Source organism: Kribbella sp. NBC_01505, from assembly GCF_045040285.1.
Lineage (GTDB): Bacteria > Actinomycetota > Actinomycetes > Propionibacteriales > Kribbellaceae > Kribbella.
The window spans coordinates 3121290-3178960 of the sequence record NZ_CP109425.1 but is presented as its reverse complement, the minus strand read 5'-3'; the positions used below and the strand labels follow the sequence as shown (position 1 = coordinate 3178960).

Annotated in this window: 49 protein-coding genes and 1 tRNA gene (1 of these 50 only partly in view); 27 read left to right on the top strand and 23 right to left on the bottom strand. The window is 68.0% G+C overall.

Annotation, left to right across the window (positions count from 1 at the left end; translation table 11 throughout):
* Positions 1-35: 35 nt before the first annotated feature.
* The gene (locus tag OG474_RS14900; RefSeq protein WP_405062874.1) at positions 36-446 is read right to left on the bottom strand and encodes a DUF2000 domain-containing protein; all 411 of its coding nucleotides are present in this window, start codon (positions 444-446) and stop codon (positions 36-38) included.
* 78 nt (positions 447-524) lie between these two features.
* Here OG474_RS14900 and OG474_RS14895 point away from each other — a divergent pair, with 78 nt between their 5' ends.
* Positions 525-974 (top strand): Lrp/AsnC family transcriptional regulator, encoded by a 450-nt coding sequence (locus OG474_RS14895; protein WP_405062873.1) that lies wholly within the window; start codon positions 525-527, stop codon positions 972-974.
* A gap of 4 nt (positions 975-978) precedes the next feature.
* Here the strand turns inward: OG474_RS14895 and paaK are convergent, their stop codons facing one another.
* From paaK to paaI, 3 genes are read right to left on the bottom strand one after another with little or no spacing between them, the layout of a single operon-like run.
* Positions 979-2277 carry a phenylacetate--CoA ligase PaaK gene (gene paaK, locus OG474_RS14890; RefSeq protein WP_405062872.1) on the bottom strand — a complete coding sequence of 433 codons (1299 nt, stop codon included), beginning with the start codon at positions 2275-2277 and terminating at the stop codon, positions 979-981.
* Positions 2278-2295: 18 nt separating this feature from the next.
* Complete coding sequence (gene pcaF, locus OG474_RS14885) at positions 2296-3498, bottom strand: 3-oxoadipyl-CoA thiolase (RefSeq protein WP_405062871.1); 1203 nt, start codon at positions 3496-3498, stop codon at positions 2296-2298.
* A complete protein-coding gene (paaI, locus tag OG474_RS14880) occupies positions 3495-3926 on the bottom strand; it encodes a hydroxyphenylacetyl-CoA thioesterase PaaI (RefSeq protein WP_405062870.1) in 432 nt (143 codons plus the stop codon). Before paaI ends, pcaF begins: the two co-directional genes overlap by 4 nt.
* A gap of 75 nt (positions 3927-4001) precedes the next feature.
* Here paaI and paaN point away from each other — a divergent pair, with 75 nt between their 5' ends.
* The 9 genes from paaN (at position 4002) to OG474_RS14835 (ending at position 17066) form a co-directional block, all read left to right on the top strand.
* On the top strand, positions 4002-5672 hold the full coding sequence (gene paaN / locus OG474_RS14875) for a phenylacetic acid degradation protein PaaN (protein WP_405062869.1): 1671 nt from the start codon (positions 4002-4004) through the stop codon (positions 5670-5672).
* Positions 5665-7065 (top strand): serine hydrolase domain-containing protein, encoded by a 1401-nt coding sequence (locus OG474_RS14870; RefSeq protein WP_405062868.1) that lies wholly within the window; start codon positions 5665-5667, stop codon positions 7063-7065. Before paaN ends, OG474_RS14870 begins: the two co-directional genes overlap by 8 nt.
* On the top strand, positions 7062-7580 hold the full coding sequence (locus OG474_RS14865) for a flavin reductase family protein (protein WP_405062867.1): 519 nt from the start codon (positions 7062-7064) through the stop codon (positions 7578-7580). The genes OG474_RS14870 and OG474_RS14865 overlap by 4 nt, the downstream gene beginning before the upstream one ends.
* 10 nt (positions 7581-7590) lie before the next feature.
* A complete protein-coding gene (locus OG474_RS14860) occupies positions 7591-8622 on the top strand; it encodes a zinc-dependent alcohol dehydrogenase family protein (RefSeq protein WP_405062866.1) in 1032 nt (343 codons plus the stop codon).
* Positions 8623-8828: 206 nt separating this feature from the next.
* Positions 8829-10100 carry an ABC transporter substrate-binding protein gene (locus OG474_RS14855; RefSeq protein ID WP_405062865.1) on the top strand — a complete coding sequence of 424 codons (1272 nt, stop codon included), beginning with the start codon at positions 8829-8831 and terminating at the stop codon, positions 10098-10100.
* Between the two features lie 43 nt (positions 10101-10143).
* Positions 10144-11043: a carbohydrate ABC transporter permease gene (locus OG474_RS14850; protein ID WP_405062864.1), complete on the top strand. Its 900-nt coding sequence runs from the start codon at positions 10144-10146 to the stop codon at positions 11041-11043.
* 47 nt (positions 11044-11090) lie between these two features.
* Entirely contained in the window at positions 11091-11951 is an 861-nt protein-coding gene (locus tag OG474_RS14845) for a carbohydrate ABC transporter permease (protein WP_405064576.1), read from the top strand.
* A gap of 133 nt (positions 11952-12084) precedes the next feature.
* The gene (locus tag OG474_RS14840) at positions 12085-13707 is read left to right on the top strand and encodes a hypothetical protein (RefSeq protein WP_405062863.1); all 1623 of its coding nucleotides are present in this window, start codon (positions 12085-12087) and stop codon (positions 13705-13707) included.
* A 1586-nt stretch (positions 13708-15293) separates the two neighbouring features.
* Positions 15294-17066: an NHL domain-containing thioredoxin family protein gene (locus OG474_RS14835; protein WP_405062862.1), complete on the top strand. Its 1773-nt coding sequence runs from the start codon at positions 15294-15296 to the stop codon at positions 17064-17066.
* A gap of 3 nt (positions 17067-17069) precedes the next feature.
* Here the strand turns inward: OG474_RS14835 and OG474_RS14830 are convergent, their stop codons facing one another.
* The 3 genes from OG474_RS14830 to OG474_RS14820 form a co-directional block, all read right to left on the bottom strand.
* On the bottom strand, positions 17070-17318 hold the full coding sequence (locus OG474_RS14830) for a DUF6458 family protein (RefSeq protein ID WP_405062861.1): 249 nt from the start codon (positions 17316-17318) through the stop codon (positions 17070-17072).
* A 101-nt stretch (positions 17319-17419) separates the two neighbouring features.
* Positions 17420-18187, bottom strand: a complete 768-nt coding sequence (locus OG474_RS14825; protein ID WP_405062860.1) for a DUF4097 family beta strand repeat-containing protein — start codon at positions 18185-18187, stop codon at positions 17420-17422.
* A gap of 328 nt (positions 18188-18515) precedes the next feature.
* Entirely contained in the window at positions 18516-20375 is a 1860-nt protein-coding gene (locus OG474_RS14820; RefSeq protein ID WP_405062859.1) for an acyl-CoA dehydrogenase, read from the bottom strand.
* A gap of 83 nt (positions 20376-20458) precedes the next feature.
* Between OG474_RS14820 and OG474_RS14815 the strand changes: the two genes are divergently transcribed.
* The 4 genes from OG474_RS14815 to OG474_RS14800 all read left to right on the top strand — a co-directional run bounded on the left by OG474_RS14815 (position 20459) and on the right by OG474_RS14800 (position 24294).
* On the top strand, positions 20459-20980 hold the full coding sequence (locus tag OG474_RS14815) for a histidine phosphatase family protein (RefSeq protein WP_405062858.1): 522 nt from the start codon (positions 20459-20461) through the stop codon (positions 20978-20980).
* 89 nt (positions 20981-21069) lie between these two features.
* Entirely contained in the window at positions 21070-21396 is a 327-nt protein-coding gene (locus OG474_RS14810) for a hypothetical protein (protein ID WP_405062857.1), read from the top strand.
* A complete protein-coding gene (locus OG474_RS14805) occupies positions 21386-23521 on the top strand; it encodes a hypothetical protein (RefSeq protein ID WP_405062856.1) in 2136 nt (711 codons plus the stop codon). The genes OG474_RS14810 and OG474_RS14805 overlap by 11 nt, the downstream gene beginning before the upstream one ends.
* Positions 23522-23979: 458 nt before the next feature.
* A complete protein-coding gene (locus OG474_RS14800; protein WP_405062855.1) occupies positions 23980-24294 on the top strand; it encodes a hypothetical protein in 315 nt (104 codons plus the stop codon).
* Between the two features lie 27 nt (positions 24295-24321).
* Here the strand turns inward: OG474_RS14800 and OG474_RS14795 are convergent, their stop codons facing one another.
* The 3 genes from OG474_RS14795 to OG474_RS14785 form a co-directional block, all read right to left on the bottom strand.
* Positions 24322-25233 (bottom strand): endo-beta-N-acetylglucosaminidase H, encoded by a 912-nt coding sequence (locus OG474_RS14795; RefSeq protein WP_405062854.1) that lies wholly within the window; start codon positions 25231-25233, stop codon positions 24322-24324.
* 103 nt (positions 25234-25336) lie between these two features.
* Entirely contained in the window at positions 25337-26677 is a 1341-nt protein-coding gene (locus tag OG474_RS14790; protein WP_405062853.1) for a hypothetical protein, read from the bottom strand.
* Positions 26674-27171 carry a SigE family RNA polymerase sigma factor gene (locus tag OG474_RS14785; RefSeq protein WP_405062852.1) on the bottom strand — a complete coding sequence of 166 codons (498 nt, stop codon included), beginning with the start codon at positions 27169-27171 and terminating at the stop codon, positions 26674-26676. The genes OG474_RS14790 and OG474_RS14785 overlap by 4 nt, the downstream gene beginning before the upstream one ends.
* Positions 27172-27250: 79 nt before the next feature.
* On the opposite strand from OG474_RS14785, the gene OG474_RS14780 reads away from it, so the two are divergent.
* The 4 genes from OG474_RS14780 to OG474_RS14765 all read left to right on the top strand — a co-directional run bounded on the left by OG474_RS14780 (position 27251) and on the right by OG474_RS14765 (position 31375).
* Entirely contained in the window at positions 27251-28531 is a 1281-nt protein-coding gene (locus OG474_RS14780) for an MFS transporter (RefSeq protein ID WP_405062851.1), read from the top strand.
* A 1-nt stretch (position 28532) separates the two neighbouring features.
* Entirely contained in the window at positions 28533-29705 is a 1173-nt protein-coding gene (locus OG474_RS14775; protein WP_405062850.1) for an anhydro-N-acetylmuramic acid kinase, read from the top strand.
* Between the two features lie 5 nt (positions 29706-29710).
* On the top strand, positions 29711-30229 hold the full coding sequence (locus OG474_RS14770; protein ID WP_405062849.1) for an AAA family ATPase: 519 nt from the start codon (positions 29711-29713) through the stop codon (positions 30227-30229).
* 927 nt (positions 30230-31156) lie between these two features.
* On the top strand, positions 31157-31375 hold the full coding sequence (locus tag OG474_RS14765) for a hypothetical protein (RefSeq protein ID WP_405062848.1): 219 nt from the start codon (positions 31157-31159) through the stop codon (positions 31373-31375).
* Here the strand turns inward: OG474_RS14765 and OG474_RS14760 are convergent, their stop codons facing one another.
* A complete protein-coding gene (locus OG474_RS14760) occupies positions 31376-33862 on the bottom strand; it encodes a polysaccharide lyase family 8 super-sandwich domain-containing protein (RefSeq protein WP_405062847.1) in 2487 nt (828 codons plus the stop codon).
* 82 nt (positions 33863-33944) lie between these two features.
* Positions 33945-36038 (bottom strand): hypothetical protein, encoded by a 2094-nt coding sequence (locus OG474_RS14755; protein WP_405062846.1) that lies wholly within the window; start codon positions 36036-36038, stop codon positions 33945-33947.
* Between the two features lie 178 nt (positions 36039-36216).
* On the opposite strand from OG474_RS14755, the gene OG474_RS14750 reads away from it, so the two are divergent.
* Positions 36217-36828, top strand: coding sequence for a TetR/AcrR family transcriptional regulator (locus tag OG474_RS14750; protein ID WP_405062845.1), 612 nt, complete (start codon positions 36217-36219; stop codon positions 36826-36828).
* Here OG474_RS14750 and OG474_RS14745 read toward each other — a convergent pair.
* A complete protein-coding gene (locus OG474_RS14745) occupies positions 36773-37924 on the bottom strand; it encodes a DUF6652 family protein (protein ID WP_405062844.1) in 1152 nt (383 codons plus the stop codon). The two genes, OG474_RS14750 and OG474_RS14745, sit on opposite strands and share 56 nt — an antisense overlap.
* 28 nt (positions 37925-37952) lie before the next feature.
* A tRNA-Gly gene (locus OG474_RS14740) sits at positions 37953-38026 on the bottom strand.
* Between the two features lie 321 nt (positions 38027-38347).
* On the opposite strand from OG474_RS14740, the gene OG474_RS14735 reads away from it, so the two are divergent.
* Both OG474_RS14735 and dcd read left to right on the top strand, forming a co-directional pair.
* Positions 38348-38788 (top strand): MarR family transcriptional regulator, encoded by a 441-nt coding sequence (locus tag OG474_RS14735; RefSeq protein ID WP_355459913.1) that lies wholly within the window; start codon positions 38348-38350, stop codon positions 38786-38788.
* Between the two features lie 281 nt (positions 38789-39069).
* A complete protein-coding gene (gene dcd / locus OG474_RS14730; protein WP_405062843.1) occupies positions 39070-39645 on the top strand; it encodes a dCTP deaminase in 576 nt (191 codons plus the stop codon).
* An 84-nt stretch (positions 39646-39729) separates the two neighbouring features.
* On the opposite strand, the gene OG474_RS14725 is transcribed toward dcd, so the two are convergent.
* From OG474_RS14725 to OG474_RS14710, 4 genes are all read right to left on the bottom strand, one after another.
* Positions 39730-41256 (bottom strand): hypothetical protein, encoded by a 1527-nt coding sequence (locus OG474_RS14725; protein ID WP_405062842.1) that lies wholly within the window; start codon positions 41254-41256, stop codon positions 39730-39732.
* Between the two features lie 111 nt (positions 41257-41367).
* Complete coding sequence (locus OG474_RS14720; RefSeq protein WP_405062841.1) at positions 41368-41601, bottom strand: hypothetical protein; 234 nt, start codon at positions 41599-41601, stop codon at positions 41368-41370.
* A gap of 100 nt (positions 41602-41701) precedes the next feature.
* On the bottom strand, positions 41702-42550 hold the full coding sequence (locus OG474_RS14715) for a DUF4097 family beta strand repeat-containing protein (protein WP_405062840.1): 849 nt from the start codon (positions 42548-42550) through the stop codon (positions 41702-41704).
* The gene (locus OG474_RS14710) at positions 42547-43305 is read right to left on the bottom strand and encodes a hypothetical protein (RefSeq protein WP_405062839.1); all 759 of its coding nucleotides are present in this window, start codon (positions 43303-43305) and stop codon (positions 42547-42549) included. The genes OG474_RS14715 and OG474_RS14710 overlap by 4 nt, the downstream gene beginning before the upstream one ends.
* A gap of 99 nt (positions 43306-43404) precedes the next feature.
* On the opposite strand from OG474_RS14710, the gene OG474_RS14705 reads away from it, so the two are divergent.
* The gene (locus tag OG474_RS14705) at positions 43405-44199 is read left to right on the top strand and encodes an SDR family NAD(P)-dependent oxidoreductase (protein ID WP_405062838.1); all 795 of its coding nucleotides are present in this window, start codon (positions 43405-43407) and stop codon (positions 44197-44199) included.
* Positions 44200-44456: 257 nt separating this feature from the next.
* On the opposite strand, the gene OG474_RS14700 is transcribed toward OG474_RS14705, so the two are convergent.
* Together OG474_RS14700 and OG474_RS14695 are read right to left on the bottom strand one after the other, a co-directional pair.
* Complete coding sequence (locus OG474_RS14700) at positions 44457-46604, bottom strand: (Fe-S)-binding protein (protein ID WP_405062837.1); 2148 nt, start codon at positions 46602-46604, stop codon at positions 44457-44459.
* Positions 46605-46710: 106 nt separating this feature from the next.
* The gene (locus OG474_RS14695; RefSeq protein WP_405062836.1) at positions 46711-48162 is read right to left on the bottom strand and encodes a GAF domain-containing protein; all 1452 of its coding nucleotides are present in this window, start codon (positions 48160-48162) and stop codon (positions 46711-46713) included.
* Between the two features lie 100 nt (positions 48163-48262).
* On the opposite strand from OG474_RS14695, the gene adh reads away from it, so the two are divergent.
* On the top strand, positions 48263-49786 hold the full coding sequence (gene adh / locus OG474_RS14690) for an aldehyde dehydrogenase (RefSeq protein ID WP_405062835.1): 1524 nt from the start codon (positions 48263-48265) through the stop codon (positions 49784-49786).
* A gap of 2 nt (positions 49787-49788) precedes the next feature.
* The gene (locus OG474_RS14685; RefSeq protein WP_405062834.1) at positions 49789-50199 is read left to right on the top strand and encodes a DUF779 domain-containing protein; all 411 of its coding nucleotides are present in this window, start codon (positions 49789-49791) and stop codon (positions 50197-50199) included.
* 201 nt (positions 50200-50400) lie between these two features.
* Here OG474_RS14685 and OG474_RS14680 read toward each other — a convergent pair whose 3' ends face one another.
* Positions 50401-50886, bottom strand: a complete 486-nt coding sequence (locus OG474_RS14680) for a hypothetical protein (protein ID WP_405062832.1) — start codon at positions 50884-50886, stop codon at positions 50401-50403.
* Between the two features lie 265 nt (positions 50887-51151).
* Here OG474_RS14680 and OG474_RS14675 point away from each other — a divergent pair, with 265 nt between their 5' ends.
* Both OG474_RS14675 and OG474_RS14670 read left to right on the top strand, forming a co-directional pair.
* Positions 51152-52354, top strand: coding sequence for a hypothetical protein (locus tag OG474_RS14675; protein ID WP_405062831.1), 1203 nt, complete (start codon positions 51152-51154; stop codon positions 52352-52354).
* Between the two features lie 210 nt (positions 52355-52564).
* Positions 52565-55465: a M36 family metallopeptidase gene (locus OG474_RS14670; protein ID WP_405062830.1), complete on the top strand. Its 2901-nt coding sequence runs from the start codon at positions 52565-52567 to the stop codon at positions 55463-55465.
* 61 nt (positions 55466-55526) lie between these two features.
* On the opposite strand, the gene OG474_RS14665 is transcribed toward OG474_RS14670, so the two are convergent.
* Positions 55527-55964 carry a hypothetical protein gene (locus OG474_RS14665; RefSeq protein ID WP_405062829.1) on the bottom strand — a complete coding sequence of 146 codons (438 nt, stop codon included), beginning with the start codon at positions 55962-55964 and terminating at the stop codon, positions 55527-55529.
* Between the two features lie 151 nt (positions 55965-56115).
* Positions 56116-57120: a LacI family DNA-binding transcriptional regulator gene (locus OG474_RS14660; protein WP_405062828.1), complete on the bottom strand. Its 1005-nt coding sequence runs from the start codon at positions 57118-57120 to the stop codon at positions 56116-56118.
* A 203-nt stretch (positions 57121-57323) separates the two neighbouring features.
* Between OG474_RS14660 and OG474_RS14655 the strand changes: the two genes are divergently transcribed.
* Positions 57324-57671, top strand: the 5' portion of a protein-coding gene (locus OG474_RS14655; protein WP_405062827.1) for an amidohydrolase family protein. It continues 570 nt past the right edge of the window; only the first 348 of its 918 coding nucleotides appear in the window; it begins with the start codon at positions 57324-57326; the stop codon falls past the right edge of the window.

Genomic DNA, 57671 nt, shown 5'->3' with positions numbered 1-57671 from the left:
GAGGCACGTTCGCCCGAGCCACAGGACGCCCTGCTCTAGCGGTAGAGCGCGAGCGCTCCGGTCAGCGAGTCGACGGCCTGCCGTGGGCCGTGGATCGCCAGCCCGAGGTACTCGACGTCCTCGGGCTTCGTGCCGCTCAAGGTGTCGCTGAACTGCTGATAGGTCCTGGCCTGCTGCGCGATGTGGTTCATGTCGTGCACGACCACGTCGTCGCGGGCCGCGGCCTGCGCGCGCAGCTCGTGCAGCCGCTCCGGCGTCGCCTTCAGGACGGGGATCGGGTACGCCGACATGCCGGTGTGCGGATGCCCGCCGGCGTCCACGGTGTCGGCGCCGACCGTCTCTTCGTGCCGGTGGCCGAGAGCGACGCCCAGCAGTGCGGCGGTGTTGAGGGCAACCCCAATCGGGGAATCGGCCGCGATCACGACCACGATCTTGTTCGTCAGCACGCCGAAAACTTATCTCGACGTACGAGGGTTTGCTCCGGCTACCGAACATCGTTCGGCGAATCTGCGAAAATCGTCGCCATGGACGAACTTGATACGGCGTTGCTGCGGATCCTGCAGAGCGATGCCCGCCGCACGAATCGCGAGATGGCCGCGGAGCTCGGCATCGCCCCGTCCACCTGCCTGGAGCGGATCCGCTCGCTGCGCGAGCGCGGGGTGATCAGCGGCTACCACGCCGCGGTCGACCTGAAGGCGATCGACCGTTCCATGCAGGCGATCATCTCGATCAAGCTGCGGCCGCAGGCGATGGCCGCCGCCACGACCTTCCAGGCCTACGTGATGCGGCTCCCGCAGACCCTCGACATGTTCATGGTCTCCGGTGCCTCGGACTTCCTCGCCCACGTCGCCGTGAAGGATGCCCAGGCACTCCGCGACCTGGTGCTCGACCTGGCCAAACGGCAGGAGATCGCGGACATCCGCAGTTCGGTGGTGTTCGAGCACCACCACCGAACGACCGTCCTGCCGCTCTGAAGCCTCAGCGGCGGTTGTCCTTGATGCGTTTGGCTTTGCCCAGCGAGCGTTCGAGGGCGTGCGGGTCGAGGACCTCGACCTTGGCGGTGACGCCGACCCGGTCCTTGATGCGGTGGGACAGTTTGGCGGCGGCGGTCGCGCGGTCGGCGAGATCCGGAGCGGCTTCGACCTGGACGGTGAGTTCGTCCATCCGGCCGGGGCGGGTCAGGACGCAGAGGTAGTGCGGGGTGAGACCTTCGACCAGGAGGATCTGCTCCTCGATCTGGGTGGGGAAGACGTTCACGCCGCGGACGATCATCATGTCGTCGGTCCGGCCGGTGATCTTCTCCATCCGGCGCAGGCCGGGCCGCGCCGTACCGGGCAGGAGTTTGGTCAGGTCGCGGGTGCGGTAGCGCAGGACCGGGAAGGCCTGCTTGGTGAGAGTGGTGAAGACGAGCTCACCCTCGGAACCGTCCGGCAGCACCTCACCGGTGACCGGGTCGATGATCTCCGGGTAGAAGTGGTCCTCCCAGATGTGCAGACCGTCCTTGGACTCGACGCACTCCTGCGCGACGCCCGGGCCCATCACCTCGGAGAGCCCGTAGATGTCCACCGCGTGCATACCGGTCCGCTGCTCGACCTCGGCGCGCATCTGCTCGGTCCACGGCTCGGCGCCGAAGATGCCGATCCGCAGCTGGGTGTCGCGTGGGTCCATGCCGCGTCGTTCCATCTCGTCGATGATCGCGAGGAAGTACGACGGGGTGACCATGATGATCCGGGCACCGAAGTCGCGGATCAGGTCGACCTGGCGCTCGGTCATCCCACCTGAGATCGGTACGACGGTGCACCCGAGCCGCTCGGCTCCGTAGTGCGCGCCGAGCCCGCCGGTGAACAGCCCGTAGCCGTAGGCGACGTGGCAGACGTCGCCCGCCCGGCCGCCGGCCGCCCGGATCGAGCGAGCCATCAGATCGGCCCAGGTGTCGATGTCCTGCTTGGTGTAGCCGACCACCGTCGGGCGGCCGGTCGTGCCCGACGAAGCGTGCACCCGGGACACCTCGGACTGCGGTACGGCGAACATCCCGAACGGGTAGTTGTCCCGCAGGTCCTTCTTGCCGGTGAACGGCAACCGGCTCAGATCGGACAGCTCCTGGAGATCGCCGGGTTTGAACCCGACCTCGTCCAGCGCCTTCCGATAGTGCGGGACATTCTCGTACGTCGCCCTGACCGTTGCCTGCAGCAACGACAGCTGACGGGACCGGAGTTCGTCGACGGACAGCCGCTCACCGGCGTCCAGCAACTCCTCGGGGCACGCATCACCAAGCATGTGGTGCTCCTACAGTTCTCAGGGGCGAGCGAGCAGGGTCGCGATGCCCTGTCCGACGCCGATACACATGGTGGCCAGCGCATACCCGGCGTCGCGGTGGCGAAGCTCCAGGGCGGCGGTGAGGGCGAGACGGGCGCCGGACATCCCCAGGGGGTGACCCAGGGCGATGGCGCCGCCGTTCGGATTGACGTGCTCGGCATCGTCGGGGAGACCGAGCTCGCGCAGAACTGCCAACGACTGTGCGGCGAAGGCTTCGTTCAGCTCGATCGCACCGATGTCCTCGAGCGGGACACCGGTGCGGCCGAGAAGTTTGCGGGTCGCGGGCGCGGGCCCGATCCCCATGATCCGGGGCGGTACGCCGGCGGTCGCGGTGCCGACGATCCTGGCCAGCGGGGTGACGCCCAGCCGCTCGACCATCGCGCCGCTCATCACGAGCAGGGCGGCCGCGCCGTCGTTCACGCCCGAAGCGTTGCCGGCGGTCACCGTACCGTCGTCACGGAACGGCGTTCGAAGACCGGCCAGCGCTTCGAGCGTGGTCTCGCGCGGGTGCTCGTCGGTGTCGACGACCGTCACCGCGCCACGCTTGCCCGGGACCTCGACCGACACGATCTCCTCGGCCAGCCGGCCGTTCGCCTGGGCCTTGGCCGCGCGCTGCTGACTGCGCAGCGCGAACAGGTCCTGGTCCTCGCGGGAGATCTTGTAGTCGGCGGCGACGTTCTCCGCGGTCTCCGGCATCGAGTCGATCCCGTACTGCTTCTGCAGCACCGGGTTCACGAATCGCCAGCCGATCGTGGTGTCGAAGACCTCGGCCTGCCGGGAGAACGCGGTCGTTGCCTTGGGCATCACGAACGGCGCCCGGGACATCGACTCGACCCCACCGGCGATCAGTACGTCGTTGTCACCCGCGAGGATCGAACGAGCGGCGTACGCGAGGGCGTCGAGGCCGGACCCGCAGAGCCGGTTGATCGTCGTACCGGGGACCTCGACCGGGAGTCCGGCGAGCAGGACCGCCATCCGGGCGACGTCACGGTTGTCCTCGCCGGCCTGGTTGGCGCAGCCGAGGACCACGTCGTCGATCAGCGTGGGGTCGAACGAGTGCCGCGCGAGCAGGGACGAGATCGCGTGCGCGGCCAGGTCGTCCGGGCGGACGGTCGCGAGCGCACCGCCGTACCGGCCGATCGGGGTGCGCACACCGTCGACCAGAAACGCCTCACGCGTCATGCGTTCTCCTCCTCAGGAATGATCGTGCCGGAAAGCTGGCGGCTACGGCCACGGAACTCGGCGATCACGTCGTCGCCGCGGCGGACCGTCACGTCGTAGATCGCGTTCCGGCCGAAGGTCGTGCGCTCGGCCGCCTCGGCGACCAGCAGGTCGCCCCGGCGGGCGGGGGCGACGAAGACGATGTCGCAGGCCTGCGCGACGGTGACCTGGTTCCGGGAGTTGCAGGCGAAGGCGAAGGCCGAGTCGGCGAGCGTGAAGACGAAGCCGCCGTGCGCCATCCCGTGCCCGTTCGCCATGTCCTCGCGAACCGTCATCTCGACGGACGCCGTGCCTTCGCCGACCGACACCAGGCGCATGCCGAGCCCGGCGGAGGCAGAATCCTCCGCCCACATCGCCGCGGCCACGCGGTGTGCCAAGTCGTCAGCCATGCCTGATTGCCCCTTGGTGAAGAGGTGATGTGACACCCTAGCCCCAATTACGACAATGACTGTAACATCAGCGTCATGACCTCGGATCTGCTCGCAGCTCACCGTGACCGTCTCGACGCCGCTCTGACCGCGATCCGCAGTCGCGGCTACCACTCCGCCTTCCCGGAGTCCCCCAGCCCGCGCGTGTACGGCGAGACGGCGGCAGCCGACGGCCAGTCCGCCTTCGAGGCCCACCTCGGTACGACGTACGCCGTCGAGACCCCGGGGTCCCGGGGCACGGTGATCACCGAGGAGTCGCCGTTCGGGATCAAACTGGACGTCGCGTACCCGCGGACGGTCGAGGCCGGACTGGATGAGCTGCTCGAAGCGTCGCGCAAGGGGCTGACCGCGTGGCGTAACGCCGGGATCGACGGCCGCACCGGCGTCGTACTGGAGATCCTCGACCGGCTGCACAAGCGCGTGTTCGAGCTGGCCAACGCCGTTCAGCACACCAGCGGCCAGGCGTTCGTGATGGCGTTCCAGGCCGGCGGCGCGCATGCGCTGGACCGCGCGCTGGAGGCGGTCGCCTACGCGCACGAGGAGATGAGCCGCTACCCGGCCGAGGCGCTCTGGGAGAAGCCGGCCAAGGGCGACCCGATCCGGATGCAGAAGACCTTCACCGTCACCGGCCGCGGCGTCGCGCTGGTGATCGGCTGCAACACCTTCCCGACCTGGAACTCCTGGCCCGGCCTGTTCGCCTCGCTGGTCACCGGCAACGCGGTCGTCGTGAAGCCGCACCCAGGCGCAGTGCTGCCGCTGGCGATCACCGTAGAGGTCTGCCGCGAGGTGCTCGCCGAGGCCGGCCTCGACCCGAACCTGGTCACCCTGGCCGTCGAGAAGGCCGGCGACGGCCTGGCCAAGCCGCTGGCCACCCGGCCCGAGGTGAAGCTGATCGACTTCACCGGCGGCACCGAGTTCGGCGACTGGCTCGAGCAGAACGCGACCCAGGCGAGCGTCTTCACCGAGAAGGCCGGCGTGAACGCGGTCATCATCGACTCCACCGACGCCTTCAAGGCGCTGACCGGGAACCTCGCCTTCACGCTCGCGCTGTACTCGGGCCAGATGTGCACCACCACCCAGAACCTCTTCATCCCGGCCGGCGGCATCGAGACCGACGAGGGACACAAGTCGTTCGAGGAGGTCGGCGCCGGGATCGCCGGCGCGATGAGCAAGCTGCTCGGCGACGACGCCCGCGCGGTCGAGATCCTCGGCGGCATCGTGAACCACGCCGTGATCAGCCGCCTGGAACTGGCCGACGAGTACGGCGACGTCGTACTGGAGTCGCGCGAGATCAAGCACCCGGCCTTCCCGGACGCCGTCGTCCGGACGCCGCTGCTGGTCGCGCTCGACGCCAAGGCCAGTGACGTGTACGGCCGCGAGTGCTTCGGCCCGGTCTCGTTCCTGATCAAGACCGCGGACACCGCGGAGTCGATCGCGCTCTTCCAGCAGACCGTCACCGAGGGTGGCGCGATGACGGCCGGGATCTACTCGACCGACACCGGGGTGATCGACCAGGCCCGTGAGGCCGCGCTCGACGCCGGGGTCGCGTTGTCGGAGAACCTGACCGGACCCGTTTTCGTGAACCAGTCGGCTGCGTTCAGTGACTTTCACGGCACCGGAGCCAACCCGGCGGCGAATTCGACCTATACCGACGGCGCATACGTTGCGAGTCGCTTCCGCGTCATTCAATCTAGGCGACATGTCTGACGTTCTCGATACCGCCACCCTCCGCGAAGTTCTCGCCTACTACGACCGCTGGCTGGCGTTCAATCAGCGCTACCAGCGGGTGCCGGGGGTGCAGGCGGCCCTGTACTTCGACAGCGGAGCTGCCGATGACGGGGTCGCGTTCTCCGCGGCGTACGGGCTGGCCGACGTCGAGAACGCCGTACCGCTGACCGAGCAGCACCTGTTCCGGATCGCCTCGCACTCGAAGACCTTCACCGCGACGGCGATCTTCCAGCTGGTCGAGCAGGGCCGCGTGCGGCTCGACGACACCGCGGCCCAGCACGTCACCGAGCTGGTCGGTATGCCGCTCGGTGAGCGCACGGTCCGGGAGTTGCTCGCGCACGCCGGTGGGCTGACCCGGGACAGTGCTGACGCCGTCTGGTGGGAGTTGGAGACGCTCTTCCCGGACCGCGCCCAGCTGCTCGCGGTGCTGCAGGACTCCGGCTCAGCGGTGCTGCCGGAGAACGATCGCTTCAAGTACTCGAACATCGGCTACGGCCTGCTCGGGCTCATCATCGAGGCGGCGTCCGGTACGTCGTACAACGCGTTCGTGCAGACCGGGATCGTCGACAAGCTCGGGCTGACCGGACTGGGGCCTGAGCTGGATCCGGCTCGGCTCGGTGAGTACGCGGGTGGGTACAGCGCCCTCTCGTACGCCGACGTGCGGGTGCCGATCGACCACGTCGACACGCGCGCGCTGGCCGCCGCGACGGGCTTCTTCGGGAACGCCCGTGATCTGGTGACCTACTTCTCCGCGCATCTGCCCGGTGACGAGCGGCTGCTGTCGGACCGCTCGAAGCGTGAGATGCAGCATCCGCTTTGGAAGACGGGTGACACGGACGGGCCGCGGTACGGGCTCGGTCTGCAGGTCGCGAAGATCGGCGACCGGGACTACTTCGGCCATGCCGGTGGGTATCCGGGCCACATCACCAAGACCTTCGCCGACGGTTCGCGCCGCCTGGTGCTGTCGGTGCTGACCAACGCCATCGACGGCCCGGCCACCGCGCTGGCCGAGGCGGGTCTCAAGCTGATCGACCTCGCCGTTTCGCAGCAGCGTGCCGAGGCGACCGGCCTCGACCGCTTCACCGGCCGCTACGCATCGCTGTGGGGCGTGACCGACTTCGCCGTCCTCGGCGGTCGGCTGTATGCGATCGACCCAACCGACGCAGACCCGTCGGCCGAGCCGCGAGTGCTCGAGGTCGACGGCGATTCCCTCCGGGTCGCGAGCGGCTCCGGCTACGGCTCGTACGGCGAGACGTACGACTTCGCCTTCGGTCCTGACGGCTCCGTCGAGTCGATCGGCGGATCCGGCGGCCTGTCGATGCACCCCATCGAGAAGTTCGAGCTGCCGGAGCGGGTTACCGTCAAGGAGTGACCATCCACGGTGACCACCCGTTCCTGCCGCCCGAGTCCGAGCGCAGTCCGGTACGCCGGCTGCGCGGGCGGCTGCCGTCGCCGGTCGGCCTCTGGACGACGTCGTACGGCGGTGAGCGGGCCGGCCTGACGGTTTCGTCGATGCTGGTCGCCGACGGTGAACCGGGGTTCGTGATCGGTCTGATCGATCCGGACTCGGACCTCTGGGAAACGTTGCGCAAGGCAAAGACCGCGGTGGTCGCGTTGCTCGGCAAGCCGCATCAGCAACTGGCCGACGCCTTCGGCTACGTGGCGCCGGCTCCCGGCGGTCCGTTCCGGATGCTCGACTGGACCGACACCGACTGGGGGCCCGCGCCGGTCGGCGTCAGCACCTGGGCCGGCTGCACGCTCGTCACGCCGGACCCGCCTGAGGTCGGGTGGGCGTTGCAGGTGCAGCTCGAGATCGTCCATGTGGAACTGGATGCGGACGACGTACCGGCGTTGGTTCATCGCCGCGGGCGGTACAGCGCCCTCTAAGGTGGGTTTCATGCGAGCCACCACGATTCACGCGCCGTTCGACATCCAGCTGAGCGATGTTCCGGATCCGACGATCGAGGGGCCGACCGACGCCGTCGTCCGGGTCGTCGCGTCGTGCATCTGCGGGTCGGACCTGTGGCCCTATCGGGGCGAGAACAAGATCAAGCCGGGCAGCAGGATCGGCCACGAGTTCGTCGGGGTGGTCGAGGAGATCGGCGCCGACGTCCGGACGGTCAAGCCGGGCGACTTCGTGATCGCGCCGTTCGTGGTCAGCGACGGCACCTGCCCGCACTGCCGGGCCGGCTTCCAGACCGCCTGCGACAACCTGGTCGGCTTCGGCAGCAGTCGCGCCGACGGCGGTCAGGGTGAGTACGTGAAGCTCCCGTACGCCGATGGCACGCTCGTCGCGACGCCGGAGGTGCCGGACGAGTCGTTGATCCCGTCGCTGTTGACGCTGTCCGACGTGATGGGCACGGGCTGGCACGCCGCCCGGTCCGCCCGGGTGAAGGCCGGCGACACGGTCGTCGTAGTCGGTGACGGTGCGGTCGGGCTGTCCGGCGTGCTGGCTGCGGCGCGGATGGGGGCTGAGCGCGTGATCGCGCTGTCGCGGCATGAGTCGCGGCAGCAGTTGGCGGTCGAGTTCGGCGCCACGGACATTGTTTCCGAGCGTGGCGACGAGGCGCGCGATGCGGTGATGGAGTTGACCGGTGGGGTCGGCGCGGACGCCGTACTGGAGTGTGTCGGGACCGGGCAGTCGATGGAGACGGCGTTCGATGTCGCGCGCCCTGGCGCCACGGTCGGGTTCGTCGGCGTACCGCATGGGGTCGAGGTGCCGATCGGCAAGATGTTCCGGCGGAACGTCGGGCTGGCCGGCGGGATGGCGCCGGTCCGGGCCTACCTGCCGGAGCTGATGGCCGCCGTACTGGCCGGGGAGATCAACCCCGGGAAGGTCTTCGACTCCGAGCTGCCGCTGGCCGAGGTCGCGGACGGCTACAAGGCCATGCACGAGCGCCGGGCGATCAAGGTTCTGTTGCGTCCATAACGCTGAGTGGTCAGTCAGTAACGCACATAAACGCTCACAACCGATCGTATGTGCGCGCTCTCACCGGACTTGTGCGGTGCGATGACGGTTGCGCAACGCGCTCGCACACAGCGTTGACAGCAGGGGTCGCCGTGCCCAGAGTGGGGCGGTGTCAAGGGGGCATCGTTGTCAACGGCGCCACAAACTGCTTGATCGGAGAGTGGAAAATGCGTGGTGGTCTGAGCAAGACCTTCGCGGTGCTGAGCGCAGCGGGTCTTCTCGCGGTGAGCGCCTGCGGTAACAGCGGCGACGACAGCGGGGACACCGCCTCCAAGAACGTCACCGTCTTCACCTGGTGGGCCGACGGTGGCGAGAAGGCCGGTCTGGACGGCCTGGTGTCGGTGTTCGACACGAACTGCAAGGACTACAAGTTCGTGAACTCCGCGGTCGCCGGCGGCGCCGGGTCGAACGCCAAGCAGGTGCTGGCCAACGACCTGCAGTCCGGCAAGCCGCCGTCCACGTTCCAGGCGCACGCGGGTGCGGAGCTGAAGGACTACATCACCGCCGGTCAGGTGGACGACGTGAGCGGGCTGTACAAGGACTTCGGTCTGGACACGGCCTTCCCGAAGAACCTGATCGACCAGATCACCGTCGAGGGCAAGATCTACTCGATCCCGGCCAACGTGCACCGCGCCAACGTGGTGTGGACGAACCCGAAGACCCTGCAGAAGGCGGGCATCGACGCCGCCAAGGCGCCGGCGACCGTCGACGCGTGGATCGCCGACCTCACCAAGCTGCAGGCCGCCGGAGTCAAGGCGCCGCTGGCCATCTCCAAGGGCTTCGCCCAGGAGATGCTGGTCGAGGCCGTGCTGCTCGGCGAGCTGGGCACGGACGCGTTCAACGGTCTGTGGGACGGCAAGACCGACTGGGCCGGTGCGAACGTGACCGCCGCGCTGAACAAGTACAAGACGCTCCTGACCTTCACCAACGTCGACCGCGAGAACATCGACTGGCCGGACGCGCTGCAGTACGTGAACAAGGGCCAGGCCGGCTACACGCTGATGGGTGACTGGGTCGCCGCGCAGCAGCTGTCCGACGGTGTCAAGGAGACCGACTACACCTACTGGCCGTCCCCGGGCACCGCGGGCACCTTCCAGTTCCTGGCCGACTCCTTCACCCTGCCGACCAACGGGCAGAACCCCGAAGGCACCAAGTGCTGGCTGAAGACCGTCGGCTCGGCCGAGGGCCAGAAAGCGTTCAACACCAAGAAGGGCTCGATCCCGGCCCGCTCGGACGCGGTTCCGACGGACTACCCGAAGTACCAGCAGGCCGCGATGGCCGACTGGAAGAAGGACAAGATCGCGCCTTCCTGCGCTCATGGTTCGGCCTGCTCCGCGGGGCAGAACAACGACATCCTGTCCGCGCTGAGCCAGTTCAGCGGTGCGCAGGACGTCGCCAAGCTGCAGACCGCCCTCGGTACCGCGCTGAAGACGAGCTGATGCGGGTCGGGTCAAGGATCTGCTTCGAGGCGGTGAGCTGAGCATGCACGGAAGAATCCGGACCTGGGGCCCTGGCGCCCTGGTGCTGTTGCCGACCGTGCTGCTGCTCGGGTACTTCGTCTACGGACTGATCGCGTGGTCGTTCAACACGTCGCTGACCGATCGGCACACGGCCCGCAAGGGCCCGGCCGACTACGTGGGCTTCGAGAACTACGCGCATCTGTTCGGTGAGGAGCGATTCCTCAACTCGCTGAAGAACCTCGGTGTGCTCACGGTGGCGTTCATCGTGGGCACGCTGATCTTCGGCCTGCTCTGGGCACTGCTGCTGGAGAAGGGCGTACCGGGCGAGAGCATCTTCCGGTCGGTCTTCCTGTTCCCGATGGCGGTCTCGATGATCGCCTCGGGTGTCGTGTGGAGCTGGTTGCTGAACCCCTCCCAGGGTGAGGACGCGCGCGGCCTGAACCGGCTGTTCTCGATCCTGCACCTGAACTTCCTGGAGAACTCGTGGTGGACCGCCGGCGGCCGGTGGACCACGATGATGGCGATCGCGCTCCCCGCGGTCTGGCAGCTCTCGGGCTACATCATGGCTCTGTTCCTGGCCGGCTTCCGGGGGATCCCGGGCGAGCTGCGCGAGGCGGCCAGGGTGGACGGCGCCTCCGAGTTCAAGCTCTACCGGCACGTGCTGTTCCCTCAGCTGTCCCCGATCGCGCTCTCGGCGCTGATCATCCTCGGGCACATGTCGCTGAAGCTGTTCGACCTGATCTACGCGATCACCGGGCCGAACCAGTTCCGTACCGAGGTTCCGTCGGTCTATATGTGGAACACGTTGTTACGCAGTGACCAGGCCAAAGCCGCGGCGATCGCGATCGTTCTCCTGGCTGTCGTCGCTGTCCTGGTCATTCCGTACGTCGCGTACACCGTTCGGCAGGAGGCAGAAGAGTGAGCGCCCCAACTGCTGTTACCGATGCGACCGGTTCGGCCGCGGCGGCGATCCGTCGTACGCCGAAGAGCCGTGGGGTGATCGCGGACGGCTCCACTCGCAAGAGCCGGACCGTGCGCTACATCCTGCTGATCCTGTTCCTGCTGTTCGTGCTCACGCCGGTGTACGTCGTGGTGATCACCAGCTTCAAGACCTCGCAGGACACGACCGCCGCCGCGCAGTGGTCGTTGCCGGAGACCTGGACGCTGGAGCCGTGGCGCAAGGCGTGGGACGTGCTGCAGCCCTACATGATCCGCTCGCTCACGCTGGCGATACCGGCCGCGATCATCGCCTCGTTGATCGGGTCCGCGAACGGCTTCGTGCTGGCCCGCTGGCGGTTCCCGGGCGCGAACCTCGTGTTCGCGTTCATCCTGTTCGGGATGTTCATCCCCTACCAGGCGGTGATGCTGCCGCTGCGGACGACGTTCACCGAGCTCGACGTCACCCGGGGAGTGCCGACCCTCATCATCGCGCACTGCATCTACGGCATCCCGATCTGCACGCTGATCTTCCGGAACTACTACGCGACCGTCGTACCGATGGAGATCATCGAGTCGGCGCGGGTGGACGGCGCCGGGCTGGTCCAGACCTACGCGCGGATCATCCTGCCGATCTCGATCTCCGGTTTCGTGGTGACGCTGATCTGGCAGTTCACCTCGGTCTGGAACGACTTCCTGTTCGCACTGTTCCTCACCCAGCAGAACAACGGCCCGGTGACACTCGGGCTTGCGGCCCTGTCGGGCGGCCAGAAAGTCGACTACGCGGCCAGTATGGCGGGGGCGCTGATCACGTCGTTCCCGACGCTGATCGTCTACATCGTGCTCGGCCGCTGGTTCATCGGCGGCCTGATGGCCGGAGCCCTCAAGGGCTGACCGTTCCATGGTGACGGCCCGTACACATCTGTACGGGCCGTCGTCGTCTTGTCACGGCGTGTTCGGTCACTTGTCCACAGGACGCGCGGCACTGGACTGCGGGGGGCTGGGCGCGGGCGGTAACCTCACGAGGGTGACCAAGTCACCCCGAGGGCGAGACGGACGGCGCAGCCACCTGCGGCTCGTCGATTCGAGCCCTGATCCGATCCAGGCACCCGCGGCCGGCGTCGACGTCGACACCACGCCGAGTGTCGCCGTGCTCGAAACCCTGCTGGAAACCCTGACCCTCGACCTGGCCGCCGCCCCGCGCAGCCTGCACCCGGTGATCGCCGAGGCCTCGGTGGCCCGGTCCGCCGCGATGCTCGCCGACCAGCTGTGGCCGGCCGGACGCCCGGACGAGATCGGCGAGGTCGAACGATTCTTCTGGGCCGACGCCGCCCGGGTGCTCGGTGAGCGCCGCGACCCCGAGTCCTTCCAACTGCTGACCTCGCTGGCCCGGACGGTCGGTCCGGCCGGGCGACTGCCGTTGCAGCGTGCACACCTCTCCCGGTTGCGGACCGAGGACGAGGTGCAGGACTGGGTCACCCGGATCGCCGGCTTCCGGCTGACCAGCGCGATCGTGTCCGAGGACATCACCGGTGACGGGCTCAGCGTCGTACTGGACTATGACGACGAGCAGCATCCGCACACCGTGGTCGTGTTCATCGACAACAACATCGGCGCGATCGTGAAGGACGTCTTCGTCGGCCCGCCGGTCGACCGGGTGCTGGACGCGTACCAGCGCGGCGGCCGAGTGACGATCCGTACGGTGCGACCGGCGACTGCCGCCGGCATCATCCTGCAGGCGCTCGGCGAGACCAACGACTTCGACGACCCGCCGGTGACCGAGGACTTCGAGTTCTTCTCGGCCCTGCTGGTGAATCGGCTCACCCAGCTGCCCGAACGCCCGATCCGGCCGCCGATCCGCCCCCTGCTCTCCCCGCGCCAGCGCGACAAGCTGGTCGACGAGTTTCTCGAGTCCTCGTTCGCTTCCGGTCTGCCCGAGGACGCGGCCGACATCGTCCGGCTGTGGGTCGACCACGCCGTCGATCACACAGTCGGCGGTCCGTTGCGCGTGAGCGCCGTACTGGTCGAGCTTTTCCTTGCGTACTGGCTGCCTCGCAAGGTCCTTGCCGACAGCACCTACTTTGCGGCTGTCCCGCCGGTTGTCAAAGCCTGGCTCGGGTATGCCGGTGATCGCACCCAGCTCGCCTTGGACGTGGTCGAGGAAGCGGTCGACGCCGTCGATGTCTGGACCCCGGCCCTCGAAGCGTCCGCGATCATCGACCCGGTTGGCGAACGCGTCTTCCTCGACGACACCACCAGCGACCTAGAAGACGCCTACCGGGCCCTCTCCGGCCTGGGCTCTCCGCCTCAACCGGACCTCCAAGGCCTCGACAAATCCCAAGCCGCCACCCTCTCCGTCCTGGCTCCCCACGCCTGGCTCATGGCCGGCGAAACCCTGGGCACCGCCTACGCCCCCGACGCCTTCGACATCGCCGAACGCCTGGTCCGAGAAGCCCCCGACCTCCTGGCCAAAGCCCGCCTCTCCACCTGGCCCCGAGCCATCGTCTGGCTCCTCGCCCACCGCCACCGCCTAGTGGGCCCCGGCGAACCCCTGACCCCCTACTCCCTGGCCGCGGACCTGGCCTCCTCCCCGGCCACCCTCCGCAAAACCGCTAAACTCCTAACTGACACCCTGATCCTCCCTCGCTAAAACCCCTTACCCACAAGGGATTCCGGCACAAATTCCGAGCCGCCACCGTGTCAGCTCTACGGCCGACCGACTCACGGCAGCCACCCACTCCCGGCGCTCGGCGTGGCCGATTCACGGATGGTTACTGCCGCTCCGTGACAGTAGAACTCCCTGGATCTCCGCTGGGGCCGGTCAAGAACCCCGCCTTCCCGGATGTGCTCGTCCCATCCGACCGCTGTGATGCGGCCGATTGGGTAGGCGTTGGTTGGTCGCCGCTGCGGCCGGTATTACTGAGGCGGGTGGCTGAGCAGGTGCCTGGCTGAGGGGGTGGCGAGGCCGGTGACCGAGGTTTCGGTTGCTTGAGGTTCCGGGCTACGGCTGAGGTGGGCGGGGTGACGGCAGTCGGTAAGTTCTGGTTGCTATCCCCAGAAAAAGTACCGGCCAGCGAAGCGGGGGTGGTCGGTCTCGCGCCACCAGTGGTGGCGTGAGACACCTTGTGATGGCTGGAGACCTGTTGCCATAGGTCTCCGGCCACGACTTGTTGTCTCCGGCCGCCAGTAGCGGCGCGGATCCAGCGGGCCAGCGGAGTCTGGGGAGTTCTACTGGCCGTTTCGGCAGGTCAGGCTCCCCAGTCCGACAGTCACCACCCCCGCGAGTGGCGCCACCGTGTAATCAGCACCCGAGTGAGGACCATGCCGCCGGATATCGATTTCCGGCGACATTCTCCTCACACTCGGTGCCCCATTCCTCACACTCGCACGGTGGCTTCACTCGCGGCCGGCACGGTGGCTTCACTCGGGCAGCACGGGACGGGTTCACTCGCCGACCGCACGGTGGCTTCGCTCGCGGGCAGCACAGAGGGTTCACCCGCCGACGGCATCGCCCGGCCAATTGGTTTTGCCGGCGGCAACCACCGCGGCGGGTCAGCTATCAAGCCTCCTGATCGTCGGCGGAGACCACAGCCCGTCAGCCACAGGCAACGGGGAACTGCGGTCACCGACCGCACCATCCCCCTCAGCCGAAGACCACCTCAGCCACCCGTCTCAGTCAAACCGGCCGCGGCGGCGACCAGCCACCGTCTACCCCGTCGGCCGGATCCGAGCGGTCGGATGGGACGAGCGCATTCGGGGCGGAGGGGCTACTGGCCAGCCAAGGCCCCCAGCCAAAGCCCCCAGCCACCGCGCCCGATCACCTGTCGCCATGCAGCTTTGCGGGGATCCACTGCCTCTGAGAGCCTGTTGCGATTTGGCTGGCGGCATCCTCCCCAAACCGGTTCGGGGAGGATTTGGGGCCGATTCGGGGGGTGAACGCTCCCCGGTTCGCCTTCCGGGAGGACGAAACTCTCCCCGAACCGGTTTGGGGAGCGATAACGCAACAGGCCCTGAGCGGCAGCAGATCCCCCCAGAACCACGTTTCCGCGCGCTTCGCAACGACCGTCGTGGGGGAGCTGGGGCGCGGGGTGACCGGGGTGGGCGGCTGCGGCGTGTGGGTGGTGGTCGCGCGGAGTGGATGGTGGGTGGGGAGATGCTCCTGCTGTCGACCGCCGCGCGGAGTTCGGATGGTGGGCGGGGGGAGGTGGGGTTGGGGTGGGGGCGGAGAATGGGGGTATGTATGTGCGTGCGCCGGAGCTCAGGGGTCGTGGGTGGTTGAACACGGGGGGACGGGAGTTGGGGCTCTCGGATTTCCGGGGACGCGCCGTCCTGATTGATTTTTGGACTTTTTGTTGTGTCAACTGCTTGCACGTGCTGGATGAGTTGCGGCCGTTGGAGGAGAAGTACGGGGATGCGCTGGTGATTGTGGGGGTGCATTCGCCGAAGTTCGCGCATGAGGGGGAGGAGGCGGCGGTGAAGGCCGCCGTGGCTCGGTATGAGGTGCGGCATCCGGTGCTGGATGATCCGGAGCTCGTGACCTGGCAGAACTACACGGCGCGGGCTTGGCCGACCCTGGTGCTGGTGGATCCGAACGGGTACATCGTGGCGCAGTATTCCGGTGAAGGGCACGCGCACGCGCTCGACGCGTTGCTGGCCGAGCTCATCGCCGAGCACGAGGCCAAAGGCACGTTGACGCGGGGCAACTCGCCGTACGTCGCTCCTGAACCGGAGCAGTCGGAGTTGCGGTTCCCGGCCAAGGTGATTGCCTTGGACAACGGGAATCTGCTGGTGGCCGACGCGGGGAACCACAGCATCGCGGAGCTCCAGCCCGATGCGGAGACGCTGGTACGGCGGATCGGCACCGGCGAGCGTGGATTCGCGGATGGCGTGCAGGCGAGTTTCTCGGAGCCGAACGGGTTGACCCGGCTGCCGGTCGAGATCGCCGAGCAGGTCGGGTACGACGTGGTGGTGGCCGACACGGTCAACCATGCGCTGCGCGGGATCGAGCTCGCGACCGGCGCCGTGACGACGCTCGTCGGGACCGGGAAGCAGTGGATGGACGGCGACAGCACCGACGTACTGAGTTCGCCGTGGGATGTCGCGTGGTGGCAGGGCAAGGTGTGGATCGCGATGGCCGGCGTTCATCAGTTGTGGACGTACGACCCGATCACGAAGCTCACCGAGGTCGCGGCCGGTACGACGAATGAGGGTTTGAAGGACGGCGATCCGCGCGAGGCGTGGTTCGCGCAGACGAGTGGGCTGGCGGCGGACGGGGATCGGCTCTGGCTGGCCGACTCGGAGATCTCGGCGCTGCGCTGGATCGACACCGAGGTGCACACCGCCGTCGGGACCGGCCTGTTCGACTTCGGGCTGCGCGACGGGAAGGCCGGCGAGGCGCTACTGCAGCACCCGCTCGGCGTCACCGTGCTGCCGGACGGTTCGATCGCGGTCGCCGACACCTACAACGGCGCCGTACGGCGGTATGACCCGCGCACCGAAACCGTCGACACGATGGCGACCGACCTGGCGGAGCCGAGTGGTGCTGTTGTCGTGGGCAACGAACTGCTCGTGGTGGAGTCGGCGGCGCATCGGTTGACCCGGATCCCACTGGGTGCGTCGGCGACGGCGTCCGAGTTCAGTACGCGGACGCAGCGGCCGCCGATGGAGATCGCGGCCGGCGAGGTGACGCTGGAGGTGGTGTTCACGCCGCCGCCCGGCCAGAAGCTCGACAACCGGTACGGACCGTCGACCCGGCTGCTGGTCTCCTCGACGCCGGACACGCTCCTGCGAGAAGGCGCGGGGGACTCGACCGACCTGACGCGCAGGCTGGTCATCGACGAGCACGTGGGCGACGGCGTACTGCATGTCGCGGTTCAGGCCGCGTCCTGCGACGACTCCGACGCCGTCGAGTTCCCCGCCTGCCACATGCATCGCCAGGACTGGGGTGTGCCGGTCCGCGTCACAGCTGACGGACCGGCACGGTTGGAGCTCGTCCTCTCCGGTGGGTGAGGTCTACTCCTTGATGTCGCGGTGGTGCTGCTCGACGACGCGGTACTCCTCCTCGACCGCCGGGTCGATCGCGTCGGTCTCGACGCGGCGCCGGCGGTTGGTGATGTAGAAGGACAGGACGATCCCGGCCAGGCCGGCGAGCAGCAGGATGTAGCCGACAACCTGGAGGTTCACCGCATCCCAGCTGTCGCGGACCGCGAACGCGAAGATCGCGCCCACAACCATCAAGAAAATCCCCACACCGATGCTCATCCGAGCCTCCTAGTGAAGTGCGCCTACGAGAGACGCTACCCCGTGGCCAGCTGCTAATCCATCACTTGTCAGACACGCCACCAGTACCCTTCGGCAAACGCTCAGTTGTGCTGAAGTTCGATGTCGCCGCTGACGGTCGCGGCCGTGATCGAGTGGGTGCCGGCGGAGTCGTTGCCCAGGGCGTTCTCCACCTCACCGGAGCGCGTGTCGGTGGTGACCTTGTAGCCGCCGCCCGGCGCGCTGATCTCGACATCCCCACTCGTGCCCTTGACCCGTACGTCGTTCGCCTCGGTCAGGTCGAGACCGATGTCACCGGACGAGGTCTCGATGTCAACCGCGCCGCCGCGGAGTCCGTCGGCGTCGATGTCGCCGGAGTTGGCCTTGATCTGCAACCGCCCGACGAGGTTGCTGATGTCGACATCGCCCGACGTCAGGTCGAGCTTCACGTCGCCGCTCACATCGGTGAGCTCGACCTTGCCCGAGCGTGAGTCCGCGTCGACACCGGCGACTCCGGTGAACGAGAGGTCCCCGCTGCCGTTCTCGCCGACCACCTTGGTACCGCGGGGGACAGTCACCTCGTAGTCCGCGCTGCAGTTCCAGCCGCAGTCGCCGTCGAGCTTCAGCGTGCTGCCCTCGACGTCGTACGCGTCGCCGCGCTTGAAGAACCAGTAGTGGCGGTTCTCCTTGACGGTCGTGGTGTCGTCGTCGGAGACCTTGATGGTGACGTCGGCGTTGTCGGCCGCCAGCCTGACCGTGTCGATCTTCGTGGCGACCTTGTGCTCGTCGTCGCTGTCCTTCCCCGCGAACTGCCACAACCCGATCCCGGCCGCGATCACCAGCACCGCGACCCCCAGCTGCCTGCTCTCCATCGTCCGCCTCCCAGCGTGTCAGCCTCGACCGTAGGTCGCGGACGCCGTACGCCGGATCAGGCAGAACCCCGGACGGACCCTCTCTGCGGCCCTGAGGCGAACCCCCGGACGTGACGCAGCCCTGGCTCGGACAGGGGAGGCCAAGCCAGGGATGCGGTGTTTCCACGGGCAGAAACGCTGCTACACGGAACCGCTTCAGGAGAAGGGCAGATCGCGGGGCAGATCGATCTGCCCCGGAATGCCCCTTGACGCGGCAACAACCGGGGCCTCCGGCTCGGTCCGCGCAAACGACCGAGCCGGAGGAGTACGGCGGATCAGACGGCGCCGATCAGAAGGCGGACTCGGGCAGGTCCATGATGTCGAGGTCGGTCAGCTCGGCCTTGATCCGCTCGGCGCGGACGGACGGCATCGTCGACCGGACGAACCACTGGGCCGCCGCGACCTTGCCGCTGTAGAAGTCCTGGTCGGCCGGCGTGAGCTCGCCGCCCAGCCGCTCCAGTGCGACCTCGGCCTGGCGCAGCATCAGCCACGAGCAGACCACGTCACCCAGGACGAACAGCAGCCGCGAGGTGTTCAGCGCGACCTTGTAGATGTTGCGCGGGTCGCCGTTCTCGGCCTGCGGGTTGCTCGCCATCAGCGCCTGGCCCATGATCCCCAGCAGGGCCTGGGTGTCCGCGAGACCCTTGGCCAGCAGCCCGCGCTCCTCCTTCAGCCGGCCGTTGCCGGCCTCGGAGGCGACGAACGCCTGGATCTGCTCGGCCAGGTGGCCGAGGGCCTTGCCCTGGTCCTTGATGATCTTGCGGAAGAACAGGTCCTGACCCTGGATCGCGGTGGTGCCCTCGTAGAGGGTGTCGATCTTGGCGTCGCGGACGTACTGCTCGATCGGGTAGTCCTGCAGGAAGCCGGAACCACCGAAGGTCTGCAGCGACTCGGTGCCGAGCAGCGTCCACGACTTCTCCGAGCCGTAGCCCTTGACCAGCGGCAGCAGCAGGTCGTTCACACCTTCGGCGACCACGTCGTGCTCACCGGCGTACCGGGCCTGCTCGGCGCGGTCCTGGTACGTCGCCGTGAACAGCACCAGCGCGCGGAGCGCCTCCGAGTAGGCCTTCTGGGTCAGCAGCGAACGCCGTACATCGGGGTGGTGGGTGATGGTGACCCGCGGCGCGTCCTTGGCCGGGTTGGTCAGGTCGGCGCCCTGGACGCGCGTCTTCGCGTACTCGAGCGCGTTCAGGTAGCCGGACGACAGCGTCGCGATGGCCTTGGTGCCGACCATCATCCGCGCGTACTCGATCACCTGGAACATCTGTGCGATGCCGTTGTGCACCTCGCCGAGCAGCCAGCCCTTGGCCGGTACGCCGTCGCCGAAGGTCAGCTCGCAGGTCGTGGAGACCTTGATGCCCATCTTCTTCTCGACGTTCGTGACGAAGGCGCCGTTGCGCTCACCGGTCAGCTCGCCGGTCTCGAGGTCGAAGTGGTGCTTCGGTACGACGAACAGGCTGAGCCCCTTCGTCCCCGGACCACCCGCGCCCTCGACGCCCTGCGGGCGGGCCAGCACCAGGTGGACGATGTTCTCGGTCATGTCCTGCTCGCCCGAGGTGATGAACCGCTTGACGCCCTCGATGTGCCAGCTGCCGTCCTCCTGCAGCGTGGCCTTCGCGCGCCCCGCGCCGACATCGGAACCGGCGTCCGGCTCGGTCAGCACCATGGTGGCGCCCCAGCCGCGCTGGATGATGTGTTCCGCGATCTTCTTGTCGCGGTCGATGCCGTTGCGCCAGAGCACGTGCGCGAAGTTCGGTCCGGCGGCGTAGATGTGGACGGCCGGGTTGGCGCCCAGGATCATCTCGGCCGCGGCCCAGCGCAGCGACGGCGGCGTCGGCTGCCCACCCAGCTCGGCCGGCAGTTCCAGCTTGAACCACTCGGCGTCCATGTAGGCGTGGTAGCTCTTCTTGAACGACTCCGGCATCCGCACCTCGTGCGTCTCCGGGTCGAACACCGGCGGGTTCCGGTCGGCGTCCTCGAACGACTCGGCGATCTCGTTCTTCGCCAGCCGGTCGATCTCGCCCAGCACCTCACGCGCGGTGTCGACGTCCATGTCGGCGTACGGTCCCTGCCCGAGCACCTCGCCCCGGCCGAGAACCTCGAGCAGATTGAACTCGATGTCCCGCAGATTCGACTTGTAGTGACTCACAGGGGTTCCCCTTACCGATTTACTCACGAGTAACTTGAGTATATACCGACCGGTAATGAAGGCAAAGCCGATTCACTGTGCAGATGCGGACCAGACTGATCTACGAGACCCACTCGACGACGCTCGACAACGAGAACGGCATCGCCACCGGCTGGCTGCCTGGCGAGCTGTCAGCCCGTGGCCGGGTCGAGTCCGAGGAGCTCGGAGCACGGCGGCAGGACGTCGACCTGGTCTTCAGCTCGGATCTACGCCGCGCCGTACAAACAGTTGAACTGTCCGGCCTGACAGTCCCGCACTTCCAGGACTGGCGCCTCCGCGAATGCAACTACGGCGACCTCAACGGCGCCCCCGTGGACGCGCTCAACCCACGGGTCGAGCGCGTCCGTACAGCGTTCCCAGGCGGCCAGAGCTACCACGACGTCATGGAACTGACCCGCTCATTCCTGGAAGACGTCAAACGCTGGTACGCCGGCAACGTCGTACTGGTAGTCGCCCACTCGGCAAACCGCTGGGCCCTCGACCACCTACTCGGCGGAGGCACCCCCCTCGAGAAGCTGATCACCGTCCCCTTCGACTGGCATCCGGGGTGGGAATACAAGCTGTAACCAGTTGCAACTTCGTGCAATCGACTCGCCTTCGGTTGCCAGCCCGCGTCTCGATGGGAAAGGCTGGCCGGTGGGGGTGGCACGCCGACATGGCAGAAGAGACAGCGGACGGGAACGTTCCGCATCCGTTGCATGCGTATCTGACGTCGTTGCTGAAGCGAGTCGGGACAGTGCAGACGAGATTGACGAACAAGCAACTGAAGCCGACGACCGCGATCTCGAACGGATCGGCCTGGGTCAGTCCGGCGGCCACGGCGTGGACCGGTGAATTCACGCCGCGTTCGACGAAGTACGTCTCCGGCGTCCAGAGGTTGAACGACGACCTGGAAGCCTTACTGCGTCGTACGCCGACTACGTGCAGCGCGGAAGAGGCGACGCGCTGGCGGGCCAAGCTGGGCGGTCACCATGGCGTATAAGGACGAGGGCGGCAGCCACGGGGCGCAGGCCGACGGGTTCTGCATGATCGATCCCGTGGTGCTGGGCGGCGTGATCAGCGATCTGGCCACGATGGAGTCGGCGATCGGCGCCGAGCTCAAGGGGCTGAAGGGCGAGTTCGAGAAGGTCGGGGTGTCGACGCAGCCGATCACCGATCTGACCGGCGTCGCGAGCTGGCTGCACGGCGAGCTCCCGATGCTCCGCCGCCGTCACGCAGCCGCCGTACTGCTGGCGTCCCAGAGGATGCAGCCGGTGGCCGGCACCCACATGCTGTCCATGTCGGAGGACCCGGCCGTCGCCACGAAGGACGCCGGTAACCTGGCTGTCCAGCAGATCAAGGCAGCCCTCGACGGCAAGCCGCCCGGCCGCGACGGCGTAGTCGACGCGATCCGCGCACTGGAACGGATCCGCAACTCCAAGGGAGCGCTCGGTCAGGACGACCTACTCTTCCTCGAGACGTTCTACAAGGGACTCGGCAAGGATCTCTACAAGGTCCCGGGCTACCTGAAGAACGACGACAACTGGATCGCCCCGACCAGAACGACGTACACGCCAGGCGAAATCATCCCGACAGGCCTCGACATCAAGACCCGTACGACGCTCGCCGCCTCCCTGGTCGGCGGCCTCCTCACCCTCTCCGACGAACGCCGAGGCGGCAACTGGAACCGCCTCCCCGAGTTCATCCAGCAAGGCGCCACCGACCGCTACACCGAGTACGTGCACGAGGGCAGCGGTGCCGGTGAGATGAGCGGCGGCGAAGCCCGAGAGCTGGCGAAGTTCCTGAGTAACGCCAGAGCGGGCGACCACGGCGGCGTGACGTTCAGCAAGGTGCTCGCCATCACTGCCACCGAGTCGGTCAAGGAGTATCTCAAGGTGGGCGGCGCAGACGACGAGCCCTCCCGAATCTTCCTGCAGATCGCCGGCAACAACGAGCAGGCGATGCATGACATGCTCACCGGTAAAGGCATGGATCCGCCCGCCGGTGTCGACAAAAACATCTACAAGGGATACAAGGGCGCCAAGGACTTCCTGGTCCCCATCTCGACCTACGCCTGGACTGATGACGGAAAGGCCGCGTCATCAGTCTTCGACTGGATCGCCGACGCCAAGACGTCCCACGACCCGACGCGGCAGGCGCTCGCCAACGAGTCGATGCGAAGCCTGGTCACGACGCTCGCGCGTCCCGACGTACTGAAACAACTCATGGACATGCCGGGTGCCGGCATCGGAGCCCCAGAGGAGGCCCTCGGAGTCATCAACCCCGAGTTGACCCGAGCTCTCGCCCGCGACGCCGCCGGATTCATGAATGAGTTCTCCGCCGGAGGTGCGAAGACCTTCGTTGTCGAAGGAGTCGACAACATGTATTCGGGGGAGATGGTCGCAGCGCGGTTCTTCACCCTCGTGGCAACCGACGACAAGTCGGCGGAAGCGCTTGCAGGAGCTGTCTACCGGAACAACGTCGATGGGATTCACCAAGCGATGACCGATGAGGAGCACGCCGGTGACCTCGGGCGGCGGAACGCTCAACTCCAGGGGTTGCTCGACACTGCCTTGCGGAACGCCGCGCTGGAAGAGACAGACAGTCGGGCGGCGGCCGAGGAAAACATGGCCGAAGTCCGCGGGAATGCACTCGGCGTTGTCGGCACGATGCTCGACGCCATCCCCGGAATGCCAGGTGGAGTCGAGGGATCGATCGGCATCGCTGACAAGATCCTCGACCGGTACCTGTCCACCGAGACGCCGACGGTGGAGCCCTATCAGATTCGGACCTACGGCATCGACAGCACGGCGTATTCGTCCCCAGGACTGATCACCAGGTACGAGTTCGCGAAAGCGCTGGTGGAGACTGGGAAACTCGATCCTGAGGATCTGCCGAGCGCCGTACGCTCGAACGACATCCCGCCACGCCTGAAGTCACCGGCAGAGTTCGAGGCGGAGAACTACAGCGTGGCTGCGGACAGCTACGATGAGGCAGTGGCGAGGACATCTTCCGGAGCGCTGCAAGCTAAATTCATGAAGCATCATTCGGAGGTCTACGACCGCGCCATCGCTAATTTCCGTGCTGAAGATCGCGAGCAGCTGCACGAAAAGCTGGGGATCGGATGAGATCGGGTGTCCGGAGTGCGCGTCTGTTGGCGGCTGGGATGTTGGTGGCGCTCGTGGCTGGTTGCGGGCTGTTCGAAGATGAGCCCGAGAAGCCTGGGCCGACGCCCGGCTATCCGAGGACTTGGATCTGGTCGGCAGCGCCTGGTGTGTCTGTGACCGGGCCTGATGGCACCGCGGTGCGGGCTTGGGTCGAGTCGGTCGGCCTCTATCAGGACACTCGGGTGTCGTTTCCTGGGTTCGCGCGGGCTACTGCGGAGCAGGTTTTCGCAAGCCTTGGTGGGGCGGACCAAGCCGGCAAGATCGGTGGAACGGATCGCGTCTATGTTCGCTCTGTCACCGTAACTGGCGAAGAGTTGCGGGCGCGCCTGTGTACGGACACCTGGGACAGCTTCTCCCTGATCGGCCCGAGTGGTGAGGGCATCGGTCAGAGAGTCGACCTGTCGACGAGAGAATTGGTCATGCGCCGAGGAGTTTCGGCCGAAAGCATCAACCGCCCAGACGTCCAGCTCGGCCCCGCAGAGCCGGTGCCGGATCCTAATCCGGCCAAGTTGGTGTCGGCCGACACTTGGCTCAAGGGGCCGACTACCGATGTTTTCTCCGGTTGGGTCGCGACCAGTTGGGACGGCGGCATCGACCCGCCCGCTGAGTGTGTGGCTTGGTTCAAGCGCAGTCACCCGGGCATCAACTACCCCACCGGGTACGACACGCAGAACCGGCCGAACGCCCCCAAGGGGCCGCCGCCTCCGACACTGCCCGCCGTACCGGGGTGGTAGGCGACGGGCAGTGGGGCTCGGGGGTTTTTACGGGGTGTAGATGGTGTTTTTGCCGTAGAGCTTTTGGGTGAAGGCGGACATGTAGGTGGCGGTGTTTGCTTCGGTGAGGTTGTAGGTGAGGAAGGTGCCGTAGCCCTCGGTGACGGTGCGTTGGGCGAGGCTGGCGGCTGTGGACTGGCTGGTGGCGGTGTAGCTGACGGCGGCGGGGGAGAGCTTCGCCTTGTCGGTGGGGCCGTGGGGGACGCCCCAGCCGCCGTAGTAGGGGTACCAGGCGTAGTCGAAGGTCTCGCGGATGCTCTGGCTGCCGCTGACCAGGCGGGTCGAGGCGGGGCCGATGTCGTACAGGGTGATGAGCTTGCCGGCGGGCATCTTGCGGCGCAGCGCCTGGACGAGCCAGATGAACGAGTCGGCGTTCGGCTGGCCGGTGCCGTTGTTGCCGTACTCGACGTACTCGTCGTCGAAGTCGATGCCGTCCAGGCCGTAGGTGGCGACGGCGTCGGCCAGCTCCTGGGCGAACGCCTCGGCGGACGCCTTGTCCGGGAAGTTCGCGAAGCCGGCGCCCTGGTGGTTGCCGAGGATCGACAGCGTGACCTTGATGCCCTTGTCCTGCAGCGGTTTGATCTGGGTCGCGCGGTTGGTCAGGACGTTCGTCACCTGCGGGTTGAAGGACAGGTACGCCTTCCGGGTGGAGGTGTTGAAGTTGATGTTCGCCGCGAAGATCACCGCGATGTCGATCACCTGCCGGCCGTCGTTCGCCAGCGTGTACTTGCCGGCGCTGAGCATGCTGTGGTCGTTGACCTCGATGTACGCGACCGTGGTCGGCTTCTTGACCGCGGCCTTGCAGGCCTGGGCGGTCGCGGTGCCGACACCGGTCGCGGCCACGGCGGTGCCGGCGGCGAGAGCTGTCAGAAGGGTCCTTCGGCGCATGAGCTCACTCATTCGATCGACTCCTCGTCACAAGGGTGGGCGGTCCGCCACACCGGTCAACTAAACCGGTATAGCGGACTGATCATCGATCGAGCCCAAACCCACTGTCAAGGGATCAGCGCAGCCACTCCGTCCGGGTCCCGGTGGGGGTGACGGCCTTGACCTCGGCACGCTCGCCGTCCGGGACGAGCAGCGCGTTCCTGGAATCCGTGCTCCACGCGCCGTCGCCGAACCGGTAGGACAGGGTCGCGCCCTGCGCCGCGACCGCCCAGCCCTGCTTGTCCGGCAGCTTGATCCGCACCGGCAGGTCGCCGGAGGTGCGGTCGGGGACACCACCAGGGACGATCCGGGCCTTGCCGTTCTTCGGCTTCAGTACGGCGTACGTCCGGGTCAGGTCGTTGTCGATCTGCTGCTCACCGAGATAGATCGAGCTGCCGTTGGCGGTGACGCCGTACCCGAGCCAGATCGAGTCCGCGAACCGGTAGTAGACCGGATCCTTGACCGGGCCGAGGGCCGCGTCGAAGGCGTCCCGAGCGGTTCCGGCGAGCTGCTGCGAGTTCGGCGACATCGGCCAGAGCCCGTCGCCATCGACGGTCGACCAGAGCCGGCCGTCGTCGTCCAGCGGGTTGACGTTGACGCCGCCGTTGGCGACCTCGAGATCCGATGCGCCCTTGGCCGGCAGGGTGTGCAACGCCAGGCTGAGGAGGTTGGTGTTTTCGGGCAGCGTGACCAGCCCGACGCCGTCCTTGAACGGCACCGGCGCGTACTCCCGGCCGCTGCTGCCGTCGTCGCGGTACTCGCGCCCGGGCGACCAGCCGACCTTCTTGCCGGTGTCGAGCACGACCAAGGCGTTGTTGCCGGCGACGAAGCCGATCTGGAGCCCGACGCCGGGCGCCGGGTAGCTGTCGGCGAGGACCGTGGGCTTGCCGTTCTTGTCGGCGACGAAGCCGACCAGGGTGTGGACACCTTCGCGGTCGAGTTGGATGTTGCCGTGATGCCGAAGCTCGGAGTACTGGCCGATGATCGCCGCTCGCCCGGCCGGCGTCGTACCGGCCCAGTAGACCTGCGGCTCGCCCTGCAGGCGGTTGAAGATGCCCCGGTCCCGGTTGGCCGAGTCGCCGTGCGAGCTCTTCCAGGCCAGCAGTGCCTGGTCGAGGAAGGGTTGGTCGTTGGCCAGGTCGCCTCGGGTGTGGCCTTTCATCAGGAAGCCGTAGGGGTCGTTCTGCACCGGTACGCCGACCACCGGGGGCTCGGTCAGCGAGCTGTAGAGGCCTGGGCCGGTCAGGGCGACGCCGCCGACGGCCAGGACGGCCATGGTGCTGATCGCCAGCGTGGTCAGGCGGCGGCGACGGAGGCGGCGGGCGCCGCCGTGGCGGGCCCGGACGAGTACGTCGGGAGCGGCCTCGATCTCGTCGACACTGGCCGTCAGTCGGTCCTTGAGCTCGGTCTCGGTCATCGCAGTCCTTCCAGGAGTGCGGGTTCGGTGATCTGGCGGAGGCGGTCCAGACCGCGGGAGGTCTGGCTCTTGACGGTGCCGAGCGAGCAGCTGAGCGCGTCGGCGGTCTGAGCCTCGGTCATGTCCTCGTAGAACCGCAGGACGATGACCGCGCGCTGCCGTGGCGGCAGCTCCTGGAGCGCCGCGAGCAGGCCGTCGCGGACGGCGTACGCGTCCGAGCCGTCCGGGGCACCCAGGTCGTGGTGATCGGCGAGCGCCACCTCGGGCTTGCGGCTCTTGCTGCGCCACCTGTTCGCCGACAGGTTGGCCAGCGTCTTGCGGGCGTACGGCTCCGGCGCACCCTGGATCCGTCGCCATTTCACGTACACCCGCTCGAACATCTCCTGCACGAGGTCCTCGGCCGCGGCCCGGTCCCCAGTGAGCAGTACGGCGGTCCGCAGCAGCCTGGTCGCGCTGCCGCGGACGAATTCGTCGAAGTCGTCGCCCCGAGACACCCGCTCGCTCCTCCCCGTGATCTGGTCTGTACCGAGAATGACACCGGCGAGGTCCGCAAGGTTGCGAGACAATGTTCGCGTGAGTACACCTACCTCGCACCGGCGGTCACTGATCGCGGGCACGGTCGGGAACTTCGTCGAGTGGTACGAGTTCGGCGCCTACGGCTTCTTCGCGACCGTGATCGCCGCGAACTTCTTCAGTACGACGTCGACCAGCGACTCCGAGAGCCTGATCAAGACGTACGCCTCGTTCGCGCTGGCGTTCTTCTTCCGCCCGATCGGCGCCGCGATCTTCGGCCGGGTCGGTGACCGGATCGGCCGCCGCCCGACGCTGATCCTCGTCCTGCTGCTGATGACCGGCTCGACCACGCTGATCGGCGTGCTACCGACGTACGCGAGCGTCGGGGCAGCCGCGCCGTGGCTGCTCACCCTGGTTCGGGCGCTCCAGGGCCTGTCGGCAGGCGGTGAGTTCGGCGGCGCGGTGTCGATCATGACCGAATTCGCCCCACCGGGACGTCGCGGCCGGTACGGCGCTTGGCAGTCGTTCACGGTTGCCCTTGGACTGCTCGCCGGCGCGGGGCTGGCGGCGATCCTGGCCACCGCGCTGAGCAAGGAGGCGCTGACCGACTGGGGCTGGCGGGTGCCGTTCCTGGTCGCGCTGCCGCTCGGGCTGGTCGCGCTGTGGTTGCGACTCCGGCTGGAAGAGACGCCGAGCTTCGCCCGTGCCCAGGCTGCCGTCACGGAGCCCGGTCCGGCCGGTGCAGGTGAGGTCGCGAAGGCGATCGCGCTCGGGATCGGCCGGCTGATGGGCTGGTCGGCGGCCGGATACACCTTCCTCGTGGTGATGCCGTCGTACCTGCAGGCGACCCTGAACGCGACCTTCCAGCAGGCCCTGGTCGCGACCGTGCTGGCGAATGCCGGGTTCGCGGCGTCGATCCTGCCGGCCGGGCGGCTGAGCGACCGGATCGGGCGGCGGCCGGTGATGGTGACCGGTGCCGCGCTCGTCGTCGTACTGGCGTTCCCGCTGCTCAATCTGCTCCAGGACAAGGAGGCGGGTACGGCGGCCAAGGGGGCCGCGGTCTTCGTCGCCGGACTGGTGGTGGGGTTGATGGCTGGGCCCGGACCCGCGATGCTGTCGGAAATGTTCCCGACCCGGGCGCGCTACACCGGGCTCGGCCTGGCGTACTCGCTGTCGAACGCGGTGTTCTCCGGGTCGGCCGGGCTGATCATCACGGAGCTGATCAAGCGGACGAAGAACATCGACATACCGGCCTGGTACGTCGTGGTGACGTGTGCGGTGAGTGTGGTGGCACTGCTGACGTTGCGCGGAGACGATCATCGACGGGAGCTGCGGGACTGATATGCGAGTCATCGGGTTGATGTCCGGGACGTCGTACGACGCGATCGACGCGGCGGCGGCCGACCTCCAGCTGGACGGGGACCAGCTGGTGCTGACCCCGCTCGGGATGCTCAGCCAGCCGTATCCCGACGCGGTGCTGCGGGAGCTGGCCGGGTTGTTGCCTCCGGCAAGCACCACTGTCGAGCGGGTCTGTCGGCTGGACACCGGGATCGGGCAGGCGTTCGCGTCGGTGGCCCGGCAGGCGGTCGAGCAGCTGTGTGGTGGGTACGCCGATCTGATCGTGTCGCACGGGCAGACGGTCTACCACTGGGTCGACGAGGGACGGGTCCGCGGCACTCTCCAGCTCGGTCAGCCGGCGTGGATCGCCGAGGCAACCGGTACGACGGTTGTGTCGGATCTGCGCGCGCGGGACGTGGCGGCGGGTGGGCAGGGGGCGCCGCTGGTGAGCATCGTCGACGTGCTGTGGCTGCGCCGGCGGTCCGGCGTACCGGTCGCGCTGAACCTGGGCGGGATCGCGAACATCACCGTGGTCGACGGGAACCCGGTGGCGTTCGACACCGGGCCGGCGAATGCGCTGATCGACGCGGTGGTGACCGAGCTGACCGTCGGGCGGCTGACTTTCGACGCCGATGGCGTGATGGCTGGGCGTGGGCAGGTGCACCAGGAGCTGCTCGAGCGGCTGCTCGCGGAGCCGTACTACGCCGTACCGGCGCCGAAGAGCACGGGCAAGGAGCTGTTCAACCTCGCGTACCTGGCCCGGATGCTGGAGGGGCTGCCGGAGATCCCGGCCGACGACCTGGTCGCGACCGTGACCGCGTTGACCGCGCGGACGGTCGCGGACGCCGTACGGCGGCATGGTGGGACCGAGGTGATCGCGTCTGGTGGTGGTATCCGGAACCCGGCGCTGATGCAGCGACTGGCCTCGGAGCTGGAGTCGGTGCCGCTCCGGAACACCGACGAGCTGGGGTTGCCGTCGGCGGCCAAGGAGGCGCTGGCGTTCGCCGTGCTGGGGTTCCTGACCGTGCACGGGCTCGGCGGGACGGTCCCGAGCTGCACAGGTGCGACGCACTCGAGCGTGCTGGGTTCGATCACTCCCGGCCTGGGCGGTGTGCCGCACGTCTCGCGCGATGTTCGACCTCCGGCGAGCCTTCTGATCGAGGGCGCGCCACACTAGTTCTTGTGACGAGGTTGTTCGTGGTGACAGGTGCGCCCGGGGCCGGCAAATCGACCGTGGTGCCGGAGCTGGTGCGGTTGAATCCGGGCAATCTCGTCGTGATGGACATGGACGAGCTGCTGGACGACCACGGCCGGCTGCTCGGCATCAGCATCGCCAGTCCGACCGCGGCCCCGATCTGGCCGGCGTACAACGCGGTCTGGCTGCGCATCACCGAGCTGATCCGCCGCTCCGGCATCCCCGTTCTCCTGCTCACCCCCGGCCTCCCCAGCGAGCTCCCGGAAGGCCGCTGGCTGCACCTGGACTGCCCCGACGCCGTACGCCGCAAACGCCTCGCCGCCCGCGGCTGGCTCCAGGACCAGATCGACGACGCCCTCGCCGACGCCGCCGAACTCCGCAAGTACGTCCCCCGCTCCGTCCGCGGCGACGTCTCCCCCGAACGCGTCGCCCGCAGCATCCTCGACTGGATCCGCGGCGAACGCTTCGGCAAAACCCTCAACCTCTGGACCCGCTTCCGCGCCTGACCGCCCCGACCAGCCGATAGGCCGGTTCACGTGGATCTACTGCCGCCGGGTGACAGCAGAAACTCCGTGGATCTGTGGCTGGGCGGGGTTGGTGGGTGTTTGCGGGGATCTGCTGTCTCTGGGTGACAGCAGATCCCCGCAAACCGCGCCTCGGCGTGCTGGGATGCGGCCGGAGGCCTTGGTGCCGGGTACTCGCCGCCGCGGCCGGCGCCAACGAGCAGGGTGGCTGGCCGATCCTGTGGCCGAGGTGGATGGCGAGGCCGGCGCCCCAGGTGCCCGTCGCCCGGGCTTCGGCTGCGGTGCGGTGCGGTGCGGTGCGGTGCGGAAACGAGGGGATCTCCCCGCAAGTTGCCGGTTCTCTCCTGAAGTTTTGAGCAGAGAAGGGCCAATCTGAACGGATATCCAGCGAAATTCCGCAGGCTAGGCACCCGACCCGAGCCGCGGTGGTCGACCGGCACCCGACCCGAACTGCAGCGGGGGGTCACCTGACAGGAATGCTCATCGTCTGGGGGCAACCACAACCCGTCAGCCACAGGCAACGGGAACCGCGGTCACCGACCGCACCATCCGGCCCAGCCCCAGACCACCCCAGCCACCCGGTCCAGTCAAACCGGCCGCAGCGGCGACCAGCCATCGCGTACGAAATCGGCCGAATCCGAGCGGCGGGACGAGACGAGCACCTTCGGGACGGAGGGGCTACTGGCCAACCGAAGTGCCCAGCCACCGCGACCGATCACCCGTTGCGCTATCGCTCCCCAAACCGGTTTGGGGAGCGAGCAGCCGCCAAATCGCAACAGACACCGAGAGACAGCAGAAACTCCGCAAACCTGCATCCCGGGACGACTCAGCCCCCGAGCGCGCGCCCACCCATCCCACGGCACACACGACGGCGCGGCTAATCCGCTCATCGGGTCCTAGATTTGGTCCATGGCAGACATCACCATCCCCGTGGATGCGGAGCTCGAACGCGCACGGGGCGTTCTGACGCGCGACGGCCGGTCCCGGGAGACGGCCGTTCGGCAGGCTGTTGTCGAGGCTGCGCGGCGGATGGAGCGTGCTGCGGGCAGGCGCCGGGAGGTGTTGCGGATGCCGATCGGAACTATGGATGGTGTTGATCTCGGTGCCGAAATCTCGGGAGAGCGCTGATTACCAGGCTGGGCGGAGGCTGATCTGCTGGGACTGGCCGTGGGTTTGGTGGGTGGTGATGGTCAGGCGGGTGCCGGTGAGGGTTCGGGTGACTTGTACGGCGGGGGTCGGGGTGGCGGGTTTGAGGTATTGGGCCCAGAGGTTGAGGGTGATGGTGGCGCGGGTGGTGGTTGGGTCGGAGACGGCGACCGTCAGGTCGATTCCGTGGCGTTGGAGGAGGACCGAGGCGGGGCCGTCGATGGTTAGGCCGGGGAGATGGTGAAGGCCTGGGGAGAACGTGTTGGCGGCGGTGAGGCGGAGGCCTTGGTGCTGAATCGCTTGTAGGCGTGGGGTGTTGGCCAGTACGGCGAGGCGGCCGTGGTCGTAGCTGCGGAGTGCTGGTTCCGTCGCGTTGGGGACCAGGGCGTAGGCGAGCGCGCGGGTGGTGCCGGCGGGCTGGGCGGCGGTCAGGGCGAAGACCTGCTTGGTGACCGCGGTGTCCGGGTTCGCGGTTCGGATCACGCGGCGGCTGCGGGTGACCTGCTGGACGTTGGCCGTGACCTCGGCGGGCTTCAGGAAGTAGTAGCCGACGGCAACGTTATTGGCGGCGTAGCGCAACCAGCGGGGTTCGCCGGAACCACCCCAGGGACGACCATCGCGTCGTACACCGGTGATCTTCACTGTGTCATTGGGAGCCGCGATGCGGGTGTCGAGGGTGGTGGTGACCGGGCGCTCGACGTCGTGCAGACCGGCGGCGAGCACCACGATCTCGTCGTCGAGGAGGAACCACGACTTGGTCGCGGACGCGTTCCGATAGGTGACGAAGTTGTCCGGAAGCTCGTCACGGGACGCATAGGCGAAGTCGTCCGACTGCACCCAGCCGACTGCGCCGTACGTGCCGAGGGTCGCGCCGCCGGAGTGCTTGTTGGTTCCGGTCGGGAAGTAGACGTACGTGTTCTGCGCCTCGGACGACGGCGTGAACTCCGGCGGGTTGTCGTAGTACGCCGTCCCGTAGAGCTCGGGGATCGTCTTGCGGGTCTCGACCGGCGCGGTGACACCACCGAGCGCGTACGGCGAGACGGTGCTGAAGTAGTCGACGCCGTACGCGCTCGTCTGGTCCTGGCCGCTCAGATACAGGTAGTGCGCGCCGTCGCCCTGGAACCACGGCATCAGGTTCTCGCCGCTCATGTACTCGTACTTGCTGATCCGGTCCGAGTTCCGCGCCAGCGCGAACGCGAACCCGGGCCGCCGGTGCACGGTCCGGTCCATCGCGTTGAACGCCACACTGCTCGCGGCCGGGTTGAGGTCGGCCGGCACGATCGCCGGATCGGCGCGCAGGTCCGCGAACCGCGCGATGCTCACCGGTGAGACGAAGCTGTTCGGGTTGATCGTCGGCCGCGCGGTGAACTTGGCGAACGCCTTCAGCCGGGCCGCGTCCGCAGCAGCCGCGTAGTCGGCCAGGTCCACGACCGCTTCGACCACCACGGCCACATCGTCGTACCCGGTGGCCGGCCGCGAGACCGCACGGCCCTTGACGATCTCCATCATCCAGCCCTCGAAGATCAGCGGCGCGAACCCGTGTTCGACCCAGCCCTGTACGACGCCGATCAGCTCGGCGGTCTGCGCGTACGAGGTGTTGTCGAGGATCTTGACGGTCTGAACGACCCGGCTGAGCAGGGCCTTGCCGTACGAGCCCGTGTACGCCACGGACGCGTGCTGGATGAAGGACCCGTCGGCGTAGTACCCGTCGGTGACGCCGTGCTGCAGGTTGTACGGATCGATCGTCGCGAACACGGTGAACTGGTCCTGCAGCGCCTTCCGGATCCGCGCGTCGTCACCGAGCAGCGCGCCCTGCAGCACGCGGTTCGCGGTGATGTCGACCAGGTTCGCGCCGGTGTGGAACCGCGAGTCGAGGTCGACGTCGCCGTTCTTCCCGTTCCGCAGATAGGAGTCCATCGAGGCGACGTACGGCGTGACGAGGGTGGCGGGCGCGTCGATCAGGGCGAACGTCTTGGAGACGAACGTGGAGATGCCGATCTCCCAGGTGAACCAGTTGCCGTAGTACCCCGTCGACTGGTCGCCGTACCAACCGTCGTACAGGCGTTGCAGGCCGTCGATGATCTTGGTCCGGACCTCCGGATTGCCCTGCAGGTCGGAGGCCGGTCCGGGGCGGCGGTACGCGAGGGCGATCTCGTAGAGATGCTGGTACGACGCGCTCAGGTTCGGATCGCTGGTCCCGAGCGGGAGTCCGGCGAACAGTTCACCGCTCCCGGCTCGCCCGAGCGCGGCCAGCCAGGTGCGCGCGGTCGCGTCCATCCCCGCCACCTTGGCGGCGACCTCCGGCCGCGCGTTCGAATCCGCCGTACCGGCGTAGATCGCGATCGCATTGGCCAGCAGCAGGTCAGGCTCGGCAGCAGCGCCGGCGGCGACGGCTCGAGCCGGATTCACGGCGGCCAACAGCGCGGTGGCGGGGACGAACGACAGCAAGCGGCGGCGGCTGAGCTCCACAACAACTCCCAGGGCGATGGGAAAAACCTCACCCCAGGAGTCAATCAGGCGAAACTATCTTCCGGCAAGCGGTTACCGCGCTTTAGGAGCCACCGGCTCCGACGAGTTGGCCGTCCATCGAGAGGATGCGGATCGGCCCGCCGGTGGATTTGGCCGGAATGACCAGGGCCACCTGGTGGAGGTAGTCCTGGTGCAGGGTCTGGGTGTACTTGACCATGCTGCTGAACGCCGTCGCCTCGCCGCTGGTCCAATAGGCGTTGGAGCCCGGCTCCACGCGCTGCATGTACTGCTCGGTGAGGGAGAGGAAGACCAAGCCCTCGCCGTCGGCGGTCATGAAGGTGACCGGGGTGCCGGACGGTTTGTAGGTGTCCTCGACGGCGGCGATGTAGGACTCGGCGGCGTCGGCGACCTTCGACTGGGAGCGCTGCTCGAGGAGCTTCGCCATGCCCGGCGAGGCGGTGAAGAGCTTGGCCTCCGCGGCCTTGGGGCCGCCGGTCAGGTACGCCGCGAGGGTCGGGGCGACCGCGGTCGGTTGGGTGGCCAGGGAGTTCAGGTCGGCGCGGCTCGGGGTGCGCACGCCCTCCATTGCCGGCAGGTCGATCGAGGCGCCCGGGTAGACCGAGTGGGTGAGCAGCCACGGGGCCCCGGCGTTCTCGCGCTCCCAGACGCCGAGCTGCCGGGTATCGGCCGCGCCCGAGACGCCGGTGGTGACAACGAAGCGCATCGGGTACGCCGTGAACTCCGGCGCGCCGACCACCGGATTGGTGAACGTGAACGGCTTGTCGGTGGTCTTGCCGGCCGCGTCGATCTTGCGGCCGATCTGATACCCGGCGCGGGTCTGGGCCAGTGTCGGCTCCGCCTCGATGGTGCCGGCCAGCTTGTCGTCGCGGGCCGCGTTGGCCTTGTTGTTCAGCTCGTTGTACTTCGCCACCACGGCGGTCGCGTCGGCGACGCTGACGGCTGGGCGCGCGTCCGGAGCGGTCAGGCTGTTCTTCGGTGGCATCAGGCCACAGCTCGTTGCTGTCAGCAACAAAGCGCCACTGGCCAGCAGGGCCGCAGTCCGCTTGACCGCCTCGTCGCTCTTCACGAACTCCGGCGACTCCACCAGCGGCAACGTCTCGGTGGGAGGAGTCTCGGGGGCCGCCGCGGCGGGGACGCTGGTCGGGAGAGTGGCGCGCGACTTCGCCCGGGCGACCGCCGCCGGCGACATCAGCATCGGCGCCGACCGCATCGCCTGCACAGGCCGCACGGGCGGCTCCGTCTGCAGCCGAGCAGCCGACGCCGGCTTCGGCTCCGGCTTGGGCCTGGGCTGGGCGATCACCGCGAGCTTCTCGGTCGCCTCGTCGTCGGTCGAGCGTGCCGCCGGCCGCACCTCAGGTGCACGGTACGCCGGGACGTCGTCGATCACGGCAGTCGCAGGCGCGGGCGCCTGGTTGGCCGGGGCGAACGGGTTGGCGTCGCGGGCCGCGACGAGCGTGCTCGCGGGCGTCGACGTACCGAGTGCGGCGGCGGCACCGGCCGAGCTGGGCACCTGCACGGCGCCGGCCTGGTCTGCCGCCTCGCCCGACCGCACGGTCGGACGGCGGAAGGCCAGCGCGATCCCCAGGGTCAGCGCGACGACACCCGCGCCCAGGACCAGCAGACTGATCCCGAACGAGCGGTGCAGCTCGATCCCGAAGCTGACCTTCGCGTCGACGGCGGGGGTGCCGTCCGCGTTCATCACGACCACGGAGTAGCGGCCGTCCTGCATCGGCCACGCGATCGACTGGTTGCCGGCACCGCCGGACTTCGCGACCCACCAGTCCAGGTCGGCCGGCGGGGTCAGCTTATTGGTGAACCCGTTCATCGTCTGCGTGCTGATCGTCGAGGGCACGTCGTACCGGATGACGCGGGTGTGGGCGGCGCCCGAGAGGTAGTCGGCGACGTCGAGGTCCTGCGCGATGCCGACGAACAGCGGCTTGGACCCGGTCACGCTGACGCGCAGGGTCGGGCCGTGCCGGTCGAGCAGGTCGGGCGCAGTGACCACGGCCAGGCCGTCACTGGTCAGTGCCCGGCCCCCGGTCGAGATGGTGTTGTCCGGGCCGACGAGCCAGAACGCGGCCGCGGCGCCGGCGATGCCGGCCACCAGGCCGATCAGGGTCAGCAGCAGGCCCAAAGCAGTGCGGGCGAAACGCATCAAGAGCTCCCGTTGGTACGACGAGCCCGGCCCGCGGACGGGGGACCAGGCAGCGGGCTCGGCCGCGGGCCCCCTCGGGATCCCGTACTTCACCCGTTGCCGTACCTAACTGACGGCGCACGGATCTGTTACGATCCCGTCAATAATGAACGGCCATTCGTAAACTCAGGAGGGCTGCTTGGCGCGTCCGCGGCTGGTCGACGACGACGTGATCCTGGATGCGACCCGCCTGGTGCTGGCCGAGGTCGGCCCGGCGAAACTCACGCTGGCGGCCGTCGGTGCCCGGGTCGGCCTGGCGCCGCCGACGCTGATGCAGCGCTTCGGCAGCAAGCGCGGCCTGCTGCTCGCCTCGGCAGCCCGGTCGCCGCAGCTGGTGCTCCGCGCCGCCGCGGCAGCGGAGGCGGCCAACACCTCGCCGCTAGTGATCCTCCGGGACTTCGTCCTCTCGACAGTCGCGCACATCGAGCGTCGTGCGCAGCTCGGCAACGGCCTCGGCTTCGACGTGTCCGACCCGGAGTTCCGCGAGCACGCCCTTGCCCACTCCGCCGCCGTCGTCAACAGCTGTGACCGGTTCTACCGAGCCGCGGTGGCAGCAGGCGAGCTGCGGCCGGAGACCGACGTACAGGCGCTCGCGCGGCACACCCTGGTCTGCTTCAACGGAGCGCTCCAGGTCTGGGCGGTGACCGGCTGGGGCTCGCTGTCCACGTTCCTCACCGAACAGCTCGACCTGATGCTCAGGCCCTACCTAGCGATGTCCGCCGGGCTCGATGCGAGACAACCAGTGCGCTGATGATGTCGGCCACGAAGACGAAGTGCAGCACCACGTGCAGTGCGCAGTACCGCGGACTGATCCGGCGCTGCCGCAGCATCAGCGCCAGGCAGGTGATCCCGTAGATCGAGGTCGGCAGCAACATCAGGTAGGCGCCGATGACGAACGGGGTGGCTCCGATGGAGGCAACGACCCCGACGAACCAGAAGTCGCTCGATTGACGTACTCCCCGCAGCGGCAGGTACGAGATGAATCCGACGACGACCGCGCCCAGCAGGAAGTTCTGCACGAAGAGCGGGATCATCACCAGCTTGACCGCGCGGGTCGACCGCCGCAGCAGCTCGAGGTCGTCGGCCAGGAAGGCGCGCACGGCGGTTCGGAACGCGACCAGAGGCACGATCGGGACGACCACCAGGACGATGAACGCCAGGGCCGGGACGTACCCGAGATACCAGAGCAGATCGGAATCGAAGACGGCGTACCACCCGAAGACCGACGCGAAGTACTCGAGCACCCAGATCGCGCCGAGGATCGACGCGACGGCCAGTACGCCGGTCAGCAGGTACCGCGACACCACTCCGGGCGGGCGCGCCGTACCGAGCCGGTTGCGGGCGACCTCGATCACGACCATCGCGCCGACGACGTCCGTGACGAAGAGGAACTGCAGAATCAGGTGTAGGCCGTAAAACACCCGCCCGATCCGCTCGTCCTTCCGCAGCACCGCCAGACAGGCCACCGGGTACGCCGAGGTCGGCAGCAGCACGAGATACGTCAGCACGACGAACAGCAGCGCGACCAGGAACCCGCGCAAACCGAAGTTGTCACGATCATCTGAGCCGACGTGGATGACAACCCGGCTCAGGGCGACGAAGTTCAGCACGAAGAACGGGATCTCGGCGATCTTCACGACATTCGCCGAAGCCTGCAGCGCGTCCAGCTGCCCGCCCCGCCGAAGCCGGATCGCGTCGGCGACCACCAGCCCGCCCACGACGAAATAGATCACCGCCCAGCCGACGAGCAGGGCGAACATCGCGGGCAGATCGTAGATCAGACCGGCCATCAGGAGCGCGCCGAGGCACAACCACACCCCGAGGGCCTTCGCCGCCGTACTGACCATGGGGGATGCCTCACCATGTGCTGACAAATGGAGCGGGTGACGAGAATCGAACTCGCACTGTCAGCTTGGGAAGCTGATGTTCTGCCATTGAACTACACCCGCGCGTCGCCGTACTGAACGAGCGGAGAAAGCATAACTGATGGGTGGGGGCAGCGGCGCGGTGGGTCCGCGCGGCGGATGCGGGGGTTGTTGCGCGGTCAGCTGAATGGGGCCGAACGCATCGAAATCGGGTCCGCGGACGGTTGGCGGGTCGCTTTGCGGGGGAGTTTTCCACAAAGGGTCCGTCCAAGGGCTGGGCATGCCCCGCATCTTCTGGCAGATTAGAACGCGTTGCCGGGGGCAACATTCGACGCAACGTGAGGATGCGGTCCTTGCCAGGACCGGACAAGATGGTTGCGGGGCAACTGGATGAAGGGGTGAACGGTGGCAACAGACACGAGTGACGCGCTGGAGAACCTGGAGAAGGAGCTCGTCACGTTGGCGCGGCGGCTGCGGGGTTTGCAGCGGACGCTGTCCGACGAGGCGCATCCTGACCTGGAGCCGGCGCAATATGCGTTGCTCAACCACGTCGAGGAGCTGGCGCCGGTGCGGATGGCCGACCTGGTCGCCGCGCTCGAGGTGGACAAGGGACCGGTCAGCCGGGCCTGTGCGCGACTCGAGGAGGAGGGCCTGCTCAAGCGCGCCGCCGACAAGACGGACGCCCGGGCGACCCTGCTGACGCTGACCGCGGCCGGCAAGCGCAAGCTCGCCGCGGCCCGCAAGAAGCGGCACAAGGTGATCGAGGACCTGCTCAAGGACTGGTCGCCGGCACAGGTCAAGACCTTCGCCACCCAGGTGTCGAAGTTCAACAAGCTGTCCGACTAGTTCGTTGCCTCAGGCATAGGAGTTGGGTCTCGCCGGGGAGCTGAGGGCTCCGGACGGTCCAGCACCGGTCGGCTGAGGTGATTTCCCGGTCGAGAGCGGCGCGTAAGTGGAGTGTCGCGGCTAAATCTCGGCACTGGCGGCGCCCAGGCGGGCACCTCGCGGCGTTGGAGGGAAAGCCACGATGGAAAAACATCGAGGCTTCCCCTCCGCCTTGCGATGCACGCACCTGGACACCGCCAGCACTCGAGCTTTTGCCGCGACACTCCACTAGTCTTCCTATCGTGCTGCTCTCCGACCGCGACATCCTGTCCGAGCTCGACGCCAAGCGCGTCCAGCTGGAACCGTTCGACGCCGCGATGGTGCAGCCGTCGAGCGTCGACGTACGGCTGGACCGGTTCTTCCGGGTCTTCGAGAACCACCGGTATCCGCATATCGACCCGGCCGAGGAGCAGCCCGACCTGACCCGTGAGGTCGAGCCGGAGGGTGACGAGCCGTTCATCCTGCACCCGGGCGAGTTCGTGCTCGGCTCGACGTACGAGATGGTGACGCTGCCCGACGACGTCGCGGCCCGGCTCGAGGGGAAGTCCTCGCTGGGGCGGCTCGGCCTGCTCACGCACTCCACCGCCGGCTTCATCGACCCCGGCTTCTCCGGGCACGTGACGCTGGAGCTGTCGAACGTCGCGACCCTGCCGATCAAGCTCTGGCCCGGGATGAAGATCGGCCAGCTCTGCTTCTTCCGGCTCTCCTCGCCCGCCGAGCACCCGTACGGCTCGGCCAAGTACGGCTCCCGCTACCAGGGCCAGCGCGGCCCGACCCCGTCGCGGTCCTTCCAGAAGTTCCACCGCACCGACATCTGATCGCCGGTACGACGAAGGCCCCGCGGAACCGTCGTTCCGCGGGGCCTTCGCTTCGTGCGTACTGAGCCTTCGTGGGTGCTGGGGTCAGGCGGTCGGCTTCATCGCGATCAGGATCTTGTCGGTGTCGTAGGAGTCACCCTTGTCGGTCTGGAGATAGGTGGCGCCGTACGGCGAGATGGCCTCCGGCGCGGGCGTCCCCAGCTTCGGGTCGTACAGGGACATGTCCGAGCCGAACTTGCTGCCGACATCGTCGCCCGGGACACCGGTCGTCGGTGTGACGTTGCCGGCGTCGGTCGGCGTGCTGCCGGTCGACGGGGTCGTGCTCGGGGTCGTGGTCGGCGCGGTCGAGGGCTGCGGGATGTCCGCGCCGGTCTTGGCGTCGAGCATCACCGGCTGGTCGTCCGCCCGGCCGTAGGCGACGCCGTGGAAGGCGCCGGAGATGATGGGAACCACGCGGCTGGCCGAGTTCTTGTTGTAGCCCCAGGCCTTCTTGCCGGTGGTGTCGTCGATGCCGATGATCTCTTCGGTACCCATGTTCTGGCCGGTGCTGCAGACGACCGCGGTGGCCTGGTCGGCGACGCAGCTGTACCCGTACGACTTCTCGGTGCCCAGCGTCGACTTCGTCTGGCCGACCAACGTCCCGGTCGCGATGTCCACGGCGTACAGGCCGCTGTCGTAGGTGTAGACCATGGACTTGGAGTTCGGGACGTACGACGAGCCGTTCAGGTAGGCGTGCTTGCTGCCGCCGACGGCCGGGGTCAGGTAGTCCATCTTGGTGGGGATCTGCTTGCTGATCTTGCCGGTGGCGCCGTCGTAGACCACGATCGTGCCGTCGTGGGCGCCTTCGGAGTTCGAGGCCTTCGCGCCGACGATCGTGCCGTTCAGCAGCCCGGCGGGGGTGAGGAAGGGGACGATGTTGGCCTTCTGCGTCTTCGGGTCGGCGTAGACGGTGAAGTCGCTGCTGCCGTTCTTGGCCGCGCCTTCGGTGCGCGAGCCCAGCCCGAGCGCGACCTGTCCGGTCGCGGGATCGTAGGTCCGGCTGCCGATGCCTTCGACGAGGGTGCCGGGGCCGAACTTCGCGCTGACGTCCACCGTGATCTCGGCGACCTTCTTGCCGTCGGCGGCGTCGATCCACTGGATGACGACCTGACCCTTGGCCTTCTGGGTGCCGCCGCCCTTGTCGGTCTGGGCGTAGGCGACCACCGCGACGTCCTTGCCGTCGAGCTTGACCGGCATCACGCCACTGTTGCCGTTGGTCGTGACGGTGTCGGCCTTCTCGGTCGCGAGCACGGTGAACGGCTCGCGCTGACCGGCGATGTTGCGACCGGTGAGACCGGTTCGGCCGACGACGAGAGCGGTCTGACCGACCATGCCCGCCGCCAGCGAGGCGTCAGCGGCACGGGCCTTGTCGGCCGGGACGCCGTACGCCGCGACGGCGGTGAGGCCCTTGGGCGGGTCGAAGGAGGCAACCGGCGGGGGTGCGGGAGTGGCCGGTGTGTCGCCGCTCTTCGGGGTGTCACTGCCCTTGCTGTCGTCCTTGCCGCCGCAGCCGGCCAGCAGGATCAGCAGGGCGGCACCGGTGGCGACAGCCTTGGCTGTTGGACGCTGCATTGTTGCTTCTCTCCCCGAGGTCAACGAAAAATGATCGCTTGAAACCTAGCAGCGTTTCCGGGCTCTGAATGCGGTGATCCACAAGGGTTGCACGAAGCTGCAACGCAACCGTCAGCGAACGACCGAGAGGCCGGTACCGCGGGGTTCGGGGCGGGCGTGCCGGGCCTGGGGCGCCGGAGTGGTGAGCGGCTCGAGTTTGTCGGCCAGCCGGCGCAGGGCCGAGGCCAGACCGTGCCGGGGGCCGCTGTCGGTCTCCTGGTGGTCGTGCAGGTACGCGCGGGCCTCGGCGGCCCGGACCTGCTCGGCGACGCGGTAGCGGGCGACCTCTTGGTGTTCGGTGATCATGGCCGTGCTCCTTCGAATGATTTGGTGCGGGGTGATTGTGGGAAGGCTGCCGCCCAGGTCCCGCCGGACCGTTGCCGGCGGAACCTCCTGGGGGTGTGGATCAGACCTTGACGACGGTGATGTCGCCGGTGACGGTGCGGGCCCGCAGAGTCAGCGAGCGCTCGCCCGCCTCGGGCTTCTGGCCGGGCTCCAGCTCACAGCGGATCTTCCCGGTGACCGTCTTCAGGTCCAGGTACGTCGGGATGCCGTCGGGAACCCCGATCCGGACATCGCCGTTGGCCGTCTCGGCCTGGATGCTCGGCCCGTCGGCCACCTCGACCGTGACGTCACCGGAGCCGGAGGTGGCGACCGAGTGGTCGCGGACGCGCTCGATGGTGATGTCGCCGGAGCCGACCTTGACGCTCGTCGGGCCGGCGGCGTCGCCGATCCGGACATCGCCGGAGCCGGTGCTCAGACCGATCGTCGCGGCGGCCTCGCCGATGTCGATCGACCCCGAGCCGGTGCTGCCCTTCGTGACGCCGGCCACGTGCGCGGCCCGTACGTCGCCACTGCCGGTGCTGACCGCGAGGTCGCCCTGGACAGTCTCGAGCTGGATGTCGCCGGAGCCGGTGGACAGGCGCGCTTGGCCTAGCGGAGCATGCGCGGTGATATCGCCGGAGCCGGTCTTGGCCCGCAGATCGAGGACCACCGGGGTGGAGATCCGGACGTGGATCTGGGGTCCGCGGCGGGTGCTGAAGTTTCTGCCCTTGCGCAGTTCGACGACCAGCTCACCATCCTCGATCGTGTAGACGACGTCCTCGTCTTCGCCGTCCTCGACCTCGAGGTCGACGATCGTCTGAGTGCCGTCGGCGGGGACCAGCAGGATCTGGCCGGAGCCGATCTCGATCCGGGCCCGGGTCAGCTGGAGCTCGTCCTCGTCCGCGATCAGTTGACTCGTGAAGCCGCTCATTGTGCCCATCCCTGGAATCGGTTGCTGGATCCGCGGCCACCCCGGCGGCGGTCTTTCTCTTCGCGGCGCCGTTCGGCCTCCGCGCGGCGCTCGTCGCGCCGGGCGTCCCGCTCGAAGCGGCCGCGGTCGTTGCCGAAGACACCGCCCTCACCGAACGGGCCGTCGGGACCGAACACACCGTCCGGGCCGAAGACGCCGTCGGGTCCGAGCGGACCGTCGGGGCCCAGCGGGCCGCCCGGGCCGAACATCCCGGCCTGCGGCGGCCGCGGCGGGCGGGGCGGGGCACCCGGGCGGCTGCGGCCACCCAGCGACATCATCACCGTGCGCATCAGCCACGCGTTCGAGGAGATGCCCTCGGCGGTCGCGGCTTCGTCGACCTTGTTCTTCACCGACATCGGCAGCCGCAGCGTGATCCGCGCGGTCGGCTCGTCGGCCTCTGGGGTCAGGTCGGTGACGTCGGAAGTGTCGTCGTCCACGTCCTCGTCCGTGTCGTCCGGCCCGGTCAGCTGGCTGGGGGCCGGCGTGACCACGAACTCGGGGCGGCCACCGGCCATCCGGAGCTCGACCGAACCGGGGGACAGCTCACGGCTGATCTCGCCGGCGGCGTCGGACAGGGCTGAGATGAGGGCCAGGCGGCCGGCGTCATCCAGCGTTGCTGCGAGGCGCTGGGCCACGGAGCGCGTTTGGTCGTCGGCGAGGGCGGTCGCGTTCTCGACGCTCCGCCGTACCGACTCGAGGTACGGTTCAAGTTCCATGACGCCAATACTGACGTCATCGTGACGTCACTGTCAACCCCTGGTGGCGTCATCGCGGCGTCAAGGGCAGAATGGGCGCTACCGAACCAAGGAGGAAACGTGTCCAGAGGAGTACTCGTGACCGGCGCATCGCGCGGGGTCGGCGCGGCCGCGGCGATGGCCTTCGCCCGCGGTGGCGACCGGGTCGTGCTGCATTGCCGCGGCGCAGTCGAGCGGGCCGAGGAAGTGCGCGCAGGACTACCTGGTCACGGGCACGCGGTGGTCGCAGCGGATCTCGGTGATCCGGCCGAAATTCCTTCCCTGGTTGAGGAATCGGCCCGTCTGCTGGGGCGCATCGACGTACTGGTGAACAATGCGGCGATGTATGTCGACGAGCCGGTCGCGGGGTCCCGGCGGGTCGGGCATCCACTCGCGGAGACGTCGTACGAGGAGTGGGTCACGGCCTGGCGGCGGACCCTCGCGGTGAACCTGGAAGGCACTGCCCACGTGACGTGGTGCGTCGCCCGGCAGATGCTCGACGTGGAGCCTGCCGAGGGGGTGCGGCGGGGTGCGATCGTCAACGTCGGGTCGCGTGGCGCCTACCGCGGCGAGCCCGACGTACCGGCGTACGGGGCCTCAAAGGCTGGATTGCAGGCGATGGGACAGTCACTTGCCGTCTCGCTGGCGCCACATGACATCACCGTGACGTCAATTGCGCCCGGATTCATCGCCACCGACCTGACAGCCGGCTTCCTGACCGGCCCCGGCGGCGACGCCATCCGCGCCCAGAGCCCCTTCAACCGCACCGCGACAGCCGAAGAGGTCGCCGACGCCATCCACTGGCTGGCATCCTCCCCGGCCGGCTGGTCCTCCGGCGCCGTCCTCGACTTCAACGGCGCTTCCTACCTGCGCTAGGGAACGAGTACGGGTGCAGCGGGTTGTTGCCGGCGACTCGTAGTCCGCGCCAGATCGAGGGCCCCGACCCCTGGACCGGCTTGTTGAACGCAGCCGCGGGTTCGGGGAGCAAAACCGACCGATTTCGGGGTGGAGGGCTCCCCGAACCGGTTTAGGGATGACGGTCGGCCAGCACGAATACTCCCCAAACCGATTTGGGGAGCGGAACCAACCGATTCCGGTTCACCACGCTCCCCAAACCAGACAGACAGCCCCCGCTACCCCCGCTTGACCGAGGCGAGCAGGAGCTGGGCGACGTCCTGGACCTCTACCTCTTCGCGGGCCGAGCCGTCGGCCTGCTTGGCGGTGAGGCCGTCCGAGAGCATCACCCGGCAGAACGGGCAGCCGGTGGCGATCTTGTCGGCGCCGGTCTCGACGGCCTCGGTGGTCCGGTTGACGTTGATCCGGGTGCCGACCTTCTCCTCCATCCACATCCGCGCGCCACCGGCGCCACAGCAGAACGACTTCGTCTTGTTCCGCGGCATCTCGGCGTACTCGGCGCCCGGAATGATGTCGAGCAGCTCGCGCGGGGCGTCGTACACCTGGTTGTGGCGACCCAGGTAGCAGGGGTCGTGGTAGGTGATCTTCTGGCCGTTCAGCGTGCTGTCGGCCGGGGCGACCGGGGTCAGCTTGCCTTCGCGGACCAGCCGGTTGAGCAGCTGGGTGTGGTGGATGACATCGAGCTCGACGCCGAGCTGCGAGTACTCGTTCTTCAACGTGTTGAAGCAGTGCGCGCAGGTGGAGACGACCTTCTTCGCGCCGGTCTCCTTGAAGACCTCCGCGTTCTGCATCGCCAGCTGCTGGAAGACGAACTCGTTGCCGGACCGCCGCGCCGGGTCACCGGTGCAGGTCTCGCCATCACCCAGTACGGCGAAGCTCACGCCGGCGATGTTGAGCAGCTCGGCCACGGCCTGGGTGGTCTTCTTCGCGCGGTCCTCGTAGGCACCCGCGCAACCGACCCAGAACAGGTACTCGACCTCTGCCAGCGTCTCGACGTCCGTGCCGACCTGCTTGACCTCGAACGGCAGGTCCTTGGCCCAGTCCATCCGGCCGGACGGGCTCATGTTCCACGGGTTGCCCTTGTTCTCCAGGCCCTTGAACAGCCCGTTGAGCTCGGACGGGAACGACGACTCGATCAGCACCTGGTAGCGGCGCATGTCCATGATCGCGTCCACGTGCTCGATGTCGACCGGGCACTGCTGCACGCAGGCGCCGCACGACGTACAGGCCCACAAGGCTTCCTCGTCGATGACCGCGACATCGGCCGGACCGACCAGCGGCTTCTCCTGCTCGTCGAGCACCAGCTGGGACAGCGACTTGCGGTCGCCCTCGGCGGCCAGCAGGTACGGCGCTTTGGCGTACGCGTGCTCGCGCAGGCCCATCATGATCAGCTTCGGCGACAGCGACTTGTCGGTGTTCCAGGCCGGGCACTGCGACTGGCAACGACCGCACTCGGTGCAGGTCGTGAAGTCGAGCAGGCCCTTCCAGGTGAAGTCCTCGATCTTGCCGACCCCGAGGGCCGCGTCCTCGTCGAGCTCCTCGATGTTCTCGAAGTCGATCGGCTGGCCGTTGACCATGATCGGCTGCAGCGCGCCGAGCGCCGTACCGCCGTCGGCCTTGCGCTTGAACCAGATGTTCGGCCAGGCGGTGAACCGGTGCCAGGCCACGCCCATGGTCGCGTTCAGCGAGATGGTGATCATCCACGCGAACGAGATCAGGATCTTGACCATCGCCACCAGGTAGACCGTGTTCTCGAGCGCGTGCTCGGACAGTCCGCTGAAGAGCAGGTCGCCGACCCAGAAGGTGGTCGGGAAGTGGAACTTGCTGCCGGCGCCGAGTGAGTACTCCAGGCCGCGCAGCAGTGCGATGCAGATCAGTACGCCGAGGATCGTGTACTCGACGTAGTACGCCTGCCAGGCGGTCGAGCCGAAGAACCGGCTGTAGCGGCCCTTCTCGCCGCGCGGCAGGGCGCGGAGCCGGATCACCATCAGACCGATGATCGAGACCAGGCCGGTCCAGGTGAGGAACTCGCTCACCCACTCGAAGACGAACCAGTGCCCGATGATCGGCAGCGCGTAGTGCGCGTCGAACAGCTGGCCGAACGCCGTCACCAGGCTGAGCACCAGCCCGAGGAAGCCGAAGGCCACGAACCAGTGCAGGACACCGATGTGGCTCCACTGCAGCATCCGGGTGTGCAGCAGCGTCTCCTTGGCCAGCGTGACACTGCGCTGCCCCGGCTGATCGGTCCGGCCGGGAGCAGGCTGGCCCAGTTTGATGACGGACACCATGTGCCCGATCGTCTTGCCGAACAACGCGACGCCGACCACGGCGATCGCGAGCGAGACGATGATGGCGAGGATCTGCATACCAGCGATGTTATTGGTTGGTTACTGGTGAGTCATGGCGATGCGGCAATCGTCACGCCAGCGTGTTCCGTCTCACTAGTGGCACTCAGGGCACCCTTCGTTGCACTCAGTAGTTGAGGCGGTCGAGCCGGGCAGCGACAGCCGCCCGGCGCGGGTCGTCGGCGGGCAGGCCCGTGTTCAGCACCTCGAAGATCTCCAGGTCCTCGGCGCCGGTCGCCGTCCGGGAGAAATGCCAGAGCAGGTCCGGGTCGCCGGCGTCGAGCACGCTGCGGCGGACGGTCGCGTCCAGCTCGTCGCGCTCGGCGCGAACAGCCGGGGCATCCGAGAGCGTCAGCAGCGGCCCGGTGTAGAGGTCGACGGCGGTCCGGAGGTCACCTCGACGCAGAGCGTTCTGTACGTCGGTGATGTCGCCGGTGACGTCCGCGATGATCCGGTAGGGCTTCGTGTCGAGCACTCCGCCGCCCAGCACGTTCCGCAGCCGGTGCATCTCGGCGCGGACGGTGGTCGGATTCCCCTCGTCGCCGTACAACTGGAGCATCAGCTGCTCGGCGGTGAGACCGGCCGGGTGTAGGAGAAGCAGCGTCAGCACCTCGGCTCGACGCAGCGTCAGGTTGATCTCGCGGCCGCCGACGACGGCCAGCGGCCGGTCGGAGCCGAGCAGCTTCAGTCGCAACGACGGTCGGGTACGGCGGATCGGCGTACCGGGGATGCGGAGGAGGTAGCCCTCGTCGAGCCGCTCGATCAGCCCCTCGCGGCCGTCGCCGAGATCGATCCGGTCGGTGTCGGCCGGAACGATCAGCCGGTCCGGCAGCCACTCGAGGGGCTGGACCGCAAGCACCCGACCGGTCGGGGTGAGCAGCGCGCCAGGCGCGTCGCCCAGCGCGACCAGGTGCTGCATGTTGCGGGCGCGCAGCATCTCGTCGGCCGCGGCCATCCGGACCCGCAGCTGTCCCTCGGCGAGCTGGGCCGCGGCTGTTACCAGCGCGACCATCGCAGGGTGCACAGTGCGCAGCGGGCCCGAGACGTCGACCGCACCGAGCAGCTTGCCGGTGTCCGGGTCGTGCACAGGCGCGGCCGCGCAGGTCCATTCATGAATGCGGCGGACGAGGTGCTCGGCCGAATGGATCTGCACCGGCTGACCGGTGGCGAGCGCCGTCCCCATCCCGTTGGTACCGATCTGGTCCTCCGACCAGACGGCTCCTTCCGACAAGGCGATCCGATCGGCCTGACGTCGTACGGCGGCTGATCCTTCGCGCCACAGGATCATCCCCCGGGCGTCGGTGATGATCATGATGTGCGACGCCTCGTCGGCGATCGTCGTCAGGGTCTGCCGCAACACCGGCAGGACGGCTTGCAACGGGTGGTTGGCGCGGACCGCCGCCAGGACATCGTGCTCGACGACCACCGGCGGCGCATTCAGCTCGGGATCGACCGCAGCAGCCAGCGATCGCTCCCAGGATGCAGCGACCAGCGGGCGCGGCACTCCGGGCACCCGGTTGCCACCGAGCACCTCGTCGTACAACGCACTCAACCGCCGCGCCTCGTCCGCCGCGTCCATCGCCTCACCTCTGTGTCCTGAGTCAGAACACGCGTGCAACGTCGATGCAACGTCGCACGCCCTAGATTCCGGTCCACGTCAGGTATCCCAAGGAGGACCTATGACGATCTTCGCAGCTCCTGGGCAGGATGGAAGCCCGGTCACCTACAAATCCCGCTACGACCACTTCATCGGTGGCGAGTGGGTCGCACCCGCCAAAGGCGGCTACTTCGAGAACCCGACTCCGATCACCGGTGCGAACTTCACCGAGATCGCCCGCGGTACGGCGGACGATGTCGAGCTCGCCCTCGACGCCGCCCACGGTGCCGCACCTGCCTGGGGCCGCACCTCACCGGCCGAACGGGCGAACATCCTGAACAAGATCGCCGACCGGATGGAGGCGAACCTCGAACTGCTCGCGGTCGCCGAGGCCTGGGACAACGGCAAGGCGGTGCGCGAGACCCTCGCCGCCGACATCCCGCTCGCGATCGATCACTTCCGGTACTTCGCGGGGGCGTTGCGGGCGCAGGAGGGGTCCGTCTCGGTGATCGACGACGACACGATCGCCTACCACTTCCACGAGCCGCTCGGCGTCGTCGCGCAGATCATCCCGTGGAACTTCCCGATCCTGATGGCGGTCTGGAAGCTGGCCCCGGCGCTGGCGGCCGGGAACGCGATCGTGCTGAAGCCGGCCGAGCAGACCCCGGCCTCGATCCACGTCTGGCTCGAGCTGATCGCCGACCTGCTCCCGCCCGGTGTGCTCAACGTGGTCAACGGGTTCGGCGTCGAGGCCGGCAAACCGCTTGCCTCAAGCAACAGAATTGCCAAGGTCGCGTTCACTGGTGAGACCACGACCGGCCGGCTCATCATGCAGTACGCCTCGGACAACATCATCCCGGTGACGCTGGAGCTCGGCGGCAAGAGCCCGAACCTCTTCTTCGCCGACGTCGCCGCGGCGCGCGACGAGTTCTACGACAAGGCGCTCGAAGGCTTCACGATGTTCGCGCTGAACCAGGGCGAGGTCTGTACCTGCCCGTCGCGGGCGCTGATCCAGTCGTCGATCTACGACCAGTTCCTCGGCGACGCGACGGCCCGGACGGAGGCGATCAAGACCGGCAACCCGTTGGACACCGACACCATGATCGGCGCCCAGGCCAGCAACGACCAGTACGAGAAGATCCTCGCCTACATCGACATCGGCAAGGCCGAGGGCGCGAAGGTGATCACCGGCGGCGAGAAGTCCGACCTCGGCGGCGACCTGAGCGGCGGCTACTACATCCAGCCGACGATCTTCGAGGGCGACAACAAGATGCGGATCTTCCAGGAGGAGATCTTCGGACCGGTCGTCTCGGTGACCCGCTTCGACGACTACGCGGACGCGATGAAGATCGCCAACGACACCCTGTACGGCCTCGGCGCGGGCGTCTGGTCACGCGACATCAACACGGCCTACCGGGCGGGTCGCGAGATCCAGGCCGGCCGCGTCTGGACGAACTGCTACCACGCCTACCCGGCGCACGCGGCGTTCGGCGGCTACAAGAACTCGGGCATCGGCCGCGAGAACCACAAGATGATGCTCGACCACTACCAGCAGACCAAGAACCTGCTGGTCAGCTACAGCCCGAACAAGCTCGGGTTCTTCTGATCGTGGTCCACCGTTCGGGGTGGAGGGGTGGGGAAGGTATTAAGCGAGTCCTACTGAGTGAGTCGGCGGCGGAGCTCCTCCGCCGGCTCACCGACATCCATGGCCCGCTGATGTTCCATCAGTCGGGCGGCTGCTGCGACGGCAGCTCCCCGATGTGCTTCCCCGACGGCGAGTTCCGGACCGGAGCGGCCGACGTACATCTGGAGGACCTGTCGGTGGACGGGCTCGAGAAGCCGATCGGCTTCTGGATGTCGGCCGACCAGTACGAGTACTGGAAGCACACCCAGCTCACAGTCGATGTCGTGAAGGGCCGCGGCAGCGGATTCTCGGTGGAAGCCCCCGAAGGAGTCCGCTTCCTGATCCGATCGCGTCTCTTCACCGATAAAGAGTCCGAGACCTTAGGACTCCTCTGAAGCGGGCACCGACCGTCCGGTGGCGTTGCCGGACGGCCGGCGCCCTTCAGACACAAAAACGGCCCCCCGAAGGGGGCCGTTGGACCAAAGCCGCGAGGCCTTGGCGTAGTCCCTCCATACTACCGCAGACCGTGGTCGATGTGGCGAGCGGCAGAACCTACAAACGGCCGACGAAGTGGAACTGACTGCTGACGGTGCCCGTCAGAGGTCCAGTACGGCGTTGTAGATCGCGGTGCTGTCGGAGTCGGTGAGGGCGTGTTTCAGGCGCAGGATCGTCTGTTGCTGCTCGTCGGTCGCGGCGGCGACCTTCTGGGCGTGCTCTACCTGGGGTCGGGCTACTGCGTGCAGCCAGAAGGTCAGGTCGATCTTCCAGGTCGCGGTGTGCAGTACGGCGTAGTAGCGCTCGTCGGTGATAGCCGGGGTGGGGCGGCGGTCGGCTCGTTCGTCGCGGAAGTCGACGGACTCGAGCTCGACCCGGCCGGCCAGGGTGGTGAGGCCGGTCAGCACGGTGGTCGTGGTGGCGTCCGGCGCGTCGAACATGACGTCGAGGTCGCGGGTGACCATCAGGCCGGAGCGCGCGCTGCCGATCAGGGTCGCCGGCCACCGGAACGCCGTACCGAGGTCGAGCTTCGTGAACAGTTCGTGAGCTTCGATCTGCAGTGCGTGAGCATCCTCGACGAGTGACATGCGCCCATTCTGCGGAAAGTCGCGGGGAATCCTTCATTGTTTTCCCGATCAGGCAGAACGCCGTCCTGACGGGGAAAACCGGGGCCGGTCGGGGCGGGTGTCACGGGTGCGCCCATGACATTTGTCAGAGGTCTTTTCGCTGGTGCCGGATCCCGTGCCGGGCGGACGATTTCGAGCACCAACCAACTGTCGGTCACCGCCATTACCGATCTCGCCAAAAGAAAGATCGCTAGTGTCCGGTGGCCTGCCCACTCGAGGAGTTCTGTTGAGGCAACGGATTCTCGTGTCCGCCCTGGGCGCCGGCGCACTGGCCGTCGCGGGACTGACCGCAGCTACAGGGGCCTACGCGGCCCCGATCACCCCCTACACCGCCGGGAAGCACGCGGCGCAGGTCTGCTCGGCCGCCAAGGCCAAGCACACCGCGAGCTGCCACGCGATCAAACTGGTCGCCAGCAACGGCATCACCCCCGCCGCGGCCGCACCACCGGCCACCGGCCTCACTCCGACCGGCCTGCGGAACGCGTACAAACTGAACGGATTGAGCGCAGCCGGCCGTACCGTCGCGATCGTCGACGCCTACGGCTATCCGAACCTGGAGCGCGACCTCGGTGTCTACCGCTCGCAGTTCGGCCTGTCGGCCTGTACGACGGCCAACGGCTGCCTGCGGGTGATCAACCAGACCGGCGGGACCACCCTGCCGACCTTCAACGTCGGCTGGGCCGGCGAGCAGGCACTCGACGTCGACGCGGTCTCGGCCGCGGCGCCGGACGCCAAGATCGTGGTGGTGCAGGCCAAGTCGGCCAGCTTCGCCGACCTGGGTACCGCGGTCCAGACGGCCGCCAAGCAGGCCGGTGTGGTCGCGATCTCCAACAGCTACGGCGGTGGCGACGCCTCCGACAGCAGCTACGGCGCCTACTACAACCACCCCGGGATCGCCGTCACCGCTTCGACGGGTGACGACGGCTACCAAGGCGGCAGCTACCCGGCGTCGTCGGCGTACACCACGGCCGTCGGCGGTACGTCGCTGGTTGCCGCGAGCAACTCTCGCGGGTGGAACGAGACGGTCTGGGACGGCGCCGGATCGGGTTGTTCGACGTACAACACCGCGTTGAGCGCGGCCGCGTCGTTCGGCACCGGTTGCTCGAAGCGGGCGATGGCGGACGTGTCCGCCGCGGCCGACCCGGGCAAGGGCGGGATGGCGATCTACTACCCGACCAGCAAGACCGCGTCGACCTGGGCGCAGTTCGGCGGCACGAGTGAGGCGGCGCCGATCATCGCCGCGGTCTACGCGCTGTCCGGCAACACCGCCGGCTACGCGAACGCCACGCCGTACGCACACCCGGGCTCGCTGTTCGACGTGACCAGCGGCAGCAACGGATCCTGCCCGACCACCCAGTGGTGCAACGCACGCACCGGTTGGGACGGTCCGACCGGACTGGGTACTCCGAACGGCGCGGGCGCGTTCTAACTACCCACTGAAAAGGCGGCCGGACCCTTACCGCGATTAGGGTCCGGCCGCTCTGTGCTGCCGTTTTTCCGGAAGGGCCGGAAGCGAAGGACATCCCTCGTCTCCGCGTCATTCCGGTGAGTTCTCTTCCCCGGTGCCGGTCGCGGGCCTAAGGTCGAGCGCGGACGGGTCGCGGAGGGCGATCCGCCGAACACTTTCTGGAGCGTTGCTGTGAGCACATCACGCAGACGGCGGGGGCTTCTCGCAGTCACCGCGGTCTCCGCCGCCACCATGCTGGCCGTGACGGCCGCTGCGGGCGGCGCCACTGCCGCGCCGGCCGCCGGTCCCGGCGAGGGCAAGGCGGCCCCGGCCGAGAAGACCCTGGGCAAGGAGCGGAAGGGCAACTACGACGCCCGGACGCCGAACGCGAAGACGACCTACAGCCGCGCCGCCAAGGTGGCCGGTAAGGAGTCGGACGCGTCGGAGAAGTTCCGCAACTCGCTCGGCACCCAAGGCATCGTCTCGCTGGACCCGAACACCGGGACCCCGGCCCAGGTGTCGAAGCTGGACGGCTTCCTGACCGGTCGCAGCGGCAAGAAGGCCGCCGACGTCGCGCTGGGCTACGTGAAGGCGCACCCGGAGGTCTTCAAGCTCACGACCGCCGACCTCGCCACGCTGAAGCTGCGCAAGGACTACGTCGACGACCTCGGCACCCACCACATCTTCTGGTCCCAGGTGGTCGACGGGATCGAGGTCTTCGGCAACGGCCTGAAGGCCAACGTCACCAAGCACGGCCAGCTGATCTCCGTCATGGGTTCGCCGGTCGCCGGGCTGACCAGCCAGGCCGAGGCCCGCTCGGCCGCGCCTGCGGTCTCCGCCGACCAGGCCCGGGTCAAGGCCGCCGACGACATCGACGGTACGGCGAAGTCCGCGACCTCGAAGCAGGCCGGCAGCACGGTTGTCTGGAGCAACGGCGACCAGGTCAAGCCGGTTTGGTTCCACACCGCCGACGGCCTGCGCAAGGGCTGGATGACCTACGTCAACACCGGCGGCAGCAAGATCTACACGCACGTCATCGACGCACAGTCCGGCGGCCTGCTCTACCGTCGCGACCTGTCCAACGAGGCCACCGGTGACGCGCTCGTCACCGACAACTACCCGGGCGCGCCCCTGGGCGGCAAGCAGCACGTCGAGAACCTGATCTACAACAAGTGGCTGCCGAAGAACGCGAAGTCCCTGCTCGACGGAACGTCGGTGAAGGCCTTCGCCGACATCAACGACGACAACCAGCCGAACGCGGGCGAGACCGTCAAGGTCCCGGGCACCAAGACCGGTGCGGAGTACAAGCTCACCCCGTTCAGCAGCAACCCGCTGTGCTCGGCGTCGTTCGTCTGCACCTGGGACCCGGCCAAGCCGGACTCCTGGAAGACGAACATGAACGAGGACGTCACCAACGGGTTCTACCTGGCCAGCAACTTCCACGACTGGCTGGCCAAGCCGCCGATCAGCTTCACCCCGGCGGCCGGCTCGTTCGACGCCGCGGGCGGCGACCCGGTGAGCCTGAACGCGCTGGACGGCGCCGCCACCGACGCGAACGGTGGACCGGACGCGAACCACATCAACAACGCGAACATGAACACCCCGCCGGACGGCATCTCGCCGACCATGCAGATGTTCCTGTTCGGCTCGCCGGGTGACAACGAGACCGTGCCGAGCAGCTCGTCGACCTCGGGCGAGATCCTGTACCACGAGTACACCCACGGCCTGTCGAACCGCCTGGTCGTCGACGCCGGCGGCAACTCGACGCTGAGCAGCATCCAGGCCGGCTCGATGGGTGAGGCGTGGAGCGACTTCTACGCGCTCGACTACCTGGCCTCGCACAACCTGGAGAAGGACACCGTCGCGAACGGCGAGATGCGGATCGGCAAGTACGACACCGCCGGCGGCACCATCCGCACGATGCCGAACGACTGCCGGGTCAAGGCCAAGGAAGCGGCCTGTGTCGGTATCGACGGCTCGCAGGGCGGCTACACCTACGGCGACTTCCCGACCATCGGCGGCACCCCCGAGGTGCACTCCTCCGGTGAGGTCTGGGCCCAGACGCTGTGGGACCTGCGGGAGCGCTTCGGCCGCACCTACGCGCTGAGCATCATCACCCGCGCGATGGAGCTGTCGTCGGCCGACCCGACCATGCTCGACATGCGCAACGCGATCGTGCAGGCCGACCTGGTCGCCAGCGGCGGCAAGAACGCCGGCATCATCTGGCAGGTCTTCGCCAACCGCGGCATGGGCTGGTACGCCGGTGTCATCAACGGTGGCGACGCCTTCCCGGCGGAGGACTTCCACAAGCCGCCGACGGGCAAGACCACCACGCTGACCGGAACCATCACCGACAAGGACACCGGCGCCCCGATCCCCGGCGCGCTCGTCTACATCGGTGGCCACTCGTCCGGTTACGCCGGCGACTACGCGGCGACCACCGACGCGGCCGGCAAGTACGCGATCACCGGGGTTGCCCCGGGCACCTACCCGAAGCTCGTCGTCGCTTCCCCGGGCTACGAGCTGGCCGTCAACCCGGTCGTCGTCAAGGCCGGCGCCACCGCGACCTACGCCGTACGACGGAACTGGGCGGCTGCCTCCGGCGGCGGCACGATCGCCGCGTTCAACGGGCCTGACTTCAGCGACAACAACTGTGGTCCGACCGGCGCGATCGACAACGTCCAGGGCACCGGCTGGGGCAGCACCACCGGCAACGACGCCGGCGACGCGACCAACGTGATGATCCCGAAGCACATCGACATCAAGCTCCCGTCGAAGGTGACCATCGACTCGTTCAAGGTCGACCCGTCGAACATCTGCGGTGACCCGGGCAGCTCGTCCACCGGTCAGTACCGGATCGAGACCTCGGCCGACGGCACCACCTGGGCCACCGCCCAGGAAGGTACCTTCACCGCCGCCAACCGCGGCAAGTACAACGTCGTCACCCCGACCGCCAACGCGGCCGGCGTCCAGTACGTGCGGTTCACGATGCTGAGCCCGCAGGTCCCGGACTTCGCCAACGCCTGCCCGGGCCCGTTCGGTGGCTGCCAGTACACCGACATGACCGAGCTCCAGGTCTTCGGCAAGAAGTAGCAGTCCTGCGCACCAACTGACTGTGGCGGTCACCCAGCTGGGTGGCCGCCACAGTTGCGTTTCAGCGGTTGGTCGCCGCGGTCGGGAGCGGGTTCGGGCCGCGGTCGGCCTCGCCCAGGGAGACGAACCAGCCGCGCTCCCGCTGCCTTACTTCCAGTTCGAACCCACGGCACGCACCCTGGCCGCGAGGGACGACGACGGTGCCGAAGGCGAGGTAGTCGGCGAGTTCGCTCGGCAGGACGGCGACCCGCGCTCCGCTGAAGTCCGATCCGCGGCACTGGTCGATCAGCCGTCCGACCGCCGCCTCGCGTCCGCTGAGGTCGGGGTCCGCCACTTTGAGCAACCCGTCCTTGTCCTGTACGGCGAGTGCGTGGAGGGCGCTGTCCGCGGCTGCCTGGGAGCTCTCGGCACCGGAGGGACCGCCGAGCTTGTCGACCACCAGAACTGTCGCCGTCCCCCAGACCGCGACCACGCCCGCGATGGCGAGCAGAACCTTCATCGCACCAGCCCCCTTGCTCGTGTGGTCTGGTGAGACGCCCGAACGCGCCGGTCCGTTGCCGGTATCCACATTCTGGGACCGGCCAAGTAAGTCTAGTCGGTTGGTTTAGTTTCGAGGGGTGGATGCAGGGAGCGGTCGGTCGGCGCTCCGCTCAGGTGGGCGGAGCGGCGACCGAGCCGCGCTCGATCAGGATCGGTGCGACGGTGGTCCGGCGGACCCGGCGGTTCGTGTCGACGGTGGCCGTGACGCGGGCGACCACGTCGGTGACCAGGTCGTCGAGCGGCCAGTGGAAGCTGGACAGCGGTGGCGTCAGCAGCTGGGAGAGCGGCTGGTCGTCGTAGCCGAGCAGCGAGAGATCCTCCGGGACACGGAGGCCGAGCTCGCGACTGGCGGCATACACACCGAAGGCCATCGAGTCGGCGAGCGCGAGGATGCCGGTCGGGCGCGGGCTGCTGGTGAGCAGGGTGCGGGCCACGGCGGTCGCGCCGGGCAGGTCGTGCGGGCACTGCAGGATGCGGATCTTGAGTTTGAGGTTGACCGCGACGCGCTGGGCGATCTCCTCGGCCGGGCGCTCGATCTCGGCGCGCAGGGTCGGGCTGAGCACGGCGACGTCGCGGTGGCCGGCGTCGGCCAGGCGCTGCAGCGCCGTGCTGACGCCGGACTCGTTGTCGAAGACCACCTCGGACTTGGCCTTGGCGCCGGGCAGCGCGTCGCCGATCGCGATCACCGGGGCCTGCTGGGCGATCGTCGACCAGCCCGGGGCGGCCGGATCGATCGGGATCACCACGATCGCGTCGGCGCGGTGGTCGACCAGATGCTGGGCCAGCTCGAGCTGGCGACGGGCGTCACCGGCGGAGTCGATGATCCAGGCGTTCCTGTCCGGGGCGAGGAGCTCGCGACCGAGGGCGGCCGCGAGGCGCTGCTGCCAGAGGTCTTCGAGGGACGCGCACAGCACGCCGATGGATCCGCTGCGGCCAGACGCCAGGGCGCGAGCCACCGGGTCGGCCTGGTAGCCGAGCCGCTCGGCCGCCTCTTGGACCCGCTGCCGGGTCTCCGGGGTGCCGTGCAGGCCGCGCAGCGCGTAGGACACCGCAGCCATCGACAGGCCGGTGTCGGCCGCGATGTCTTTGAGGGTCGGCCGTCGGCTTCCGGACATGCCTTGAACCCTAGCCCGCACCTCGGACAAAAACTTGACAAGAATGGCTTTGAAGCGCTTCACTCTTCCTGTAGTGAAGCGCTTCAATCTGATCAAAGAGCGCAGCGATTTGACCATCTGAGTCAGCAAAGAGCGCAGCGATTTGACGATCTGAGTCAGCAAACACAACTGGTTCGTCAGGTACCCGGACGGAAGGAGGAGCTGTGATCGACATCCACCAGCACCTCTGGCCGGCCGAGTTCATCGACCGCCTGCGCGCCCGGACCGAGCCGCCGTACCTCGACGGCTGGACGCTGCACACCGCGACCGAGACGCCGTACGAGGTGGATCCCGCGGCGCACGACGTCGAGGCCCGGGTCGCGATCGAGCGCGAGCTCGGGACGGAGCTGGCGGCGGTTTCGCTGTCCTGCGCGCTCGGGATCGAGTCGCTCGGTGACGACGTGCTGTTCGACGCCTGGCACACCGGGGTGGCGGCGCTGCCCGAGCCCTTCAAGGCGTGGGCCTCGGTGCGGTTGCCCGAGCCGGATCTCGACGAGGCGAAAACCCTTCTG

Excerpts from the sequence above, each read along its gene's own strand:
- OG474_RS14895 (WP_405062873.1), top strand. The coding sequence starts at position 525 with ATGGACGAACTTGATACGGCGTTGCTGCGGATCCTGCAGAGCGATGCC.
- paaK (WP_405062872.1), bottom strand. The coding sequence starts at position 2,277 with ATGCTTGGTGATGCGTGCCCCGAGGAGTTGCTGGACGCCGGTGAGCGG.
- pcaF (WP_405062871.1), bottom strand. The coding sequence starts at position 3,498 with ATGACGCGTGAGGCGTTTCTGGTCGACGGTGTGCGCACCCCGATCGGC.
- paaI (WP_405062870.1), bottom strand. The coding sequence starts at position 3,926 with ATGGCTGACGACTTGGCACACCGCGTGGCCGCGGCGATGTGGGCGGAG.
- paaN (WP_405062869.1), top strand. The coding sequence starts at position 4,002 with ATGACCTCGGATCTGCTCGCAGCTCACCGTGACCGTCTCGACGCCGCT.
- OG474_RS14870 (WP_405062868.1), top strand. The coding sequence starts at position 5,665 with ATGTCTGACGTTCTCGATACCGCCACCCTCCGCGAAGTTCTCGCCTAC.
- OG474_RS14860 (WP_405062866.1), top strand. The coding sequence starts at position 7,591 with ATGCGAGCCACCACGATTCACGCGCCGTTCGACATCCAGCTGAGCGAT.
- OG474_RS14855 (WP_405062865.1), top strand. The coding sequence starts at position 8,829 with ATGCGTGGTGGTCTGAGCAAGACCTTCGCGGTGCTGAGCGCAGCGGGT.
- OG474_RS14850 (WP_405062864.1), top strand. The coding sequence starts at position 10,144 with ATGCACGGAAGAATCCGGACCTGGGGCCCTGGCGCCCTGGTGCTGTTG.
- OG474_RS14835 (WP_405062862.1), top strand. The coding sequence starts at position 15,294 with ATGTATGTGCGTGCGCCGGAGCTCAGGGGTCGTGGGTGGTTGAACACG.
- OG474_RS14830 (WP_405062861.1), bottom strand. The coding sequence starts at position 17,318 with ATGAGCATCGGTGTGGGGATTTTCTTGATGGTTGTGGGCGCGATCTTC.
- OG474_RS14825 (WP_405062860.1), bottom strand. The coding sequence starts at position 18,187 with ATGGAGAGCAGGCAGCTGGGGGTCGCGGTGCTGGTGATCGCGGCCGGG.
- OG474_RS14815 (WP_405062858.1), top strand. The coding sequence starts at position 20,459 with ATGCGGACCAGACTGATCTACGAGACCCACTCGACGACGCTCGACAAC.
- OG474_RS14810 (WP_405062857.1), top strand. The coding sequence starts at position 21,070 with ATGGCAGAAGAGACAGCGGACGGGAACGTTCCGCATCCGTTGCATGCG.
- OG474_RS14805 (WP_405062856.1), top strand. The coding sequence starts at position 21,386 with ATGGCGTATAAGGACGAGGGCGGCAGCCACGGGGCGCAGGCCGACGGG.
- OG474_RS14800 (WP_405062855.1), top strand. The coding sequence starts at position 23,980 with ATGCGCCGAGGAGTTTCGGCCGAAAGCATCAACCGCCCAGACGTCCAG.
- OG474_RS14795 (WP_405062854.1), bottom strand. The coding sequence starts at position 25,233 with ATGAGTGAGCTCATGCGCCGAAGGACCCTTCTGACAGCTCTCGCCGCC.
- OG474_RS14790 (WP_405062853.1), bottom strand. The coding sequence starts at position 26,677 with ATGACCGAGACCGAGCTCAAGGACCGACTGACGGCCAGTGTCGACGAG.
- OG474_RS14775 (WP_405062850.1), top strand. The coding sequence starts at position 28,533 with ATGCGAGTCATCGGGTTGATGTCCGGGACGTCGTACGACGCGATCGAC.
- OG474_RS14765 (WP_405062848.1), top strand. The coding sequence starts at position 31,157 with ATGGCAGACATCACCATCCCCGTGGATGCGGAGCTCGAACGCGCACGG.
- OG474_RS14755 (WP_405062846.1), bottom strand. The coding sequence starts at position 36,038 with ATGCGTTTCGCCCGCACTGCTTTGGGCCTGCTGCTGACCCTGATCGGC.
- OG474_RS14745 (WP_405062844.1), bottom strand. The coding sequence starts at position 37,924 with ATGGTCAGTACGGCGGCGAAGGCCCTCGGGGTGTGGTTGTGCCTCGGC.
- OG474_RS14725 (WP_405062842.1), bottom strand. The coding sequence starts at position 41,256 with ATGCAGCGTCCAACAGCCAAGGCTGTCGCCACCGGTGCCGCCCTGCTG.
- OG474_RS14720 (WP_405062841.1), bottom strand. The coding sequence starts at position 41,601 with ATGATCACCGAACACCAAGAGGTCGCCCGCTACCGCGTCGCCGAGCAG.
- OG474_RS14715 (WP_405062840.1), bottom strand. The coding sequence starts at position 42,550 with ATGAGCGGCTTCACGAGTCAACTGATCGCGGACGAGGACGAGCTCCAG.
- OG474_RS14710 (WP_405062839.1), bottom strand. The coding sequence starts at position 43,305 with ATGGAACTTGAACCGTACCTCGAGTCGGTACGGCGGAGCGTCGAGAAC.
- OG474_RS14700 (WP_405062837.1), bottom strand. The coding sequence starts at position 46,604 with ATGCAGATCCTCGCCATCATCGTCTCGCTCGCGATCGCCGTGGTCGGC.
- OG474_RS14695 (WP_405062836.1), bottom strand. The coding sequence starts at position 48,162 with ATGGACGCGGCGGACGAGGCGCGGCGGTTGAGTGCGTTGTACGACGAG.
- adh (WP_405062835.1), top strand. The coding sequence starts at position 48,263 with ATGACGATCTTCGCAGCTCCTGGGCAGGATGGAAGCCCGGTCACCTAC.
- OG474_RS14680 (WP_405062832.1), bottom strand. The coding sequence starts at position 50,886 with ATGTCACTCGTCGAGGATGCTCACGCACTGCAGATCGAAGCTCACGAA.
- OG474_RS14665 (WP_405062829.1), bottom strand. The coding sequence starts at position 55,964 with ATGAAGGTTCTGCTCGCCATCGCGGGCGTGGTCGCGGTCTGGGGGACG.
- OG474_RS14660 (WP_405062828.1), bottom strand. The coding sequence starts at position 57,120 with ATGTCCGGAAGCCGACGGCCGACCCTCAAAGACATCGCGGCCGACACC.